This window comes from Roseivirga sp. AWQ4_251 (genome assembly GCF_056158225.1).
The window spans coordinates 1,213,279-1,270,949 of record NZ_JBSWSW010000002.1; the positions used below are offsets into that span (position 1 = coordinate 1,213,279).

General features: G+C 38.8%; 53 protein-coding genes (2 of these 53 only partly in view). 15 read left to right on the plus strand and 38 right to left on the minus strand.

Translation table 11 applies throughout. The features are described from left to right. A protein-coding gene (locus tag ACXACJ_RS19335; RefSeq protein ID WP_475136067.1) for a 1-aminocyclopropane-1-carboxylate deaminase/D-cysteine desulfhydrase crosses the window boundary here: on the plus strand, positions 1-812 show its 3' portion. The gene continues 76 nt to the left of window position 1, outside the view; only the last 812 of its 888 coding nucleotides appear in the window; the start codon falls outside the window, past its left edge; the stop codon is at positions 810-812. On the opposite strand, the gene radA is transcribed toward ACXACJ_RS19335, so the two are convergent. The 4 genes from radA to rbfA all read right to left on the minus strand — a co-directional run bounded on the left by radA (position 809) and on the right by rbfA (position 7,144). Beyond that, on the minus strand, positions 809-2,182 hold the full coding sequence (gene radA / locus ACXACJ_RS19340) for a DNA repair protein RadA (protein WP_475136068.1): 1,374 nt from the start codon (positions 2,180-2,182) through the stop codon (positions 809-811). The genes ACXACJ_RS19335 and radA overlap by 4 nt on opposite strands. A gap of 283 nt (positions 2,183-2,465) precedes the next feature. Continuing rightward, entirely contained in the window at positions 2,466-5,405 is a 2,940-nt protein-coding gene (locus ACXACJ_RS19345) for a DEAD/DEAH box helicase (protein ID WP_475136069.1), read from the minus strand. 122 nt (positions 5,406-5,527) lie between these two features. Further along, positions 5,528-6,754 (minus strand): ABC transporter permease, encoded by a 1,227-nt coding sequence (locus ACXACJ_RS19350; RefSeq protein ID WP_475136070.1) that lies wholly within the window; start codon positions 6,752-6,754, stop codon positions 5,528-5,530. A gap of 3 nt (positions 6,755-6,757) precedes the next feature. Then, complete coding sequence (rbfA, locus tag ACXACJ_RS19355; protein ID WP_475136071.1) at positions 6,758-7,144, minus strand: 30S ribosome-binding factor RbfA; 387 nt, start codon at positions 7,142-7,144, stop codon at positions 6,758-6,760. Between the two features lie 86 nt (positions 7,145-7,230). On the opposite strand from rbfA, the gene ACXACJ_RS19360 reads away from it, so the two are divergent. Further along, positions 7,231-8,283: a hypothetical protein gene (locus tag ACXACJ_RS19360; protein ID WP_475136072.1), complete on the plus strand. Its 1,053-nt coding sequence runs from the start codon at positions 7,231-7,233 to the stop codon at positions 8,281-8,283. Positions 8,284-8,293: 10 nt separating this feature from the next. Here the strand turns inward: ACXACJ_RS19360 and rpiB are convergent, their stop codons facing one another. From rpiB to ACXACJ_RS19380, 4 genes are all read right to left on the minus strand, one after another. Further along, entirely contained in the window at positions 8,294-8,737 is a 444-nt protein-coding gene (gene rpiB / locus ACXACJ_RS19365; protein ID WP_475136073.1) for a ribose 5-phosphate isomerase B, read from the minus strand. Next, on the minus strand, positions 8,730-9,554 hold the full coding sequence (tatC, locus tag ACXACJ_RS19370) for a twin-arginine translocase subunit TatC (RefSeq protein ID WP_475136074.1): 825 nt from the start codon (positions 9,552-9,554) through the stop codon (positions 8,730-8,732). Before tatC ends, rpiB begins: the two co-directional genes overlap by 8 nt. A 3-nt stretch (positions 9,555-9,557) precedes the next feature. Further along, positions 9,558-10,832: a serine hydroxymethyltransferase gene (locus ACXACJ_RS19375; RefSeq protein ID WP_475136075.1), complete on the minus strand. Its 1,275-nt coding sequence runs from the start codon at positions 10,830-10,832 to the stop codon at positions 9,558-9,560. Positions 10,833-10,913: 81 nt separating this feature from the next. Further along, positions 10,914-11,402: a response regulator gene (locus ACXACJ_RS19380; protein WP_475136076.1), complete on the minus strand. Its 489-nt coding sequence runs from the start codon at positions 11,400-11,402 to the stop codon at positions 10,914-10,916. A gap of 240 nt (positions 11,403-11,642) precedes the next feature. Here ACXACJ_RS19380 and ACXACJ_RS19385 point away from each other — a divergent pair, with 240 nt between their 5' ends. Next, complete coding sequence (locus ACXACJ_RS19385) at positions 11,643-12,194, plus strand: RNA polymerase sigma factor (RefSeq protein ID WP_475136077.1); 552 nt, start codon at positions 11,643-11,645, stop codon at positions 12,192-12,194. A 6-nt stretch (positions 12,195-12,200) separates the two neighbouring features. Beyond that, a complete protein-coding gene (locus tag ACXACJ_RS19390; RefSeq protein WP_475136078.1) occupies positions 12,201-13,217 on the plus strand; it encodes a tetratricopeptide repeat protein in 1,017 nt (338 codons plus the stop codon). A 28-nt stretch (positions 13,218-13,245) separates the two neighbouring features. Here the strand turns inward: ACXACJ_RS19390 and ACXACJ_RS19395 are convergent, their stop codons facing one another. Continuing rightward, positions 13,246-16,302: a CHAT domain-containing protein gene (locus ACXACJ_RS19395; RefSeq protein ID WP_475136079.1), complete on the minus strand. Its 3,057-nt coding sequence runs from the start codon at positions 16,300-16,302 to the stop codon at positions 13,246-13,248. Between the two features lie 103 nt (positions 16,303-16,405). Here ACXACJ_RS19395 and ACXACJ_RS19400 point away from each other — a divergent pair, with 103 nt between their 5' ends. Further along, positions 16,406-16,843 carry an SRPBCC family protein gene (locus tag ACXACJ_RS19400; protein WP_475136080.1) on the plus strand — a complete coding sequence of 146 codons (438 nt, stop codon included), beginning with the start codon at positions 16,406-16,408 and terminating at the stop codon, positions 16,841-16,843. Positions 16,844-16,937: 94 nt separating this feature from the next. Continuing rightward, positions 16,938-18,191: a pepsin/retropepsin-like aspartic protease family protein gene (locus tag ACXACJ_RS19405; RefSeq protein WP_475136081.1), complete on the plus strand. Its 1,254-nt coding sequence runs from the start codon at positions 16,938-16,940 to the stop codon at positions 18,189-18,191. Positions 18,192-18,246: 55 nt separating this feature from the next. Here ACXACJ_RS19405 and ACXACJ_RS19410 read toward each other — a convergent pair whose 3' ends face one another. The 3 genes from ACXACJ_RS19410 to ACXACJ_RS19420 all read right to left on the minus strand — a co-directional run bounded on the left by ACXACJ_RS19410 (position 18,247) and on the right by ACXACJ_RS19420 (position 23,806). Beyond that, positions 18,247-20,769, minus strand: coding sequence for a zinc-dependent metalloprotease (locus tag ACXACJ_RS19410; protein ID WP_475136082.1), 2,523 nt, complete (start codon positions 20,767-20,769; stop codon positions 18,247-18,249). A gap of 165 nt (positions 20,770-20,934) precedes the next feature. Then, a complete protein-coding gene (locus ACXACJ_RS19415) occupies positions 20,935-21,522 on the minus strand; it encodes a nitroreductase family protein (protein WP_475136083.1) in 588 nt (195 codons plus the stop codon). A gap of 1 nt (position 21,523) precedes the next feature. Further along, a complete protein-coding gene (locus ACXACJ_RS19420; protein ID WP_475136084.1) occupies positions 21,524-23,806 on the minus strand; it encodes a TonB-dependent receptor domain-containing protein in 2,283 nt (760 codons plus the stop codon). Positions 23,807-24,061: 255 nt separating this feature from the next. On the opposite strand from ACXACJ_RS19420, the gene ACXACJ_RS19425 reads away from it, so the two are divergent. Both ACXACJ_RS19425 and ACXACJ_RS19430 read left to right on the plus strand, forming a co-directional pair. Beyond that, entirely contained in the window at positions 24,062-24,388 is a 327-nt protein-coding gene (locus tag ACXACJ_RS19425; RefSeq protein ID WP_475136085.1) for a Rieske (2Fe-2S) protein, read from the plus strand. Between the two features lie 39 nt (positions 24,389-24,427). Then, positions 24,428-25,666 carry a DUF418 domain-containing protein gene (locus tag ACXACJ_RS19430; RefSeq protein ID WP_475136086.1) on the plus strand — a complete coding sequence of 413 codons (1,239 nt, stop codon included), beginning with the start codon at positions 24,428-24,430 and terminating at the stop codon, positions 25,664-25,666. On the opposite strand, the gene ACXACJ_RS19435 is transcribed toward ACXACJ_RS19430, so the two are convergent. Further along, on the minus strand, positions 25,663-26,637 hold the full coding sequence (locus ACXACJ_RS19435; protein ID WP_475136087.1) for an isoaspartyl peptidase/L-asparaginase family protein: 975 nt from the start codon (positions 26,635-26,637) through the stop codon (positions 25,663-25,665). The genes ACXACJ_RS19430 and ACXACJ_RS19435 overlap by 4 nt on opposite strands. A 100-nt stretch (positions 26,638-26,737) precedes the next feature. Here ACXACJ_RS19435 and ACXACJ_RS19440 point away from each other — a divergent pair, with 100 nt between their 5' ends. The 3 genes from ACXACJ_RS19440 to ACXACJ_RS19450 all read left to right on the plus strand — a co-directional run bounded on the left by ACXACJ_RS19440 (position 26,738) and on the right by ACXACJ_RS19450 (position 29,477). Further along, positions 26,738-28,243, plus strand: a complete 1,506-nt coding sequence (locus ACXACJ_RS19440; RefSeq protein WP_475136088.1) for a beta-N-acetylhexosaminidase — start codon at positions 26,738-26,740, stop codon at positions 28,241-28,243. Positions 28,244-28,489: 246 nt separating this feature from the next. Beyond that, a complete protein-coding gene (locus ACXACJ_RS19445) occupies positions 28,490-29,095 on the plus strand; it encodes a hypothetical protein (protein WP_475136089.1) in 606 nt (201 codons plus the stop codon). A gap of 16 nt (positions 29,096-29,111) precedes the next feature. Next, positions 29,112-29,477 (plus strand): YccF domain-containing protein, encoded by a 366-nt coding sequence (locus ACXACJ_RS19450; RefSeq protein WP_475136090.1) that lies wholly within the window; start codon positions 29,112-29,114, stop codon positions 29,475-29,477. A 132-nt stretch (positions 29,478-29,609) separates the two neighbouring features. Here the strand turns inward: ACXACJ_RS19450 and ACXACJ_RS19455 are convergent, their stop codons facing one another. Both ACXACJ_RS19455 and ACXACJ_RS19460 read right to left on the minus strand, forming a co-directional pair. Continuing rightward, positions 29,610-29,984, minus strand: coding sequence for a hypothetical protein (locus ACXACJ_RS19455; protein ID WP_475136091.1), 375 nt, complete (start codon positions 29,982-29,984; stop codon positions 29,610-29,612). Positions 29,985-30,130: 146 nt separating this feature from the next. After that, positions 30,131-30,343 (minus strand): helix-turn-helix transcriptional regulator, encoded by a 213-nt coding sequence (locus tag ACXACJ_RS19460; protein ID WP_475136092.1) that lies wholly within the window; start codon positions 30,341-30,343, stop codon positions 30,131-30,133. Positions 30,344-30,519: 176 nt separating this feature from the next. Between ACXACJ_RS19460 and ACXACJ_RS19465 the strand changes: the two genes are divergently transcribed. Continuing rightward, on the plus strand, positions 30,520-30,801 hold the full coding sequence (locus ACXACJ_RS19465; RefSeq protein WP_475136093.1) for a hypothetical protein: 282 nt from the start codon (positions 30,520-30,522) through the stop codon (positions 30,799-30,801). Between the two features lie 259 nt (positions 30,802-31,060). Here the strand turns inward: ACXACJ_RS19465 and ACXACJ_RS19470 are convergent, their stop codons facing one another. The 21 genes from ACXACJ_RS19470 to ACXACJ_RS19570 form a co-directional block, all read right to left on the minus strand. Continuing rightward, entirely contained in the window at positions 31,061-31,366 is a 306-nt protein-coding gene (locus tag ACXACJ_RS19470) for a GIY-YIG nuclease family protein (protein ID WP_475136094.1), read from the minus strand. 279 nt (positions 31,367-31,645) lie between these two features. Then, positions 31,646-33,454, minus strand: a complete 1,809-nt coding sequence (locus tag ACXACJ_RS19475; RefSeq protein WP_475136095.1) for an acyl-CoA dehydrogenase family protein — start codon at positions 33,452-33,454, stop codon at positions 31,646-31,648. A gap of 33 nt (positions 33,455-33,487) precedes the next feature. Then, complete coding sequence (locus ACXACJ_RS19480) at positions 33,488-33,841, minus strand: four helix bundle protein (RefSeq protein ID WP_475136096.1); 354 nt, start codon at positions 33,839-33,841, stop codon at positions 33,488-33,490. A gap of 46 nt (positions 33,842-33,887) precedes the next feature. Then, positions 33,888-35,063 (minus strand): thiolase family protein, encoded by a 1,176-nt coding sequence (locus ACXACJ_RS19485; protein ID WP_475136097.1) that lies wholly within the window; start codon positions 35,061-35,063, stop codon positions 33,888-33,890. A gap of 44 nt (positions 35,064-35,107) precedes the next feature. Beyond that, positions 35,108-35,464: a four helix bundle protein gene (locus tag ACXACJ_RS19490; protein ID WP_475136098.1), complete on the minus strand. Its 357-nt coding sequence runs from the start codon at positions 35,462-35,464 to the stop codon at positions 35,108-35,110. A gap of 43 nt (positions 35,465-35,507) precedes the next feature. After that, positions 35,508-37,892 (minus strand): 3-hydroxyacyl-CoA dehydrogenase/enoyl-CoA hydratase family protein, encoded by a 2,385-nt coding sequence (locus tag ACXACJ_RS19495; RefSeq protein ID WP_475136099.1) that lies wholly within the window; start codon positions 37,890-37,892, stop codon positions 35,508-35,510. Between the two features lie 2 nt (positions 37,893-37,894). Then, positions 37,895-38,329, minus strand: a complete 435-nt coding sequence (locus ACXACJ_RS19500) for a MarR family winged helix-turn-helix transcriptional regulator (RefSeq protein WP_475136100.1) — start codon at positions 38,327-38,329, stop codon at positions 37,895-37,897. 167 nt (positions 38,330-38,496) lie between these two features. Continuing rightward, positions 38,497-38,697 (minus strand): hypothetical protein, encoded by a 201-nt coding sequence (locus ACXACJ_RS19505; RefSeq protein WP_475136101.1) that lies wholly within the window; start codon positions 38,695-38,697, stop codon positions 38,497-38,499. A gap of 12 nt (positions 38,698-38,709) precedes the next feature. After that, positions 38,710-40,473, minus strand: a complete 1,764-nt coding sequence (locus ACXACJ_RS19510) for an AMP-dependent synthetase/ligase (RefSeq protein WP_475136102.1) — start codon at positions 40,471-40,473, stop codon at positions 38,710-38,712. Positions 40,474-40,528: 55 nt separating this feature from the next. Continuing rightward, entirely contained in the window at positions 40,529-42,355 is a 1,827-nt protein-coding gene (locus ACXACJ_RS19515; protein WP_475136103.1) for a tetratricopeptide repeat protein, read from the minus strand. 373 nt (positions 42,356-42,728) lie between these two features. Then, complete coding sequence (locus tag ACXACJ_RS19520) at positions 42,729-43,595, minus strand: hypothetical protein (RefSeq protein WP_475136104.1); 867 nt, start codon at positions 43,593-43,595, stop codon at positions 42,729-42,731. A 1-nt stretch (position 43,596) separates the two neighbouring features. Beyond that, positions 43,597-44,361, minus strand: a complete 765-nt coding sequence (locus tag ACXACJ_RS19525; RefSeq protein WP_475136105.1) for an Ig-like domain-containing protein — start codon at positions 44,359-44,361, stop codon at positions 43,597-43,599. Next, a complete protein-coding gene (locus tag ACXACJ_RS19530; RefSeq protein ID WP_475136106.1) occupies positions 44,362-44,520 on the minus strand; it encodes a hypothetical protein in 159 nt (52 codons plus the stop codon). 13 nt (positions 44,521-44,533) lie between these two features. Beyond that, the gene (locus ACXACJ_RS19535) at positions 44,534-45,244 is read right to left on the minus strand and encodes a class I SAM-dependent methyltransferase (RefSeq protein ID WP_475136107.1); all 711 of its coding nucleotides are present in this window, start codon (positions 45,242-45,244) and stop codon (positions 44,534-44,536) included. A gap of 1 nt (position 45,245) precedes the next feature. After that, positions 45,246-47,111, minus strand: a complete 1,866-nt coding sequence (gene mnmG, locus ACXACJ_RS19540; protein WP_475136108.1) for a tRNA uridine-5-carboxymethylaminomethyl(34) synthesis enzyme MnmG — start codon at positions 47,109-47,111, stop codon at positions 45,246-45,248. A 90-nt stretch (positions 47,112-47,201) separates the two neighbouring features. After that, positions 47,202-47,636: an rRNA maturation RNase YbeY gene (gene ybeY, locus ACXACJ_RS19545; RefSeq protein ID WP_475136109.1), complete on the minus strand. Its 435-nt coding sequence runs from the start codon at positions 47,634-47,636 to the stop codon at positions 47,202-47,204. Continuing rightward, on the minus strand, positions 47,636-48,037 hold the full coding sequence (locus tag ACXACJ_RS19550) for an ATP-binding protein (protein ID WP_475136110.1): 402 nt from the start codon (positions 48,035-48,037) through the stop codon (positions 47,636-47,638). The genes ybeY and ACXACJ_RS19550 overlap by 1 nt, the downstream gene beginning before the upstream one ends. 9 nt (positions 48,038-48,046) lie before the next feature. Beyond that, positions 48,047-51,439, minus strand: a complete 3,393-nt coding sequence (locus ACXACJ_RS19555; RefSeq protein ID WP_475136111.1) for a DUF4175 family protein — start codon at positions 51,437-51,439, stop codon at positions 48,047-48,049. Between the two features lie 90 nt (positions 51,440-51,529). Continuing rightward, the gene (locus tag ACXACJ_RS19560) at positions 51,530-52,291 is read right to left on the minus strand and encodes an exodeoxyribonuclease III (RefSeq protein ID WP_475136112.1); all 762 of its coding nucleotides are present in this window, start codon (positions 52,289-52,291) and stop codon (positions 51,530-51,532) included. Next, positions 52,288-52,647, minus strand: a complete 360-nt coding sequence (locus ACXACJ_RS19565; RefSeq protein ID WP_475136113.1) for a hypothetical protein — start codon at positions 52,645-52,647, stop codon at positions 52,288-52,290. The genes ACXACJ_RS19560 and ACXACJ_RS19565 overlap by 4 nt, the downstream gene beginning before the upstream one ends. Next, positions 52,640-52,984 carry a carboxymuconolactone decarboxylase family protein gene (locus ACXACJ_RS19570; protein WP_475136114.1) on the minus strand — a complete coding sequence of 115 codons (345 nt, stop codon included), beginning with the start codon at positions 52,982-52,984 and terminating at the stop codon, positions 52,640-52,642. Before ACXACJ_RS19570 ends, ACXACJ_RS19565 begins: the two co-directional genes overlap by 8 nt. Before the next feature lie 38 nt (positions 52,985-53,022). On the opposite strand from ACXACJ_RS19570, the gene ACXACJ_RS19575 reads away from it, so the two are divergent. Continuing rightward, complete coding sequence (locus ACXACJ_RS19575) at positions 53,023-53,721, plus strand: ComF family protein (protein WP_475136115.1); 699 nt, start codon at positions 53,023-53,025, stop codon at positions 53,719-53,721. A gap of 68 nt (positions 53,722-53,789) precedes the next feature. On the opposite strand, the gene ACXACJ_RS19580 is transcribed toward ACXACJ_RS19575, so the two are convergent. After that, a complete protein-coding gene (locus ACXACJ_RS19580) occupies positions 53,790-55,238 on the minus strand; it encodes an SUMF1/EgtB/PvdO family nonheme iron enzyme (protein ID WP_475136116.1) in 1,449 nt (482 codons plus the stop codon). A gap of 320 nt (positions 55,239-55,558) precedes the next feature. On the opposite strand from ACXACJ_RS19580, the gene ACXACJ_RS19585 reads away from it, so the two are divergent. Together ACXACJ_RS19585 and ACXACJ_RS19590 are read left to right on the plus strand one after the other, a co-directional pair. Continuing rightward, the gene (locus ACXACJ_RS19585) at positions 55,559-56,704 is read left to right on the plus strand and encodes a sensor histidine kinase (protein ID WP_475136117.1); all 1,146 of its coding nucleotides are present in this window, start codon (positions 55,559-55,561) and stop codon (positions 56,702-56,704) included. A gap of 12 nt (positions 56,705-56,716) precedes the next feature. Beyond that, positions 56,717-57,439 carry a LytR/AlgR family response regulator transcription factor gene (locus ACXACJ_RS19590; protein WP_475136118.1) on the plus strand — a complete coding sequence of 241 codons (723 nt, stop codon included), beginning with the start codon at positions 56,717-56,719 and terminating at the stop codon, positions 57,437-57,439. A gap of 58 nt (positions 57,440-57,497) precedes the next feature. On the opposite strand, the gene mfd is transcribed toward ACXACJ_RS19590, so the two are convergent. Beyond that, positions 57,498-57,671 carry the 3' end of a transcription-repair coupling factor gene (gene mfd / locus ACXACJ_RS19595; RefSeq protein ID WP_475136119.1) on the minus strand. 3,174 nt of this gene lie beyond the right edge of the window, so 174 of the gene's 3,348 nt are visible here — the last part of the coding sequence; its start codon lies off the right edge, out of view; its stop codon occupies positions 57,498-57,500.

Genomic DNA, 57,671 nt, shown 5'->3' on the forward strand with positions numbered 1-57,671 from the left:
AACGCGAAGATTTGAATCACTCCATTGTAAGTGGTAATAAACTCAGAAAGCTTAAATACAATTTAGAAGAGGCCAAACTGCAAGAAAAAGAAACCATACTCACGTTTGGGGGAGCATTCAGCAATCACATTTATGCCGTAGCTGGTGCAGGCAAAATCTATGGTTTTAAAACCATTGGCATTATTCGAGGAGAAGAGCATTTGCCGTTAAATCCTACACTGAGTTTTGCAAAAGAGCAGGGGATGGAAATCCATTATATGGATCGTTCTACTTATAGAAGTAAGAATAGTGAAGAGGTAACCGAAACACTTCGTGAACGATTCGGAGATTTTTATTTAGTGCCAGAAGGCGGAACCAATGCCTTGGCCATTAAAGGTTGTGCTGAAATCATTTCCGAAATAGACTCTGATTTCGATATCATTTGCTGCCCAGTAGGCACAGGCGGAACCATCACAGGTTTGATTTCTGGGCTAGAAGGGAAAAATCGAGTTCTTGGATTTTCAAGCCTAAAAGGTGAGTTTTTAAAAGAAGAAGTGGCTGACTTTCTTCATGATTTCAAATTGGGAGATTATCAGAATTGGAGCATAAATACTGATTATCACTTCGGAGGATACGCGAAAACAAAACCCGAACTTTTAAATTTCATCGGTCAATTTGAACAGCAACACGCCATTCCTTTAGAGCCCATTTACACTGGTAAAATGATGTTCGGGTTGTTCGATTTGATTGAAAAAGGATATTTCCAGAAGGGCACAACTTTAATGGCCATCCATACCGGAGGATTACAAGGAAATTTAGGTTTTAACCGCTAGCTCAGCAATTCCCCAAAAACATCCGTAAGCCTAGAAAAGGCCCTAATTTTTATTTTGTATTTATCAGTTTCAAGACCCTTTATATTGTATTTCGAAATAAATATTTCTTGAAAACCTAGTTTTTCAGCTTCAGCAATGCGGTTCTCAATCCTATTGACGGCTCTAATTTCACCACCCAAACCAACTTCGGCAGCAAAAGCCGTTTTATCGGAAATTGGCGCATCGTGAAGTCCACTTACTAGAGAAGCACAAACAGCCAAATCTAATGCTGGTTCTTCTATTTTAATTCCACCGGCTACATTCAAAAATACATCTTGAGCGCTCAGTCTAAAGCCACCTCGCTTTTCTAATACTGCCAAAAGCATGTTCAAGCGTTTTGAATCAAAACCTGTCGAACTTCTCTGAGGTGTACCATAAGAAGCTGTACTCACCAAAGATTGAATTTCTATGAGCAAGGGCCTATTTCCTTCAATGGATGCGCCAATGGCCACACCTGGAGAATCTTCTTCTCGCTGGGAAATCAATATTTCGGAGGGATTAGAAACTTCCCTTAAACCTGTTGCTTGCATTTCATAAATGCCCAGCTCGGAAGTGGAGCCAAAACGGTTTTTCACTGTCCTCAAAATTCGATATGCCAAATGCCTATCGCCTTCAAATTGAAGCACAGTGTCCACCATATGTTCCAAAACTTTTGGCCCAGCTAAACTTCCTTCCTTGGTAATATGACCCACCAAAAAAACGGGTGTATTACTTTCCTTCGCAAATTTTAAAAGCTCGGCAGTACATTCTCTCACCTGAGAAACGCTACCTGCGGCAGATTCAATTCTAGAAGTTTGAAGAGTTTGTATAGAGTCAATTACTAAAATATGAGGCTGAATTTCCCGTATTTGGTTGAAGATATTTTGAGTAGAAGTTTCAGCCAGAATAAAGCAGTTTTCTGAAGTTTGGCCAATCCGCTGAGCGCGCATTTTTATCTGCTGCTGACTTTCTTCACCCGATACGTAGAGAACCTTCAACCTTTTTGAGGAAAGTGCCAACTGCAACATCAAAGTGGACTTACCAATACCAGGTTCGCCTCCGATTAGAACCAAAGAGCCCAAAACAATACCCCCGCCAAGCACTCGATTTAACTCTGAATCGTAAGTAGTAATTCTCTTTTCTGTTTGGGCTTGAATTTCGTTTAGGCGAACTGGCTTAGCCAAAGTGTTTGTTGTTCCAGATTCTCTCCAATTTGCCGTTTGACTATCGGGCTTGGTTACTTGCTCTTCAACATAGGTGTTCCATTCTCCACAAGAAGGGCATTTACCAATCCATTTGGCTGAAGTAGCTCCACAACTCTGGCAAACGTAAACTGATTTGATTTTGGCCATAGGCTGGCAATTTAGTTGGAAAGCGTGCATAAAAAAAGAGCGGGTACCTTCTGCACCCGCTACAACCGAATTATCAACATCCTTTCTATATTACTATGAAGAGAGTATTAGAAAGATATCAATAAGCATAGTTAACCAGTTGCGCGGAAAAAGGATGCGTATATAATTAACTATTTAGTTAATTTGTGTTAAAAACTTATTTAAAAACAAAAAAATATAGATAAACACAATTTTGAAAACGTTTCTCTTCAAAATTCTTTTAGTTTTTTTCTGAAAAACCTGATTAGCTCAAGAGGCTTGCAATATCTTCGGCATCAAGCTTTTTGATAAAACTTTCTTCCGTAGTAATAAGGTCCGAAGCCAATTTAAGTTTGTTCTGTTGAAGGGCTAAGATTTTCTCTTCAACCGTATTTCTGGTGATAAACTTATAGGTAAATACTTTACTTTTTTGGCCAATACGGTGCGCTCGGTCTACCGCCTGCGCTTCAATGGCAGGGTTCCACCAAGGATCGAGCAAGAAAACGTAATCCGCCTGAGTTAAGTTAAGACCCAAACCGCCAGCTTTCAATGAGATTAAGAACAGGCGAATGTCCTCATTATTCTGAAAGCGCTCTACTTGCTCCTGCCTGTCTTTTGTAGTACCATCCAAGTATGCATATTTCAATTTTTGCTTATCGAAATATTCTCTAACAATAGCCAAATGCTTTACAAACTGACTGAATATTAGAATTTTATGCCCTTTGCTCAAAGCGGTTTCAATCATATAAGTAACATCCTCAAGCTTACCTGAATCGCCAGCATATTCCTGATCTACCATGCGTGGGTGATTGGCAATTTGGCGCAACTGGGTCAAACCTTGGAGCAATAAAAGTTGAGATTTTTTAACCCCGCTCTTTTCAATATTATCGAGAATTTTGTTTCTGTAATACGACTTCACCTCTTCATACTTTTCTTCCTGAAGAGTAGACATGGTGCTGTATTTTACATTCTCCACCTTTTCTGGCAAATCCTTAGCTACTTGTGATTTTTGCCTTCTAAGAATGAAAGGTTTGATGATCACGTTGAGCTTTCTGGTTTTCTCAATATCCTGCTTCTTTTCTATCGGAAGCTGAAATTCATTTTTGAAATAGCCTTCGGTTCCTAACAATCCTGGATTCGCAAAACTCATTTGAGACCACAAGTCTAGCGTGCTGTTTTCCAGAGGTGTACCGGTTAAAATCAAGCGATAACGTGATTTCAGCTTTTTAACAGCCTTGGCAATGTTCGAACCCGGGTTTTTAATGGCCTGAGATTCATCCAGAATTACATAATTGAAGTAATACTGTTTCAACAAATCAATATCGAGCCTAGTGATGCCATAGGAAGTGAGCACCAAATCATAATTATCGAAGCTAGAAACATCCTTATTACGGCCCGAACCTGTATAAACCAAAACCTTAAGTTCTGGAGTAAACTTTTTGGCCTCAATTTCCCAATTGTAAATCAGCGAAGTCGGCATAATCAGCAAAGAAGCCGATTTAGCGCCATCGTCCAGCTGAGATTGGAGCATCGCCAAAGTCTGAACGGTTTTACCCAAACCCATGTCATCGGCCAAACAACCACCAAAGTTATATTTGGTAAGAAAACGCATCCAGTTATAGCCCGCCTTTTGATAAGGGCGCAATTCACCTTTAAAAGATGGAGGAATAGGATAGTCTTCAATTTCTTCGAAATGCTCAAGCTGTTTAAGCTTGCGATCCATGGTAACCTGAGCTAATTGACCATTTTGCAAATCTTGGATAAGCGCTAAATGGTACTTTTTAATTCTGTGTTGGTTTGACCCATTCGCTGGATCCATAAAAGCAAACAGTTCGGAATAATTTGCAAACCAAGCATCGGGAATCACCGCAATTTCGCCATTTGGAAGTTTAACCTCTCGCTTCTTGCCATTGATCAATTTTCTGAGCTGATCGAAGCTAATCTCGTACTCACCAAATTTGATGATAGCGTTAATATCGAACCAGTCAATATTTTCATTGACTTTGATATCGATTCTAGCTTCGCCCACAAAATATTTTTTGCCGTCCTTCTGACTCTGCTTTATAGAAATCCCTTTTTCTTCAAAGAAATCGGTCATTTCTGAAAGCCAAGAAAGACCACGGCCACGGCTTACGGTTTGCCTTCCGTTTTTCAGCGATAAACCATTTTCTGAAAGGAGCTTGATGATTTCCAATTCTTGGGAAACATCTCTTTTCACTTTATGGAAAATATAGTCTTCACCATTTCTTTCCAGCTTTACGCTAGAACTGGCGTTCATATCATATGGAAAACTGTATGGTCCATAATTGAAGCCTATTTTGAAAAGCAGTTTTGACGCTTCTCCATTTTCGGCCCCATTTTGAGGCGCGCTATTAAATAAGTCAGGTGTTCCGTTTTGAGCAGTTGGTAATTCCGAAAAAGTAATTTCAGGAATGAGATTGTAGCGCTCGGTATTGATTTCGAAGCCCTTGGCGTAAACATCGAAAGAGGCCACCAATGGGCTCACAAACTTTTCAAAATAAGTGGGCTCTACTTTGCGTGGCACCACCACAAACTTCTTATTAAGAAATGGCTTCAGCTTGTTGCCATCCACTCCTTTTTCGAAACTATATAGTTTGTCGTTCACCACAAGCCAAGCCGGCTGATTACATATCAGAAAAGAGCCATTGTACTGCCACTCTAGCTTTTCGCCACCATGCTTTATTGTAGGAAAGTAGTGTGTGTTGTCGTCATTTCTTCTAAAATGAAAAAGCACCGTTGCCTTCTCTTTCATCCAGTGAATTTGACGCCAAGCAGGTTCCCCATCGCGCCCCATTTCAAAGATCATTTTATCTTCCATAAGCTCTAAAATTCGAGCTCTTCTGGCTTCCAAATAATGTTCAATAGTGGCTTGTAATGCTGTATCGCCTTTTTCTTTATCGTAGAATTTCAGAAAGAAATCAGCTGGCTTTATTTTCTTCTTATAGAATTTTAGAGCAATGGCTTCTTGTTGCATTTGATCCATAAGCTTTATCAGCTCATAGTCGCGATCATCTAAACCAAACTCGAATTCTTTGGCATTTTTATGAGATATATTTTGGTGCTGCAGCGTGAGCCTACCTCTTTCATCGAGCTGAACCACAAAGGATTCGAAGAGATACCCGAGGTACTCGTGCTGAAAAAGAGAGTAAATAAGTTGGAACGGTTTTGCTGTTGATACCTTCATTTCAAAAAAATCCGATTCGCAAATTAATTATTTCTTTGGGATCGGATGGTCGAAAACGAACAAATTTGAACTTGATTTTTGAAGAGCGGTTAGCTCATTAAACAAATGAGAACGGAGAAAGTCTAGTTAAGGTTCTTTGTCATTTCTATTCGCGAAGCAATAATAGCAGGCCTATAAGAAGTTATTATGGTGATTAGTGAAATACTAATGCCTACCAATATAAAATCTGTGGCTTCGAGTTTTACGGGATAAGCACTAACCGTTGAAGTTTGCATGCCCATTCCCACTAAGCCAAATTTTTGTTGAAGCAAGCAGATGCCCAAACCCAAAAGCAAACCCGTAACGGCTCCAATAATGGAAATTAAGCTGCCTTGTTTCAGAAAAATCTGCCTGATAAAACGCGGAGTGGCGCCAAAAGAATAAAGCACAGAAATGTCCTTTTTCTTTTCAATAGCCAACATTGAAAGCGTAAAAAATATGTTGAAAGATGCGATGGCCGTGATGAATGAAAGCGTGATAAACACAAACAGCTTTTCGATTTTAAGGGCGTTTAAAAGGCTTGAATGAAGTTCATCGCTGTCCAAAACCTTATATTCAGAACCCAAAGCAGAGGCCATGGCCTTTTTAACCTTGTTTACACTTTCTCCATCTTCTAAGTAAATTTCCACTCCCGTTCTTTTGTCACCATAATCCATTAAATCTTGGGCAAAACTTAAAGGCACAAATACGTAACTTTCGTTATACACTTGCTCAATGCTGAAAATGCCTGTAGGAACAATGCTTTTTCGGGAAACGGAATTTCTCCCGAGAAGAGCTCCAGGACGCAATTTTTTGGGATATACGATTTGCATACCATAAGCATCGCTGTCCAACAACAAGCCAAGCTCATAGGCAACGCCTGTTCCCAAAATAGCATAACTTATGTTGTCTTCCTTTAGTCGCATGGTACCGCGAACCAGAAAAGTATCCAAGCGATTGACCTCGCTGTAGTTTTCCTGAACACCTTTAATTCGCGCTACAACCTGTTGATCGCGATAAAGAATAAGGGCGTTATCTTCAATAATTTCGGTTACGGTTTTTACACCATCAACCGATTCAATTTTCGCCCTTAAATCCGTAGTCATTTCAAAAGATTTACCTACAGAAGCCTCAATTTTGAGTTGAGGATCGAAAGAATCGTAAACCGATCGGATAAGATCTTGTAAGCCGTTAAAAACCGATAGAACCACAACCAATGCGGCAGTGCCAATGGCCACGCCAATCATGGAAATCCATGAAAGCACCTGAATAAAATTTCGCTTTTTCTTCGAGGTGAAATAACGCTTGGCTATGAAAGTGGATAAATTCAAGGCTTAGTCTTCAGAATCGTCATCTTCTTCTGAGGCGGGAGGAATATTTAATGAGTCGATAAGTCGATCCATTTTTTCAGCTTCTTCCGCAGTGCTATCCACAAAAAAGGCGATTTCAGGAACGATACGCACTTCTTTTCCGATTCTTCTACCAAGGCTACCTCTGATTTTGCTTTTTTCGGTATCCAAAATCTCCATGATTTTGTCTGTTGCAGAAACAGGAAAAATGCTCAGGTAAATTCTAGAAAGACCCAAATCTGGGCTCATATTTACCTCTGCTATGGTTACCAAAGATCCCGAGAACTTTCCAGAAAACTCTTTCTGAAAAATTTCGCTCATCTCTTTTTGAATAAGTTTTGAAAACTTGAGTTGCCTTTTGCTCTGGGTCATGGTGCAAATATCTTATTAATTTATCTATTTTCCTTCCTGCTCTTTTTTTGGCTTATTTTGCCACTTGAATTAACAGCCTTTTCAAATTGTTAAGATTCTTCCGAAAAAACGATCCATTTCTGCTTTTGATTGTAGCACTAGTGCTCATTATAAGCCGAATTGTACTTATGGTTACTGGTTTTGAACCATCAACAAGCTATCAACAGGCCATTGATTTAGGCCAACAGTTTAATTTAACTCCTGGCGATTTTATTCCGAATGAACTTTCGGCTGGCCCTCTTTTTACGTTTTTCTATGGGTTACTAACCTTGATTTTTAACGACACAATTTGGGTGTCTTCCATCATTGCAAGCCTACTTGTTTTTCTCCAGGCCCTTATCATCAATTCCACTTTTCAGAAACATTCGGCTTTTGAAGAAAACAACTTTGTGCCCGCCATACTGTATGTGCTTCTATTAAGCTGTAATAAAGAATTTATCACGCTAAACCCTGCTTTAATAGGAAATACATTTCTTCTATTGGCAGTGGAAAAAGTATTTAACCATTTAAAATTCAGGGGTACAGAAGAAAATATTCTTACTACTGGTTTTCTATTGGGGCTCGCTGCACTATGTTATATTCCCAATTTTGTGTTTCTGGTTTTAACCATTCTTATTTATGCAGTTTATTCAGGAACGCTGGTAAGAAGATACTTTCTGATGAGCTTTGGCTTTATTTTCAGTTTCCTAATTTTCTGGATTTACTATTTGGCCAACCGTAATGGATTAATTTTCTTTTCGAGCTACTTTTCAGAACTCTTCTCCATTCAGAATTTGGGAGAAGAAGCATTCATTTCTCTATTAACCTGTTTTGCATTTCCACTGCTGCTAACACTTATGTCGGTGGTTCAAGGCAGACAAGGGACTGGATATACCAATCACCAAATACTGATGAACAGAACCATGCTTTCGTTTCTGCTATTTTCTATCGGTGTTGTTTGGTTAAATAAAGGAAGTTCGATTAGTGGCACTACCAATTTGGTGATCCCCGTGACTTACTTTTGTACCCAGTTTTTCCTTACCAGAAATAAAAACTGGGTAGCAGAATTGACTTTTACTCTACTTTTTATCAGCAGTTTAGCTATTATGTATATAGCCTAATAAGGAAGTTTTAGCAGCTAATTTTGTCGACTCTTCTTTGGTGGCGACCTCCTTCGAATTCAGTTTCAATAAAGGCCTTAGTCATTTCTTCGGCTAAAGAGTAATCTACAAATCGAGCAGGCAAACAGATTACGTTGGCATTATTGTGTTGCCTTGCCAGTTCTGCAAGCTCAACATTCCAGGTCAAAGCAGCTCTAATATGTTGGTGCTTATTGGCCGTCATGCAAACACCATTTCCACTACCGCAAATGGCTACTCCCAAATCAACCTCACCAGCTTCGATGGCCAAAGCCATAGGATGAATGTAATCTGGATAATCAACAGAATCGCTAGAATTTGGGCCAAAATCCTTCACTTCGTAACCCAAACCTTCAAGAAAAGGAATGATTCGAGCTTTGTATTCAAATCCAGCGTGATCTCCGCCTACTCCTATTTTTTTGATTGGATTACTCATTTGCTTGTTTTTGTTGTCTTTCAATTCTCTTGGTAATAACAATACTAGCTTCATAAAGTGCCACAATCGGGATTGAAACTAGAATTTGGCTCATAACATCTGGCGGTGTAATTACTGCCGAAATAATCAGGATAGCCACGAAAGCATGTCTTCGATAACTCTTCATTAAAGCTGAAGACACTAAACCAGCTTTTGCTAGAAAATATGAAACCACCGGAAGTTGAAACATAAATCCACAAGCCAGAACAAGTGTAACTTCAGTACTCATTAAAGAGCTGATATCGATAATATTCGGCACAAAATCACTTACTCTATAATTTGCTAAGAAATTGATAGACAATGGGGTAACAACATAGTAGCCGAACAAAATTCCTGAAATAAATAGGAAAGAAACTACTATAACCGCTCCTCTTGACGCCTTCTTCTCTTGATCTCTTAAGCCTGGTTTTACAAACCTCCATATTTCCCAAAAGGTATATGGAAAGGCCAAAACCAAACCAATCACCAGAGAAGTCATGATGTGAACCGTAAACTGACCTGTTAGCTGTCTGTTCTGAAAGGTGATAGGAATTTCGTCAATGCAGAGGGACGCGGTACCTAAACTATCCGAAAGCTTACATAACATTTTGTACGTCCAAAAATCGGGTTGTGTAGGCCCGAAAATCACCGTATCGAAAACGAAACCTCTAAATAGAAAGGCAAGAACTGAAAATACCAAAATGGAAATTACTGATCGCACCAAATGCCATCTCAGTTCCTCAAGATGGTCCAAAAAGCCCATCTCGCCATTATTATCCTCTAATTGATCTAGTGCCAAAGTTTAGGCTTGAAAAAGTGGAAAATCACGTAACCAATTGTTCACCTCTGAACGAATTGCCGAAAGTTTGGTATCATTTTCATGGTTTGAAAGTGATGAATCGATTAACTCAACAATTTTTTCCATATCTGTCTCAATCAAGCCACGAGTTGTAATTGCCGCGGTACCCAAACGCATTCCAGAAGTAACGAATGGAGATTTATCGTCAAAAGGCACCATATTTTTATTGATAGTAATATCAGCCTTACCTAAAGTAGCTTCAGCAATTTTACCGGTTAATCCTTTCGATCTAAGGTCGATAAGCATTAAGTGGTTGTCTGTTCCTCCTGAAATAATTTTATAACCCAAATCGGTAAAACCTTTGGCCATTACCTCAGCATTTTTCTTAACCTGAAGAATATAATTCATGTATTCATCAGTTAAAGCTTCGCCAAAAGCAACCGCTTTTGCCGCAATCACGTGTTCTAACGGGCCTCCTTGCGTACCAGGGAAAACTCCAGAATCAAGCAATTGGCTCATCATTCTAAGTTCTCCTTTAGGAGTTTTCAAGCCCCAAGGGTTTTCAAAGTCCTTTCTTAACATGATAAGACCTCCACGTGGGCCTCTTAAAGTCTTATGAGTTGTGGTAGTCACTATATGACAGTGTTCCAAAGGATCGTTCAAAATTCCTCTTGCAATAAGCCCTGAAGGGTGAGAAATATCGGCTAGCAAAATCGCTCCAACTTGATCTGCAATATCTCTCAGGCGAGCATAATCCCAATCTCTACTGTAAGCAGAAGCACCGCAAATAATCATTTTAGGTCTTTCCTGAAGAGCGGTTGCTTCAACCTTGTCCCAGTCAATTAAACCAGTCTCCTGTTCTACTCCGTAGAAAAATGGCTGATAGAGCTTTCCGGAAAAATTAACAGAAGAACCATGAGTTAAGTGACCACCATGGGAAAGATCGAATCCAAGAATTTTGTCACCAGGATTTAAGCAAGCTAACATAACGGCTGCATTTGCTTGGGCACCAGAATGAGGCTGAACATTGGCCCAATCTGCACCAAAAAGCTCCTTAATTCTAGAAATGGCTAAAGATTCAACTTCATCTACAACTTCACAACCTCCATAATACCTTTTGCCAGGAAGGCCTTCAGCATATTTATTGGTTAAAACAGAACCCATAGCTTCCATTACCTGATCAGAAACGTAGTTTTCCGAAGCGATAAGTTCTATGCCTTCTGTTTGTCTGTGATGTTCTTTTTTGATGAGTTCAAATATTGCGGTATCTCTTTGCATGCCGGTGGGTCTTATTTCGGTCAAAATTAATTCAACCTAATTGAATTACCAACCACAGATTTGAACACTATGTGAAAGAGTTTAGCGCTGCACACCTACAGCATCCGTAATCGTATTGATTACTTGGGTGTGAGTAAATGGTTTTCCTATATATCCATTCATTCCAGCAGCTTCAATATCTGCTTGAACATCATTATAAGAATATGTTGTGTAGGCTAATATTGGAATATTTCTTTCTTGATAGGTTTCAGAAGACTGAATCAGCTGAGTTGCCTGAAAACCATTCATATTAGGCATATGGAGATCCATTAAAATCAAGTCGATTTTTTCTCTTTCAAATACTTTGAGTGCATCATCGGCATTTAAGCATTTGTAAGATTTACCTCCAAATTTTGCTAAGGTTTTGTCGGCTACCGTAAGGTTAATGGGGTTGTCGTCTACTACCAAAAAAGTGTATCCCTTCAGTAATTCTTGATCTTTATGATTAACATTAAATGCGTTTTCACTTGGAAAAGTGTCTTCCAATAAGTGAATTTTGTCATCAATTAAATAGTAAGCCGCCCCTTTCAAAATTTCCTCCTTTTAGTAGTTAATGATTTCACATCCAAAAAGTCACCCTCGCAAACCATTTTTTTGTTGTTGTCCAAATAATAAAAGGTTTTACATCAAAAAATATTAATAACCAGCCATGATTGATAAATTAAACCTAAAGTTTATTCAATTAACTTTGATGCATTGATTTAAGGTAGCTAGAAAAAAAATTAAAAAAAACTCAACGAGTTGGGTGACTTTTAAAGACTAAAATCATTAATGAAAGAAGGCATAAGTGAGAAAGGTCTCATTCAAAGATTGAGACAAGGTGATAAAACAGCATTGGAGCAAGTGTATTCACAATACAGGAGCAGTTTTTTAGCCTTTATCACCAACACGCATAATTGCAGCCAAGAAGAAGCAATAGATGTTTATCAGTATGCCATCATATCATTCTACGAAAATGTCGTAGACGGGAGTTTCGAGGAAATGAATTCTGCGGGGATCAAAACATACCTTTATTCAATAGGTAAAAATAAGTTTTTAGGCGACCTAAGAAGGAGAAACAAAATTTCTCTACAAGAATCATTTAATGAAGAAGACTTGATTGAATCGGACAATGAATTTGAGCTTGAAAAAGCAGAACAGTTCGAGAAGGTCAAGGAAATCATTTCAAAACTCGGAAACCCATGTAAGAGAATTTTAGAGCTATTTTATTTCAATAAACTCTCCAACGATGAGATTTCTGAAATAATGGGCTATAGTAACGGAAACACGGTTAAGAATTTAAAGTACAAGTGTATCCAAAGAATAAGGAAACTTATTGAATAAGCTTTTATGAAAGACAACCTCAACTTGATTGATTCTTATTTCAATGGCGAACTAAGTGCCAGTGAACAGGCAGATTTCGATAAAAGATTGAATGAAGACCTAGAGTTTCAATCAGACTTCCAAGAAATTAAATTGATTCGCGAAGTTGTTGTTCGCAACAGCAGAAGCGAAATGCTAGAATTTCTTCAGGATAAAGAAGCCTCAATTCAAAACAAAGAAGTAAATAAAACCCACACTACTATGAAAAAGTACATTTCCATTGCAGCTGGTCTGCTATTGGTTGTGTCAATTACTTATTTAACCATCTTCAATGGGTCAGGCCAAATAGATGGTGAAAAAGTATTTGAAAGCTACTATCACACTTACCCTAACATCGCTCAAGGCGCTGAAAGGGGTGCGGCAGTAGATTTGACCAACCTAAAGTCTCAAGCATATTATGCTTACGACTTGAGCAATTTTGCTCAAGCTGAATCAAGTTTTGAAAAACTTGTTGAAGTAGAAAAATCAGCAGATAACTATTTCTATTTAGGTCTTTCCAACATCGAAACAGGAACCCTAAAGTCTGCAGTTAAGAATCTCAATACGGTTATTAACAATTTTAGAGAATACACTGAGCAAGCTCAATGGTTCTTAGCTCTTACTTTATTGAAAGATAATAAAAATGACGAAGCCATTTCTAATTTAGTCGATTTGGCAGTGAATGGAGATTCTTATAAAGAAGAAAGTTTAAGAATTTTAAGAGAAGTTTTCGACTTTACTTTAGATAGTGGAGTTGTTCTTAAAGTTAGAGTAGAATCTTGTGATCCCGAGGATGACGAATCTCTTAATAATCCAGATGGTGCCTCATTCATAGGAAAAAGGAAATACCAAATGGGTGAATTGTTAGATGAAAATAGTGGATTAGTTTATCTATATTTTAATGACAGACCTATAGATGGTCTTAAACGAGGAGATATCGTTGAATGCGTGATAATAAGAAAAGCTTCAAAAAACAATAAAGGTTTTGCCTTTATACTTGGATAAAATTCCATATACACACATACACACACACTTAAAAGGAAAGTTTAGAAGCTTTCCTTTTTTTATACCTTAGGAATAACGACAAAAGCATAAAGAATACAAAAAATAGAGAAATCATCACTGTGGTCGATAATTGTGAAGTCTCCTCTCTAATTTTAATTGGAGATCCTAATGTTATAAAAGCAGCCCAGAAGTAAGGATGGCTAGTATAGTTATCTGAGGTTTGTAAGTATTCCTTCTTAGTTTGTGCTAGTGCCTCATCAACAGATAAGTTTTTCTCATTGAGGTTGGAATGAAAATTTACCATTAAGTCCGATGTAATTCTATCATTAACGCTCCACAAACTCATAACAACAGAAGGTACTCCAACTAAAATAAACCCCCGCGCAATACTAAAGGCACCTTCTCCCTTATTGATTTTGCCTAAACCACTTTCACACGCACTTAAGACAGCCAATCTAGCTTGTAAGCCAGCTAAATAGAGATCGTTAGTCCTAAGTGTATTATTCTCTGAACCGTTAAAAATTAACTTAGAATTATACTGACCTGATGTGTCCGCTATTCCGTGAATGGCTAGATGTAGAATATCATAATCTCTGGCAAAATTCACGAATGTATTCTTACTACTTTCTGATCCTAAGTAATAATCGCCTTCAACTTTAGATTGTAGAAACTTAATCTCCTTCTCGGTTCCTGGAAGAGAAGACATATTAGAAGAAGATTGACTGTAGCCCATGCCCAAAAGATTTTTCTCTGCAATCCTGTTCATTTTCAAATCTATATTTTTCAGAGAAGTAAAAGCATAATTGACAGAATAATCCTTAGCTAGATATTTCAAATTTTTAAAGGATTTTTCATTTATTGCTGAATCGGTAATTAGCACCTCAAAGGGTAATCTTGATAAAAAGTCATCAGGAATAACTACTAACTCATTAATATTTTCACCCATTTCTGATAATACCGGCTGTAAAAGTATTTTATACAAATTATATGAGCTAATTGTAAACTGATTTAAACGGATATCATAATTTTCATACTGTGGGGGTGAACTAATCTCGTTAATAACAGTCTCAAAATTCTTTATCAAGTTGGAATCCAATTCGATTTTATAGATAGCACTTTTTGATTTAGATGAGCTTAGAATGAAAATCTGTTCTTCTCCAACAAAATATTCTACCCGTGCTTGGTTCGGTCTTAATTTTGCTTTTTCCCAATTCTCTCTCTTAATTAAAAAATCATCATCATACTCATTTACTTTTAAGAAATTTGATATACTATCCTTCAAAGACATCAACTGAATTGAGCTCTCTGATAATCTTTGACTCAGGTTTTCTAGGGTATCAACTTTAACATTAAAATGATCTAGCACGCCATTGAATGTTGAACTTAAATTTTCAATTTCCTGCATTCTTGCATAATATTCAGATTTCAAGTTTTGTGGTACTCTTGGATTTTGAATTTTTTCAAAATCTCCTGCTTGTTCAAGCAATAAAACAGCCTTACTCAAAGCAAAAAACTTACTTGCGCTTTCTAAGCCCAGTTCAATTTTGCCGTTCTTATACAAGTAATAAGAAGCTCTTATTCCAGCTTCGTATAATGGTCTAAAATCCCGAGAAAGGAATAGGTTACCCTCAGCCTGTATTAATTCTTTTCTGTTTTGAATCAAAAGTGAATCAATTGAAAAAGCATACTCTATAGCAGATATATTTAGATCTAGATTATCTTGATCAGCATTCTCATAATAATTAATCAAGGCTACAGTCTTGTCCATAAGAGCAAGAAGAGTTTCTAGAGGTAACTTTTCTTCTTCAAACTGAGGAAAGGACATAATATTCTCTGATGAATAAGATGGGATACCGTTCTTCACAGCAGAATCATAGTATGATAAGGAAAGTTTATAATCACCATTTCTCTCATAAATTGAGCCTGCCATCCTGTAAATCAATTCAGATTCTTTATTTGGATACCCGAGAAGGTTCTTAGTTTCATTTAATGCAGTCTTTAAATTACTCTGAGATAGTTTCATCTCATCAATATTAGCATAGCAAACGGCTAAATTAGTTCTGAAGCTTAACGCAGCTAGCATATCATCAACAGAGTTTATAGTTTGTTGATTCAAAAGCCTCCGATATATATCTATAGCTTCAGAATATCGCCCAAGCCCTATCAACAAAGCTGCCTTAATGTTATATATCGCTTGAAGTTCAATCTCGGAAGAGAGTTGTGACATATTGACTTTTCCTAGTAAATCATTGCATATTTTCAACCCCTTTTCATATTCATCCATCTGATAAAGAACGAGAATCAAGCTGAAATGACCCTTTATAAATGATGCTGTAGAAATGAACTCTTTATATTGCTCTGTGTAACTTGCTGCCTCCACAGCTGATGCTAATGCTTGTTTTAGGTCACCCTTTTGCATATACAAATAAGGAGAATCCTTTAATAGCTCCGCCATTTCTTTGTGCCCCTTACCTGTGGCTTTGGATAAAGAGAGTCTTTCTCTTAAATATTTGGTTAATGTATCTAAACTTAGTTGGCCATAGCTATATGCATAATATTTATAATCAACAATGTCCTTGTAAAGAAGAGAATCGTAACTCTTGGCAGATGCATAGATCAATTGAGCCGAATCGAAAAGTACCGCAGCAGTATAAGCCCTTCTCTGTCTGTGCCAAATTACTCCCTTTCTGAAATAAGATTTGGCCAAAAGCATATGATCTTCTCCCAAATGATTTTTTGCGATATCAATGGCTTTGTCTATTTGTATCAGAGCTAAGGAATCTTGCTTCTGAATTCTATAAGCATTGGATTGTTTTTCTAAAAGGAAAACCATGGTTTCGTAGTCTTCATTTTTGCGAGCTTGTTCTATTGCATTTTCCAGAAAGTCCATTGCCTTATCTTTATCTTTACTCCAAAGATTTTGAAAGGTATCGGCACTTTCTGACTTAAACTCATATGGAGTTTTAACCTTTTTAAAATCTGAATCTTGGGCTTTGAGATGAAAGCTAAAAAGGCTGGTAAATAAGAGAAATATCAAGAAGCCGTGGTATTGAAACGGCCTGGTTTCAGTATATAGAGTGCTCATATCTGCTAGTTGGAGTGAACTATCCGAAAAAATAACAAGAATGCATAGTAGTTCCAAACGCTATGATTTAGCAACAATGTGACATACTTAAAGTTATGGGCATATGAGATTAAAATTCACAACTCAAGTTGAGCAAAGCTTCACTTCAGTTTATCACGGATTTGATGAATCACTCTTCAAAGCATTAAGCCCTCCTTTTCCAAAACTTGAACTGCTAAGGTTCGATGGCTCAGAAAAAGGTGACATCGTATCGCTAAGGCTAAACTTCATTTTATTCAAGCAACTATGGACAAGTGAAATCATAGAAAGCCATTTTGAAAAGGATCGATTTGTGTTTGTTGATGAAGGGAAGGAACTGCCCTTTTTCTTAAAAAAGTGGAATCATACTCATAGTATTATTTCAAATAATAATGAAACTTTAATTATTGATGAGATAAGATTTGAATCTCATAATTTGTTTTTGACCATTTTAGTTTCTCCCTTATTATTCTTACAATTCTTATATCGAAAGCCAGTTTACAGAAGACTATTTCGTCAATAATAATTAACACAAAAACATATTATGTAAGGGTTTACTTTGATTGGGATGTTATCCATTTACGTTCTTTTCCGTATATCTGCATAACTCTGCTCACATGATTGCTCACAAAAGATATATCATACTTATTGCTGCATTGGTATTTCAAATGAAAACGCACGGACAAAACCCACTAGGTTTTGATCTTGAAAACCATGCGAACAAAGTAGAATTGACCTTTAAGAATGAGAGCAATCTTATGCTCATTCCCATTAAGGTCAATGGAGAAGGGCCTTTCAATTTTATACTGGATACGGGTTCGGAATCCGGGATGATCTTCGATAAACTTATTATTGGAGAGCATAACTTAGTCAATGCGCGAACCATTCCAATCTTTTCGCCCTCTGGCCAAAAAGTTACCGACATTTGGGTTGCCAATAACATTAACATTCATTTTTCTGGTGTTAAAGCAAAGGATCAGTCCATGCTGGTGCTTCAAGAAAACTTTGTTGATATAGAAAATGTATTGGGCATATCAGCAGATGGTATTTTAGGCTCTGAAATTTTTAATCGATTTATCGTGGAAATCGATTACACACAAACCAAAGTTACACTTCACAAGCCCAATCGCTTCAAAGTCCCAAAGGGTTATAAAAGAATCCCGATTTCAATCGAAAATTTTAGGCCATTTGTAAATGTCCACATCAAACAAAAAGGTGAAGAGCCAATCGATGTAAAACTATTGGTAGACACCGGGGCAAGCAGTGCTATTTTTCTAGACGCAGACAATAACGATGATGTGGTTCTCCCTGATCGAACAGTTGAGCATGTTGTCGGCAGAGGAATTGCTGGAGTGATCAATGGAAAAGTGGGTAGATTAAAAAAAATCAAACTTGGTAAATATAAGTTCAAAAAAATCTTAACCTCCTACCCAATAGACTGGTACATTGGAAATAATAATTCAAAATTAAAGTCAGGAAGGCAAATACGATACGGTACTATTGGAGCTGATATTTTCTCCCGCTTTCACGTTATTTTCGATTACAATAATGGCTTTATGTACCTAAAGCCTAATACACATTATCATGAGCCTTTTAAATTCAATACCATAGGCATGAATGTTCTAGCCCATGGAGAACAGCTCAACTCTTATTTTATTAATGATATTATCCCAAACTCGCCTGCAGAAAAAGCGGGCTTAGAAATTGGAGATGAAGTTATCGCTCTTAATGGTAGCCCAGCCTTCTTTTTCGATTTATCAGAAGTAAATGAAATTCTGAAAAAAGCACCTGGAAATCGACTAAATCTAATTATTAGAAGGGAAGGGCAAGAACTTATTCAGGTAAAACTGAAGCACTCTAAGATCTTATAAAAAAGAAAAGGTGGTCAATTGACCACCTTCTTTATTTCTGACTTTGCTCGATCTATTATTTAGGATCAAGAATGTCATTTACTCTTTGAAGCGCATCTTCCAAGTGAATTTTAGACATTCTGTCTGAAGTTCTTGGAATAGCAGCCTTAATTCTTGATTGAAGTGTTTTAAGCTCAGCTCTTACCACAGGTCTGATATCTGATTGGCTTGCATCGATTCCAGGACCAAAATATGCTCTAAATTGAGAAGGAACAGGATCCATCTCTTCGGTCATTAGTTCTTCAAGCTTTTCAATGTGCGCTCTCTGAAGATTTCTTCTGTATGTATCTATAGTTTTTCCTCCTGAAAGCTCAGACCAAATACCATTTCTAATATCGGCAAAAAGGTCTAATAATCCGTAAGCCTCAGAACCATTCAATGTTTGGTTTTCGATAACTCTGCCAAGCTTTCTCCATTCTAGAAGAGAATTTAAGGTGTTTACCTGCATCGATCTCATGGTCTCAACAGCACCATAATCTTGAAGTCTGTTCAAAATTTCTTTGTCCATCATCCATTTTGGCGTGTTGAAAAGCTGATCGTTCAAGAACTGGACTGCTTCTTTTTGCTTGGCTTTTGGAGCTGGTGTGTAAACGGCACCTTCTTGATCAACAGTTTTGTAATCTTCTTTTACACCACCAACATAACGGCCTACATGGCCCATGTAACGGTTGAATTGTGCTTGAACTTCGCCATACATTTCTTCCAATTCAGAATAATCAGAACCAGGAACATATGTCCATTTCTTAAGGCTCTTCATAATAGTCTTCAGGTTGTTGATACCATAGTTACTTGCCTTCATAGCATCGTCACCTAAATCTTCGCTTTGAGCGGTATAGTCATTGTTGTTGCCTTGACGACCGTATCTGTACAAAGGATTTCCTTTTTTATCTTCAATCCACTTTCTCAAAGTAGGGAGTTCTTCTTCTGGAGTTTTAGCATCCAAAATTGGTCTATAACCCCAAGCAATAGCGTACTTATCGTAGATACCGATGTTTGGCATTAAAGCAACGCCTTCGTCACCTGGTTGAGCAATGTAGTTGAAACGAGCATAGTCCATAATTGAAGGAGCAGTACCCATTTTCTGAGTAAATGAAGCTGAACGCAAAGAATCTACAGGATAAGCAACACTTGAACCGAAGTTGTGTGGCAAACCTAAGGTGTGGCCCACTTCGTGCGAAGAAACGAAACGAATCAAACGAGACATTACTGCATCGTCAAATTCTGGACGCTGAGCATCTGGGTTAATCGCAGCAGTTTGAACGAAGAACCATCTTCTCAACAAAGACATTACGTTGTGGTACCAGTTGATATCACTTTCCAAAATTTCACCTGAACGAGGATCACTTACGTGAGGTCCGTTCGCGTTTGGAATTGGAGAAGCCAAATAACGAACTACAGAATATCTTACATCTTCTGGGCTCCAATCTGGATCTTCCTCTGGGCTTGGTGCTTCTTTTGCAATAATGGCTTCTTTGAAACCAGCAGCCTCAAAAGCTACTTGCCAATCTTCAATACCATCTTTAATTGCCTGAACCCATTGCTTTGGAGTAGCTCTATCGATGTAGTATACAATTTGCTTTTTAGGAACTACAAGCTCACCTCTTTTGAATTTCTCAATGTCTTCATCTTTAACCTCAAGTCTCCATCTGTCAAGATAAGTAACTGTTTTAGACTGCTGAGCAGTTAAACCGTAATCGGTTGTACCTCTTGCAAACCAACCCACTCTTTCGTCATAAAGCCTTCTTTCCATTGGTACTTCAGGCAAAAGAATCATAGAGTTGCTCATTTCAATAGTAATAGAACCGTCATCACTTGCTGAAGGAGAATTGCCCGCCAAGTAAGTTTTTACGTGTCTCAACTCAATGTTTTCTGGGTAGCTGCTCACTCTGGTTACATAAGAACGGTCGTTATCCAATCTTGTAACTCTGTACTGAGTTCTGTTTCTGTTAGGAAGACCCAAAGGCTTAACATCACTGGTCAACAAAGAAGTAGCATCGATTACTACGCCAGTTGAATCTTTAGAAATAGCTTGAATATCGAAAGCGGCCATAATTGGCTCAAGGTTCGAATTCTTAACTGCCTCGCTAATTGGCAAAGAGTTAGCTGCTGTGATAGTAGTAGAAATGATTCTCAACAAAATTTTGTTGTTCACTCTTTCCCATCTCAACATATCGGTACCGGTTTTTCCACCACCGAAGCCAATTCCTGAAGCAGTTTTGGCAATTCTAGAAACCATAAGCATGTCTCTTCCCAATAAATCGTTAGGGATTTCGAAGAAGTACTTATCGTCAATCTTATGCACAGCGAACAAACCTTCGTCTGTTTCGGCATCTTTAGTAATTACCTCGTCATAAGGTTTTGGCTCACCTTTTTTTGTTTTTGGTTTCGCTGGAGTTGCTGGTTTAGTAGCTTCCGTTTTCTTTTCATCTTTTTTCTTACGCCTTTGCGCAAAAGTGTTGTCCGTTACACCCACCAAAAGAAAAATGAGTGTCGCTAAGGTTAAAACTGACCTTTGCGGAGATTTAAAATTCATTTTCATTCCGTTATAGTAAATAGTTTAATAGAAAGTTAAACTAAGGCCATTTTTTCAGGCCTTAGTCGCTTATTACTTGAAAGGCATGTGATATTTATGAAAGGAAAAACATAAAAATAAACTGTTAGTCTAGCCCTTCGTTCAAAAGAAAATTGGGTTTTAATGCCGAATTTAATCAATTATCCAAGTCACCTTATCTTCAATTGGTTTTCTTAGGCCTTTCGGTAATTTATCGCCTGTAGGTGTACCGATATACAGAAACCCTAGCAGTTGATCGTTCTTCTCTAGTCCAAAAAACTCATTGGCCTCTGGCTTATGTGTAATTCCTCCAGAACCCCAATAGCAGCCAATTCCATAAGCAGTTGCCGTTAAATACATGTTTTGAACGGCCATGGCAACGGCAGAAACTTCTTCGAATTCTGGCACAACTTCGTTTCGTTTCAAACCGATGGCAATAATGTGTGATGCCATTAAGGGTTTGCTTGCCAGTTTTTCAAAAGTTTTTTCGTTGAAATTTCCAGCCTTAGTAGAAAGCTCTTTGTATAAGTTAGCTTGAAAGTCAGCAAGTTTCTTAAGGCCTTCACCTTTGAAAACCACAAACCGCCAAGGTTCTGTAAACTTATGGGTTGGCGCCCAATTCGCATTTTCTAACATCTGGCGAATGATAGTGTCATCCACAACTTCGCCTGAATACATATTGGGAAATATCGATCTTCTATTTTTGATCAGTTCGTTAACTTGTTCAACTGAAAGGTTCATATTACTTATAGTTAAATTTGATTTTAAGTCCGAAGAGAAAATTACGGCCTGGAGCCGGCTGAAAATAGCGATTACCGAAAGCATTTAAATCGTTGCCTAAGCTATAATCCACATCGAATAAATTATTCAAGCCAGCAAAAAGGCTCATGTTCAATTGATCGTTTACATCGAAACCATAATTGTATTTTAAGTTCCATAGGTTGTATGGACGAGAGTAAACCGTATTGGCATCATTAAGAGGAATTACATCGGAATAGTGGTATGTGATATGCATGGCCAAACCACTTTTAAAGTCGAAATGAAAACCTACGTTGGCCACATTTTGTGCTGTTCCGGGAAGCGCATTTCCTGAAAAATCATCTCCATCGTTTATGTAATTTTTATAGATGAAGTCATGGAAAGTGTAAGCAATCGTGGTATTGAATCGCTTAATTCTACCTTCTGGATTATTGATCAAATCTGCGGAAACCTGCGCCTCCACTCCTTCTTGCTGGTTTTGTCCAGCATTTCTGAATAACACAACGCCATCCGAATTGGTGTAAGACGAAATTGATTCCTTAAGGTCTAAACGGAACACGGCCAAATCGAACGACAATCTCGATTGAAGAAGTTTTCCTCTTAAATTCCATTCGTAATTAATGCCTTTTTCTGGTTGAATATCTCGATTGATGCTGCCTTCATTGGTTCTAACTTCGGTAGTGGTTGGGGGAGAAAAACCTTCAGAAACGCTAAAGTGAACCGAAAAATTCTCGTTGAGTTTTCGAGAAACAGATACCCTTGGCGACCAAACGGTTTCAAACTCCTTGTTAAAACGTTGGGGGTTATTGTTCACCTTATCTACTATCCGATCGATGTCGTAATTCAAAGCGTTTCTGCTTACACCAGCCGTTACAAACAGGTTATGCAGGGGTTCGATATTCAATGAAGCGAAGAGTATGGACTGTTTAGAATCGATTTGATCTTCGAAATTGATGGTATCGGCTTCGCCCATTTTGTTGCCGAAATTTTTACCGTTGTAATTCGAGTCTTGAAACTCTGCCCCGAAAACAAAATCGGCTTCATTTTTTAATAAGCTGAAATCCTTCTTCATTTCGAGCCTGCCCCCATAAATATTCTGTTTATCACGTTTATAATCGAGATTGAAAGGGTTTTCGAAATTCATTTTAGAAGCAAAAACCGACAGCTTTCCTTGCCAGCCTTGGCCCCATTCTAGGTCATTACCAAGTTTTACCAGCCAATATTGATTGTCGATAGAAGCGTTTTTGTCGATACTTCCGGGACGCGATTGCTTTCTGTTTTCAGCTCTTTGTTCTGGATTTAGAGCTCCTGGGATTTCATAGAACAAATCGGAATAGAGTAATGAGGCTGAAACGGTTTGTTTGGTGCTTGGAAAAAAGAGAACATCCATCTCAAGATTTTTTCGATCCATAGCGTTGTGCTCGCGGTAACCATCGGCCTTCTGTCTCGAAGCTTTTACCGTAATGCTGCTTTGGCTGTTCATTTGGTTCAATTCCAAATCACTCTTTACCAAGCCATACGAGCCCACCATATTGGAAAGCTGAATGGCATTTTGAAGTTCTCCCGGTTGAGTACTTTTCAACTTAATCACTCCACCTGTTCCTGCTCCATAAATACTACTTGCTGGCCCTTTTATGATTTCAATATTCGAAATGTTGGTCATGTCCAATAAGTTCATAAATGTATTTCCGCCTGGTTCGGTAAATGGAACACCATTCCAATACACTTTTACATTTCTGACCCCAAAAGGTGACCGAACCGAGCTTCCACGAATCGAAATTCGGTAGCTGGCCGCAGCTCTTTCTTCAAAGCGAATTCCGGGCAACGAGTTTACCGATTGAACCAAAGATGTGGGATCATAGGCCTTCAGTTTTGCAGGAGTTAATACGGAAATGGCTCCCGCTTGCTCACTTAAATCCGTATTTCCCAAAAAACCCTCCACTTCTACGGCATTCAATTCCGTAGTTAGCGGTTCAAGCGTAATGGTTTGCCACTGGCCTGGTGAAAGAATAATCTGTGTGCTTTTAAAACTCACATGTGAAATAATGAGGGCAACTTCTTGATCAATATTGAAAACGGCCATTCCACGATCGTTGCTTATTTGACCATCAGCGTTACCACTGATCTTTACGCTCGCTCCTGAAACTGGGCTGGAATTTTGATCGAGAAGAATAACGCCAGATTGAGTTTGCCCAAAAACCGTTGGGCCTGACAGGGCCGAAAAAAACAAAAGGAGTAAACAGAGAAAATTGCGTTGCGTTGACATTGTGGTGTTAACCATGGATTGGAGAAATTAGTGCAGACAGAATTTGTGTCTCTTCATCGACTAAACGGATGAAAGTTCAAATATCAGCCTTTAACGTCTTTTTCATCCTGATTTTAAAAAAAGAAGATGCCTAAATTTTATAGCTGGTTATAAACGGATATAAGTACCTTCATAACTTCCTCTACAAATCCATATCAATTTTGTGGTTGAAGGGTTTATTCAATACGTTCCGATTAATTACTCCAGAACCGATTTATGAAACATTACAAACTCGCTGAAACTAAAAATGACCTTTTGAAAAGACTTGATGAGCATGGCCGAGGCTTGGTGAAAATTGGCGAAAGAAAAATCTGTCTGGTTCAGCACAACGGCAACTTGCATGCTTTCGATCACCTTTGTCCGCACGCCAAACATTCGTTGTTGGAAGGAAAAATCAATTATCAGAATGAAATCATTTGCCCTTTGCATGGCTATAGATATTGTCTGAAAAACGGCACTGAAGGTGAGCAAAGAACAAATGATCTTAGAATTCATCAACTAGAAAGCAGAGATGACGGATTTTTTTTAGGTTTAAATGAATGATTTTCTCTTTAAAAACTAATTGACTATTTTTCAACCTAAGTGGTAGCCAATACAAACATTTTAAGCCCTACAATCTCTACAAAAAGGGTTATTTCCATTGATATTCTTAGGGGAATAGCCTTGCTGGGCATATTGGCCGTAACTATTCAAAGCTATGCCATGCCGGCTTCGGCCATGGTAAACCCAACTTCTTACGAAAAACTAAGCGGAATCGATCTTTACGTTTGGCTCATTAGCCATATTCTTGGCCAAGGCAAATTTGTCGATATATTTTCCATGATGTTTGGAGCCAGCATAATCATGCTATCGCACAAAGCACGAAAAGAACATCTTAGATCGAGCGAACTTCAGTATCGCAGGCTTTTCTGGCTTTTGGTAATTGGGCTTTTGCATGCTTACCTCATTTGGTATCGCGATATTCTTTCTGCATTCGCCATTTGCGGTTTCCTTATGTTTATGCTTCGAAGTAAAAAGAAAGAGAATTTGCTAAGAATTGGACTCTTACTTTTTGCATTGGGTTCAATTTCATATTTAGTTTTTGGCTTTATCATTTCCCGTTGGGAGCCCGAACAGTTTGAAACTTTAAGGTCAGAAATTTGGCATCCTAACAGAGAAAGCATTTCTGAAGAAATAGGTTTTTACACCAGCGTTTGGGAAAGGCAAATGCTAAAACGTTTTCCCGATGCTTTTCAAAGGCAGACCTATACCTTTCTTTTTACCACATTTTGGCGTGTAAGCGGCCTTATGCTCATTGGCATGTTCTTTTATAAGAAGGGGGTTTTTACCTTAAAGCAATCCAGAAAATTCTACGGAAAAATGATTGTTTATGGCTTGGGCATTGGCTTGCCTTTGGTGGTTGTAGGCGTTATTCTAGATTTTAAAGACGGTTGGGATTTTGAGAAAAGCTATTTCTACTATTCTCAATTAAACTATTGGGGAAGTTTACTGATGGCTATCGGTTATATGGGTGTGATTTTGATGCTTTGCAAAATTTCAACCCGAGGTTTTATACCCAAACGAATTGCGCAAGTTGGCCAAATGTCGTTGACCAACTATATACTGCAATCCATTATTTGTTCTTATATTTTCTATGGCCACGGACTAGGCCTTTTTGGCGACCTAGACCGTTCAGCACAAGCGGTTGTCGTTTTCGGCCTATGGATTTTTCTGATTCTGTTTTCCGCCATTTGGCTTAAAATTTTCCGTTTTGGCCCAATGGAATGGATATGGCGTTCTTTAAGCTACGGTCGGTTTTTACCTATCAGAAAACCTTCTTAAACCGCTGCGGTAGCATCGATCAATTCGTCTTGAGCGTTGCTTTTTACCGCGTAGTTAAACCCTTTATGGATGGAATATGCTCCGTATTCGCCAGACTTGCTCAAGGCCAAAAATCCTACCTGCAAATCCATATAGTTATTCTGATATTTTCTGATGATTCGCTCAACCGCTTCTTTACAAGCTTCCATTGGTGGGTAGCCTTGGCGCATCAATTCTACAATCATGTGTGAACCGCAAATTTTAATCACGAACTCACCCAAACCTGTAGCCGTGGCAGCTCCTATTTCATTATCTACATATAATCCCGCACCAATAATTGGCGAGTCTCCTACTCGGCCATGCATTTTCCAAGCAGCACCACTCGTTGTACAGGCTCCCGAAAGATCACCGTCTTCATCTAAAGCCAACATACCGATGGTATCGTGGTTTTCAACATTGATTTTAGGTTTGTATTCCTGATTTTCCAACCACTTTTTCCAAGCGGCTTCCGACTTTGGAGTCAATAAGTTTTCTTCCTTAAAGCCCTTTTCCAAAGCAAATTGCTTTGCGCCTTCTCCTACCAACATTACGTGAGGAGTATCGTCCATCACTTTTCTAGCCACAGAAATAGGATGAACAAAATCTTGTAAGAAAGCCACAGAACCGCAGTTTTCATTATGATCCATGATACAAGCATCCAGCGTTACAAATCCATCGCGATCAGGAAAACCACCAATTCCTACGGTAGCATTATCGGGGTCGGCTTCTGTTACCATTACGCCTTGTTCCACGGCATCAACGGCTTTTCCACCTTTAGAAAGAACATTCCATGCACCGGCATTAGCCGCCATGCCATGGTTCCAAGTAGAAATTACAATAGGTTTTTGAACTACACCGGTTTGTTTGGCACAAGCTATTGTGGCCATACTTCCTGTAGACACTGCTAGGCCTCCTAATAATCCTGATTTGATAAATTTTCTGCGATTACTCATTTGGTCAAAAAGTTTGCGGAATTTAAAGAATTGAGTTGGGCTTTTCCCAACCATAGATCAAAGCATTTTATATTCGGCACATTTGCAATATATTCCCCTCATGAAAAAACACCTTATTCTACTCTGTTTGGCAGCTTTTCTTTACATGTCTTGCCAAAACGACCCTTACAAAGATTTAGCGGTAACCAACGCAGAAATTGTTCCTCAACCTCAAAACATTAAGCTAAGCGACCAAAAAACCACGGTTTTAACCAAAGACCTAAACATTGTAGCCACTACAAGAGAAGAAATTCAGGTTGCGAACTATTTGAAGGAATATTTGACTCAGCTAAACTGGAACGCCACCGTTAGCGATAAGGCTGCAGAAGAGAATAATTTGGTGCTTCATAAAACCAATATTGAATCGCAAAACAAAGAAGCTTACCAGTTGGTGGCCGATGACGCTGGCGTAACGATTAACGCCAACCAAGGAGCTGGTCTTTTTTATGGAGTTCAGTCATTGATTCAATTGTTGCCACTTAAGGCTGAGGCACTAAAAATCAATCAAATGACCATTACCGATGAGCCTCGTTTCGGTTATCGTGGAATGCATCTTGATGTTTGTCGCCATTTCTTTCCAGTAGAATTCATTAAAAAGTACCTAGATATGATGGCGCTTTATAAAATGAATACCTTCCATTGGCACCTTACCGAAGACCAAGGCTGGCGAATTGAAATCAAGAAATATCCAAAGCTTACGGAAATCGGAAGCATTAGAAAAGAAACTATCGTGGAGAAAAACTTTGACCCTTATGTAGGCGATGGAACTCCTTACGGAGGCTTTTATACTCAAGATCAAATTCGTGAAATTGTGGCTTATGCTTCCCAAAGGCATATTACTGTAATTCCTGAAATTGAAATGCCTGGCCATAGTGTGGCTGCGCTTGCAGCTTATCCTGAATTAGGTTGTACGCCTGGCCCATTCGAAGTATACACCAAGTGGGGTGTAACTTCAGACATTTATTGCCCAAGCGAAGAAACTTTCAAATTTTTGGAAGATGTACTTACCGAAGTAATCGGACTTTTCCCTAGTGAATACATTCATATTGGAGGTGATGAAGCACCAAAAGACGCTTGGGAGAAAAGCAAATTTGCTCAGCAGGTGATCAAACGCGAAGGCTTGAAAGATGAATTCGAACTGCAGAGTTACTTTATCAGACGCATCGAAAAATTCTTGATGAGCAAAGGCCGTAAACTAATTGGTTGGGACGAAATTCTTGAAGGAGGTTTGGCTCCTGAAGCTACGGTAATGTCGTGGAGAGGAGAAAAAGGTGGAATTGAAGCCGCAGAACAAGGCCATGATGTGATTATGACTCCGAATGACGTTTGTTATTTCGACCATTATCAAGCCGATCCAAAAACTCAACCTCTGGCTATTGGCGGTTTTACTACTTTGGAAGATGTTTATACCTATGAGCCAGTTCCTGAAGAACTTTCGGCCGACAAGGCCAAACACGTTTTAGGTGCCCAAGCCAATGTTTGGACAGAGTATATGAAAACCACAGATTATGTAGAATACATGGTTTTCCCAAGAATGTTGGCGCTTTCAGAAACCGTATGGACTTAACCCGAAACTAAAGACTGGGCCCGTTTTCAGGAGAAAATGAAAAAGCAATATGAAATTCTGAATGCAAGAAACATCAATGCATACAAGCCAGAATAATTTGAAAGACTAAGAGCAACCAAAAATTTTGAATGGAGTATTTTAAAGGAGCACCCTGGTGCTCCTTTTATTTTTAGCAAGGTTTTCTTTCTAACTTAGTTCGTTCAAAATCCAAAGGTCATAAGTCAAAAAAAGTCTGTCCAATTTTTTGTGTATAGCACATTGCTCGTTTTCGTACTGAGCGCATGTGCGAAGGAACATACCGAAGAAACCTATCGCGATGAAATCCGATATTTTTTACTGGAACATTTAGATGGCGATGTAAACTACTATTCTGTGAGCTTTCAGAAAATAGACAACGGTTTTTTGATGTCCGATATGCAAATGGCAGCTTCTGTTTTGGCAGTTCAAGATACCGTAAAGGCCAAAATGAATATTGCTCTAAAATATGCGATTGCTTATCAGAGTGATATTCTTGATCGATTTTCATCTTCAGAAAATGACGTTCCCGTTGATTTATTGGATGAAGTAATTTCAGAAAATGTTCGGCTCGACAAAGCTTTGGCTCAAAATCTAAAAAGCCGAAATATGGCATTGCCAGAAGAATATCGTCTGCAGCAACAGCTTTTTTCTGACCATATTTTATCTGCTAACGAAAGGTTATCCGATTTCAATCTTTCGGCTTATCATTTAGACTTCAACGGAAACTCCATATTCTACCTCCACACGTACTTGCTCAATCATACTGATGAATTAAGCACCGTTTTCGAGCTAAATGCGCAAACGCTAGAAGTGGTTTCGTTTAAGGATATTTAGCTGAAAAATCAGAAAGATGAGATTATTAGGAAACATTATTTGGATCGTCTTCGGTGGATGGATGATTGCACTGGAATATATTTTGGGTGGCATTGCGCTTTGCATGACCATTGTGGGTATTCCTTGGGGAATTCAATGCTTTAAACTCGCTATTTTAGGCTTTGCTCCTTTTGGCCAAGAGGTAAAACCAGGTTCCGTTACCGGAGGCTGTCTCTTTCTCCCTCTCAATATCATCTGGATTATCTTTGGCGGCTTCTGGATCTTCCTCACTCACCTTTTTTGGGGAATTCTTTTTTCCATTACCATTATCGGTCTCCCATTTGGCCTACAGCACTTTAAACTAGCGGGTTTAGCATTTGCTCCGTTTGGGAGGGGGATTTAGTTCTCTTTTGGATTTAATCGACTTTAATAAAGTAGGTCTTTCAACTCACCTTTTAAGAGTGTTGCAAATTGCAACAAAGGTCAAATTGAAAAATAAAATATCTAGAGTCGCTTATTTACTTACGAAAAGTGATCAATCTTTCTGTTCCAAACGCTCAACGCGTTCTTTTAAGGAATGTAGCTCTTGCTGAAGGCTATTTAAGGCTAGATATAAATCAGTATTTTCTGATTTAATGTTTTTATAAATGGCCATTGCATCCTCTGCAAGAGGTAATTGACTACCAATCAACATTTCTCCTTCACCGGTAACTAGCCAATTTAGGTTAATGTTCTCATATGATTCTTTCAACTTCACGTAAAAGTCATGGCTCGGAGAAGTGCGCCTTCCATTTTCGGAAACTATATTATGAATAGCCGTACGACTAAAATTCAACTTTTTTGCCAGTGAGTTTACTGTTAAATCAAAATGCTTCATCAGTAGCTCCAAACGATCATTTACCGAATTCATCAATATATTGTTCTCATTTATTTGCAAATAAAATCAAATGATTACATTTTTGTTCTATAATTGCTGAATAGAACGCAAAGATTAATTCAAACATAGCAAAAACCATGGAGAAAGATCCTTAGAAAGCGTTCAAGAGGAAAACGCTGTTATAATCTTGTGCTTACCAGCAGCTGTCTTACATCCACATCCAGTACTTCGGCTATTAAAAAAAGTGTTTCCATGGTGGGTTGCATATCATTCGTGCACCATCGCGAAACGGTGGTGATGTTCTTCCCTGTTTGCTCTGAAAGCCAGTTATTGGTTTTTCCCTTTTCGGCCAAAACGGCCTTAATGCGATTGTAAACGCGTTTGTTTGCCATAATAAATCATCGTTGTGCACCAACTAATTGGCAAAATACGCAATTATCATTTGCCTCAAAGGTTATTTACTTTGATGTTTAACACAATAAATTCATCGTTTTACGAACTTAATATTGTGTTTTACGATAATTAATTTACATTTGAAGAAATTTAATAACACTCTTGCGCAAAAAACATGGATAAAAAAGCCCTTGCCCTTCACCTCATCAAGCAAGATTTGAAGTATCATCAGTTTGCTGCCGGTCTTAAAGCCGTAGGTATCGATGTGGAGTTTTACCCTGATTTTGTTAAAGTGATCCGCACCCTGATGGGATACGACTCGCCAGACGCTCCAGATGCCTGGGTACGTGTGTATGTCAAAGGTCTGGATAAGGCAACTAATGTACGTTGGGGTGATGAGGTAGGGCTTTATTTAATTGCCAATTCAATGTATCATTCATTGAATACCATGAAGTAGAGTTATACTAATGCTGTTCTGTTTATCAAGAAAGTCAACCCTCCCGAATGATCAGGATTGGGTTGGCTTTTGCTCCGTTTGGGAGGGGGATTTAAATAGAGCAGTTTGGGTAACCCGTCATTCTGAGTGTTTCGGAGGTACGAAGAAAACCGAAAGAATCTGTCAGATTGGTGCACTGCCTTCAACAAACAGATTCTTTCGGTCAATTATTTCTCTAAGGAGAAATTCTTTCCCTCAGAATGACGGTAAAGTTGAGTGTTTACCAGCTCAAAACTTCTTCTGAAAGATCATCCCAGTTAGGATTCACTGAATTGATTAGCTTTTCTTTATTGATTCTTGTCTTACCCTTTATTGCCTTTTCTCTTTGAATAGCCTCCTCGATTGAGCAAAAGTGTTCTATATAAACAAGAAGTTTCAAGTTATACCTGGCTGTAAAACTCTTTGGGTAAACTCCTGTAAGATGTTCCCTCAACCTGGAACCTAAATCCGAAGTAACCCCTGTGTATAGTGTGGTCTTGTTCTTATTTGTCAGTATGTAAACTGAACCTCCTTTTGCGTGCCTCATTACTCAATATAAGCATATTGCCAGAGTATGGTCTAGCACGTCATTCTGAGCGCCCCGAGTATTCGGGGCCGAAAAAATCTGTCCACTAGGTGCACCGCCATCAACAAACAGATTCTTTCGGTCGTGCCTCCCTCAGAATGACGGGCAACATGAAAAAAGCCAACCCTCCCGTCCCGAGGCATCGGGATTCAGGACTGAGTTGGCTTCTTGTTTCCTTATTGTATGGAGATTCCTCCCGATAGCTATCGGGACGGGAATAGCTTTCTAATATAACCTTCGTTACCCGAAGAAATAAGGATACTTGCCTTTGGCGATCATGGTTTCAGCTACTTGTCTGCGGAGTTCTTTCACGTTCACCAAATCCATTTTGGTGAATCTCTTCAGACCCATAAGCATTACTTTTTGCTCATCACCTTTAGTGAATGAACCGATGGCTTCTTTGGCAGCCGCATTGATTTTTTCTACGGCCTGAGACATGTAAATCTGTGTCATGGCGATGTAATCTTTGCAGGCTTCTTCACCTCTTTGGCTTACCAGTTTTTCCGTTCTCAGCATGGCTGATTCACAAGCGTAGATTTCAATCAGAATATCGGCCAGGTTCATCATTACTTCCTGCTCGTCTTCGATTTTATCCTGTAATGCCATAGCTGCTTTTCCGCCCACCATCAGGAATACCTTCTTCAGGTTCTTGATCACTTCTTTCTCACCGGCAAAAAGCACAGACTTATCGATGGTGGAGAAAGTTGGGACTGAAGTCAGTTCTTTAGAAACAGCCATGGCCGGTCCGTAAATATCTACTTCGCCTTTCATAGCACGTTTGAGGAGCATGCCTACCATCAACATACGGTTGATTTCGTTGGTACCCTCATAGATTCGGGCAATACGGGCATCACGATAGGCTCTTTCCATTGGAGCCTCTGCCGAAAAGCCCATACCTCCATAAACCTGAACACCTTCGTCTACTACATAGTCCAGCACTTCAGAGCTGTGGATTTTGGCAATGGCACACTCAATGGCAAATTGTTCCACGCCTTTCAGCTTGGCCTGGGCATCGTCCATGCCATCCGCAATCAGGTCATTGATTTTGTCTTCAATATTTTGTCCGGCACGATAGTCCAGTGATTCGGTCACATAAGTTCTGGTAGCCATTTCGGCCAATTTACCCTTTATGGCTCCGAAGTTGGAGATGGCCACGCCAAACTGCTTGCGCTCATTGGCATAGTTAGTAGCCTGGGAAATAACGGTTCTACATCCGCCCAAAACTCCAGCACCCAATTTCACACGACCGATGTTCAGAATGTTAACCGCAATCTTGAATCCATTGCCTCTTTCCGAAAGCATATTTTCAGCAGGAACCTCACAGTCGTTAAAGAATACTTGACGAGTAGATGAGCCTTTGATCCCCATCTTCTTCTCTTCCTCATTCATGGAGATTCCACCGAAAGTTTTCTCCACAATGAAGGCGGTGAGGTTTTTGTCGTCTTCAATTTTCGCGAAGACAATAAACAGGTCTGCAAATCCCGCATTGGAAATCCACATTTTCTGACCGGTAATTTTGTAGTGGCTTCCATCAGCTGAAAGTACTGCCTTGGTTTTACCTGAGTTCGCATCAGACCCTGCATCCGGCTCTGTCAGACAATAACAGGCTGCCCATTCGCCAGTAGCCAGTTTCGGCAGGTATTTTTGTTTTTGGTCTTCGGTTCCATAGTACAGAATCGGTAGTGTGCCGATACCCGTATGGGCTCCATAGGTTGTGGAGAAAGATCCTGCTGCACCAATGATATCAGCCATGAGCATGGAGGTGTTGAAACTCATTCCCATTCCACCATATTCCTCAGGCACTGAAATTCCCAAAAGACCCAGCTCACCGGCCTTCTTAAAAATATTCGGAACCAGTTCCGGTTCTTTCATTGAATCGATTCGAGCGGCATTTGGTGCGATCTCTGTATCGATAAAGTCCTGGCACGCTTGTGCCATCATCTTTTGCTCCTCAGAAAACTCTTCCGGAATAAAGACTTCTTGTGCTTCTGTTTCTCTGACGATGAACTCACCGCCTTTGATGCTTTTGGTTTCTGCTACTGATGACATATTGTAATTCGTATTGCGAAGTGCGTATTCCGACTAGCTGATTTTGTTCTTTAGATTGAACATCATCTTCAAAAGATGATCGAGCTGATCGAAGAGTACTTCTAGTTCTTCATTGCTTTCAAACATTTTCAGTCTTTGAGCTAAAATCAGTTGTGTTTCTACTTCACAAACCGAACCATTAGCGATTCCCAAAAACTGATTAAACTCTTTTGGAGAGTTTCCTCCTGCCCCTTCAGCTATGTTCGATGCCACCGAAACAGCGGCTCTTCTAAGCTGTGAAACAAGTCCAAATTTTTCTTCAGAAGGAAATGTATTTGTCAATTGATAAATTGTTTGAGCAATCTCCATCGACAATTGCCATACCTTCAGTTCTTTATAATTGTGCATGTTTATGTGTTCATCGAAATACGCACTTCGCAGTACGCCATACGATCTAATTCAAAAACTCATAAATCCCCGCAACACCCTGGCCTCCACCGACACAAGCGGTTACCATTCCGTACTTCGACTTACGTCTTCTCATTTCATTGAACAGCTGAACAGAAAGCTTGGCTCCAGAGCATCCTAGTGGGTGACCCAGTGCAATTGCACCTCCATTTACGTTCAGTTTACTTCGATCGAAGTCCAGTTCTTTAATAACAGCCAAAGATTGTGCAGCAAAGGCTTCATTCAACTCAATCAGATCTAAATCAGACTGTTTTAAGCCAGCTTGCTTTAAGGCTTTCGGCACCGCTTCTACAGGTCCAATTCCCATAATTCTAGGGTGAACACCCATGGCTGTATAAGTCACCATTCGGGCGATCGGCTCCAATTTCAACTCTTTGACCATTTTCTCAGACATCACCATCACAAATGAAGCTCCGTCAGAAACAGGAGAAGAGTTACCGGCTGTTACCTGTCCACCCATGGCGAAAACAGGTTTCAGACCGGCCAAAACATCCATCGAGGTATCTGCTCTTGGTCCTTCGTCTTTATCTACGGTGTATGACTTCTCGGCCATTTTACCGGAAGCACCTACAAACTTCTCTGTTACTTGAATCGGTACGATCTCATCATCAAACAGGCCAGCTTCCTGAGCTTTGATAGCTTTTTGATGCGACTCCAGTGCGAACTGGTCGGCCTCTTCTCTGGTGATATTGAATTCCTTAGCCACTTGTTCAGCTGTAAGTCCCATATTCAAATAATAGTCCTTGTGCTCGGTAGCGAGTTTGTAGTTCAGAGCCGTTTTGTAGCCCATAATTGGCACCATGCTCATAGACTCAGTTCCACCTGCAATAATACAGTCGGCTGTACCGGCATGAATTCGGGCAGAAGCCAAAGCAATGGCTTCCAGACCAGAGCCGCAGTAGCGGTTCACAATCATTCCCGGAACACCGATTGGCAAAGAAAGCAATGAGATCATTCGACCCATTTGCATGCCTTGTTCAGCTTCCGGAACTGCATTTCCAACGATCAGGTCATCAACCCTTGCTGGATCGAATCCTTCAATTTTGGAAACCAAATGTTTTATTACATCAGCAGCCATGTCGTCTGGACGTACGCTTTTTAAAACACTGCGCTTTCCACGTCCTACTGCTGTTCTATATCCTGCAACTATATAAGCATCCATATATTTAGATTTTAGATGTCAGACATCAGATTTTAGATGTCAGACTAGTTGTTTCTTAGTTTTTTAATTAATGCAACAATCATCCTTTGTATTTCGGACAATTCAGAAGAAAACTGTTCCAGAGTATCTTCAGATATATAACCCAGATCGAATGAAACTATTAATTGACTTTCAAGCTCATGGGCCGAACCTAATGACATATCCAAAAATCTAGCGAAATCGATATCCGAGCCTCTACCAGATCCTTCAGCAATGGTAGACATTATTGATACAGAACATGACTCCATTTGAGAGCGCAAATTGTATTTCTCAGAATTAGGCAATTCAGCGGTTAACAAGTACACCTGCTTTACAAGCACCCTTGTTCTTTGCCACACCTTCAATTCTTTGAAATTATGCATTGCTCTATCTGAAATCTGTTGTCTGAATTCTCAAGTCTAAGATCTAGTTTCGAAGTGGTTTGCCTTTGAAAAGAATCGAATGGATTCTCTCTAAAGTCTTCGGCTCAGCTGTCAACTCGACAAACATTTGCCGTTCCAGATCTAGCAGATACTGCTCTGACACTTCCTGAGGAATGGTGAGGTCTCCACCGCACATGATCCATGCGAGTTTCTTGGCAATCTTGGCATCGTGCTCAGAAATGTAGTTTCCAAGCAGCATTCCATTGATCCCTGCTTCGAAATTGGCTAAGCCTACTCTTCCGTGGACTTTCACATCTTTTCTTTCCACAGGCTGCGTATAACCCGCTTCGTAGAGTTCTAGTACCTTAGCCTTAGCGTCTGTTAAAAGGCGTTTTCTATTAAGCGTAATTTCATCTGAAGGTCGAAGAATATGCATGGCACGCGCTTCTTCAGCAGATGTGGCTACTTTGGCCGTAGCTATATTCATAAAGGCTTCCTGAAGTCTGTTCAACTCGGGGTCTCCTTCTGTAATTGAATCTGCCACCCTCAAGGTAAGCTCTTTGGTTCCTCCTCCACCAGGAATCAGTCCAACACCCACTTCTACCAACCCGATATAGGTTTCGGCATGTGCCTGAATAGCATCGCAATGAAGAGAAAGTTCGCACCCACCGCCAAGTGCCAGTCCTGCAGGAGCAGCAACAACCGGAATAGATGAGAATTTGGCTCGTTTCATCGTGTTCTGGAACTGAGCCACCATAAGGTTGACTTCGTCAAATTCCTGATCTCCCGCGAACATAAACAGCATGGCCAGGTTGGCTCCGGCAGAGAAGTTATCTCCTTCATTTCCAATCACCAGACCCTTATAGTCCTTCTCGGCCATGGAAATTGCCGTTTCAATTCCTTCGATGATTTCCTGTCCAATGGCGTTCATTTTGGTATGGAATTCCAGACAAAGCACTCCATCACCAATGTCGAACAAAGATGAACCGGCATTGCCCCAGACTTTGTGGGTTTCACGAATGTTCTCCAGAATCACCAAATCTTCCGTACCCGGAATGGTTTTGTATGATTTGGAAGGAACATCGTAGTATTTCTTAATGCCGTTTTCAATTTTATAGAAAGAGTCATTTCCGGCATTGAGCATTTCATAAACCCAGTCTGCAGGTTTCAGATCCATGCTCTGCATTTGTTCCACCACTTTTTTGACACCGAGTAAATCCCAGGTATCGAAGGGTCCCATTTTCCAAGCAAATCCTGCACAAACGGCCTGATCTATTCGATAGAGTTCATCTGAAATTTCAGGGATTCGGTAAGTGATGTATTTGAAAGTATCGAAGAAGGTTCTTCTATAGAACTCGCCAGCCTTGTCATCGAAATTGACAAGCTTGACAATTCTCTTTTTCAGATCTTCTTCCTCCTTAACTGCTTCAAGTGCTTTAAAATCGGCCCTTGTTCTGGGACCATATTCCATGGTTTTAAGATCGAGCTCAAGAATTTCACTTCTTCCATTCTCGTCCTTTATCTTCTTGAAGTAGCCTTGACCTGATTTGTCTCCAAACCAACCTTTCTCATGAACTTTGCTCACGATTCCAGGAAGCTTAAATGCATCTCTCGACTTATCATTAGGTAAACCTGCATAAAGGTTATTGGCTACGTTAACGGTAGTGTCTAAACCAACCACATCCATAGTTCTGAAAGTGGCAGATTTTGCACGGCCGATGAGTGGCCCCGTCATTCTATCAACTTCTCCTACCGTCAAACCCATATCTTCAATAGTATGCATGGCCGACATGATGGCGTAAATACCAATTCGGTTGGCTATGAAGGCCGGAGTATCTTTACAAAGAACGGTTTCCTTGCCCAGGTACAAATCACCATAATGCATCAAGAAATCAATGATTTCGGGATCGGATTTTGGGCCAGGAATAATTTCCAGTAACCTCAAATACCTTGGTGGATTAAAGAAGTGAGTACCACAGAAGTTCTTCTGGAAATCTTCGCTTCTTCCTTCACACATCATGTGCATTGGAATACCAGAAGTATTTGAAGTGATGAGGGTTCCCGGCTTGCGGTGTTTCTCTACTTGATCAAACACTATTTTCTTAATGTCCAATCTTTCCACAACTACTTCAATGATCCAGTCAACATCCTTGATTTTAGACATGTCGTCTTCGAAGTTTCCTGTAGAAATAAGCTTAGCAGATTCCTGATCGTAGACTGGGGAGGGTTTTGACCTGAGGGCTGTTTGAAGAGCCGAATTGACCAATTGATTTCTTGCAGCCGGATTTGACTTTTTGTCCTCGGGCAAATCCCGTGGAACAATATCCAGAAGCAATACCTGTACACCGATATTAGCGAAGTGGCACGCAATACGCGAACCCATAACTCCTGAACCTAATACCGCAACTTTTTTAATCGCTCTGTTCATTTTTAGAAGATTGATTTTTTATCTATAAGTGTATTGATGTGTTCCATTACTTCGAAAAATGTATTCAGCTTTTCGATTTCAATCGATTGCTGAATGGCTTCATTAAAACGAAGCACGGTTTCTCTTGAAATTTCACGCTTTTTGCGGCCTAAGTCCGTTAAGAAAATCCTTACGGAACGGCCATCGTTTGGGTCCTTTTCGCGATATATAAAACCCTTTTCTTCCATGCTTTTCAGCATTCGGGTTAAGCTTCGCGATTCCAGACCCATCAGAGGGGCAATTTTTGTAGCGGGTGTTCCTTCTTTGCTATTGATAATGAGCAACACAAATCCAATGGACGTAGTAATATCATGCTTAACAGCTTGCTGATTGTACATTCTGTAAATCGCATGCCAAAGCATTTTCACATTATGGTCTACTGTTTCTTCTCGCTTCATAAGCCTATAAGGATTACCAAGTTAAAGAAAATTTGTTATGCATGCATACTATTTTTTTCAGAAAAAATTTGCGAGGCAAGAAGTATTCATCTCTGAAAGCTTAGAGAGGAATCACAAAATAACTTCCGAAAGGAATAACGAAAAACTGAGCTTGGGGTTCGAAAGCTTTAAAGCTCTGAAATATCAAAATCGTCACCTTTCCCGTAGCGGATTAAATCAAATAAAGAATATGATTCTAAGGTGTGAATATCCTTCAATTTGCAATCACCATCGCCCATGATTTCCAGCACTTCGAATTCGAAGGATTCTGAAAAGTTTACCAGTTTAAAGGTTTTGCCAACTCTTAAATTATTGAAGGATTTTGCCATTGGCCGAAGATATTACACATCATAAATCTTCTCTATTACATCAGCGAATTTTTCTTTAATAATTCTTCTCTTGAGTTTAAGCGTTGGGGTGAGTTCTCCCGAATCTATGCTCCACTGGTCGGGTAGAATTTCGAACTTCTTGATTTGTTCCCAATGGCCAAAGTCATGATTGGCTTTGTTTACTTCTTCTTGAAATTTGGCCAGAACCTGAGCATTATGCAGCAAATCAGAGTCTGAAGGATTTACATTATGCCTTTCGCACCAAGCTTTAAGCGTATCAGGATTTGGGACAATTAAGGCGGCAGGGAATTTTCGGTTTTCGCCAATTACCATCACTTGTTCTATCAACACCGATTCTTTAAGCTTATTTTCTATCACTTGAGGAGCAATGTATTTACCGCCCGATGTTTTGAACATCTCTTTCTTTCGATCTGTGATTTTCAGATAATTCTGAGCCGACAATTCACCAATGTCGCCTGTGTGAAACCAACCATCTTGAATTACTTCATCGTTTTTCTCTTGATCTTTGAAGTAACCCATCATTACATTCGGGCCTTTGACTAAAATCTCCCCATCTTCAGCAATTTTCACTTGAACATCGGTAAGAATAGGGCCTACATAATCCAATTGGGCTTCTTCTGATTCTGGAACACCCACTGCAACACCTGGTGAAGTTTCGGTAAGGCCATAACCCTCCAACACTTTGATATCTGCTGCCCAGAAAATTCGCTTTAATCTAGGTTGAAGTGCTGATGCGCCTACAATGATATGTCTAATGTTTCCTCCAAGCGCTTCTTGCCATTTGCTAAAAATCAACTTTCGGGCAATTTTCAGCTGAAAATTGTAGAAAGCTCCCATGTCTTGATCGGGTTGGTATTTCAATCCAAGATTAACAGCCCAGAAAAACAGCTGCTTTTTGACGCCTGAAAGAGCATAACCTTTGTCTAGAATTTTGTCATAAACCTTTTCAATCAAGCGAGGAACTGTGTTGAAACCGTGAGGTTTAATTTCTTGCAAATTCTCGCTGATGGTATCCAAACTTTCGGCATAGTAAATCGAAATGCCCAATTGGTAATAGAAATAAATGGCAGTTCTTTCAAAAATATGGCACAATGGCAAAAAGCTTAACACACGATCTTTTCCTAATTGATAACGTGCTCTTTCCGATACTGCGATTGCATTAGAAATAATATTGTTATGGCTCAACATTACGCCTTTTGGTCGGCCGGTGGTTCCTGAAGTGTAAATAATGGTAACTAAATCCGCTGACGCTATATCTGACTTTCTCTTTTCAATTTCCAGAATTTCAGTTTCGGTAGCTTCCGTACAAGCAGCTGACCAATGACTGGCTTCGGTTACTTGGTTGAAAGTGAAAATCTCGATGCTATTGCTTAGTTTTTCATTTGCCGATTTTGCCTTTTCGTAAATCTCTTCAGTAGAAACAAAGACCATTCTTGATTCCGAATGCTCGAAAATATAAGCGTAATCATCTTCAGTAATGGTTGGATAAATAGGAACACTGATTGCGCCAATTTGCTGACAAGCCATGTCTACAAAGTTCCATTCCGATCTATTTTCGCTGATGATCGCAATTTTATCACCAGGCAAAATTCCTTTTCGGATTAAACCTGCGGATAAACGTAGGGCGATGTCCAACACCTCTTTAGTGCTGTATTTGCGCCAATGGCCCTGAGATTTATCGGCCATACAAACTTCAAGGTCGTACTTTTCCAGTTGATCTGGCAGCAGATCGAATAATCGAGAGGGTTTATTCATAATTCCAAAGGCTAAACGCTAATCAAGTTAAATAAAAAGAGAAAACGGTAAAGGTTTAACCAAAATCTCCGCGCAGTTCCCTGATTCTTTTTCGCGTTTCAGAAACGAAAATACTTCCCTTAAAATCCTTGATAAACTTGAGGAAGACTTCCATTGCCTTGTCATTATTTTTCAAATCATCTTGATAAATAACGCCTGTTAAAAAGAGGGCGTCATCGCCCAAAATTTCAAAATAATGGCCTTCTGTAATTTTATTTAAAGCGGTAATGGCTTCGTTGAATTCGCCTAATTCGCGATGGGTTTTGGCTAGCAGATAATAAACTTCGTCAACAATGGAATGAGAAGGATATTTTACGGCCATTTGATTTAAAGCTTCTATAGCTTCCCTTTTTTGATTTTGGAAAAGCATCAATTCAATATTGGCGTATTCCTGCATCACCATGTCAGTAGAATCAAAAACGGTATTGTTCTTTATCAGAATGCTGAGATCTATCGCATCGTTCGCAATTTCTCTGGAAGTTGCCAATTTCAGAATATCCAAATGACTTTGCGCCAATTCAAATTCTCCTTTGAAATAAGAGAGTTTCGCGCTTTTTAGTTTGGCTTCGTAGCCCAAAGGCTCATCTTTAAACATGCGCTCCACTTGAGCATAGAGTAAAATGGATTCCCATGGTTGACCATCGAGAAGATAAATATCCGCCAAATTCATTTTGGCTTCAGCCACCACTCTGTTTTTGCCGACAGGCTTTTTCACCAATGAATCTAGAATTTCTATGGCTTGTGAAATTTCATTGAGTTGAAAAGCATGCATCAGGGCAATTCTTCTATCCGCATCCATAATGCTGAAAATGTCTCGCGAATTGGCCTTGTAGTTTTCGTACTTTCCAATAAGATCTCGAACAGCCAAGGTATCTACAGGATAGGTATTTTTAACGACTTCTTCTTCCGCTAGCAGCATATACTTGGTAGCCATACTCTTGTTGGGAGTGTCTTCAAAGTCAGTCAGAACATAATCGAAAGCCTTTTGAGCGGTTTTGTAATCTTCGTTTCTAAAAGCGATGATACCCACGTTCATAATGTTCTGGCCTCCGTTCTGTAATCGCCTATCCAAAGCCCTAGCCTGCCGCAAGGCAGCGGAAAAATTTTTCTGCTGTAGGTGAGTCCAAACCAGAAGGTCGTTATAAATAGGATTTCCGGCCTCCTGTTGAATGTAATCATACAAAGTGATCTCTAGGGTATCTAAATCTTCAGGCTCCAGCAGAACGCGTTGAAATGAGTTTTTAACGTAGTTGATATTTTGAGGCTGTGATTTGGAAAAAATGAGGTACTCTTTAATCATAGATTCCTTCTGATTCATCAGTCGGTAGGCATTGGCCAATTCCAAAGAAAACATGTCTGGCCTTTGCATGGCATCTCTCCCTTGTTGATAAGCATTCAAAGCTTGTTCTCTCAAGTTATTCTCGAAGAAAGTCTGAGCCAATAAGCGAATGCCATTCGTTCTTCCCTTTTCCTTTGCAATTAAGGCCTGCTCTGCAATTACATCTTCAAAAACCTTTTGGGCTTTATCTTCCATTCTCTGCGCTTTGAACAAATTACCCAAGTCTACTTTGTATAAGAAGTTTTCGGGATTGTCTTTGATAATATTGTCCAGGTACTTTTCAGCATCGTTGTAAAGCTGTTGGGTAATCATCAGCTTAAGGTAGTTTTCATGAATGCGCGGAATGTAGTCGTTATTTCGCGCTAGCTTTTTAAACTCCTTCATCGCCTTTTCAAGTTCTCCCTGATTATAATATTCATTGGCCAAGGCAATGGGATCATTCACCTGAGCCTGCAGATTTAAAACGAATAATAAAATCAGTTGAACCAAGAACAGCCTTCTCATACTTATTAACATTATCAACACGGTAATAACTAAAGGTAGTTAATTAATAAAAGATCATTATTATCTATTAGGAATGTGGATATGTGTATAACGTGAGTACCCACATTGAGTATACGGTTTTGTTGGAAACTTGTATAAAGTAAAATGTTTGTCCACAGGTTATTAACTTATAATCTTTTGATTTTTAGGTAGTTAAAAAAATATGTCTAAAAATGTTGATTACTGTGGATAAAAAGTAGCCGTTTTTTGAGTGTGGATTAATGTTTGAAAGTTTTATGAAAACTGAATAGTTAACCCACATTTGGCCTGATGTGGATTGTGAATGGTGTATAAGCGTGGATATCTATGAACCAATCCTCAGAATTATTCACAGTTATCCACCGTTTTCAACAAAGTAATTTATATTGATATCTGATACTTCCCAGTTCTTCTTCACCCCAATTTCTGTGGTTTTGTTAAAGGTATCGTAGAAGAAGATGACAGGTTCTGGGGCTTCTCTTAGTAATATATTACCCACATCGAGTTGGCCATTGTTGTTTTTATCAATGATAAGTCGGACTTGATAAGTACCTGCATCTAGATTTTCGAATGAATATGAGCTTACATCTCTGGTTTCCTGAATCACTTTTCCTTGAGCATTTAAAAGCTGAATGATGTAATGTGGCGCTTGTGTATTGATTCTACCTAAAATGAGTCCGCTATCTTCTGATCTATTTTTGACATATGATTTCTGGAGAGGCGGCAGTGTATCTTGTTCCACACTGATGAATGTGCCCTTCTTAAAGTCAATGTTTAGTTTTTCACCTTCTTTGATATAGTCCGATGTTTTGAAACTCCAGCCCAGTTCAGTTCTGGACTTGTTGATATGAAAGGTGTTTTCAGGAAGCGTAAATGAATTGAGGCTGTCTTTAAAAACTGAAATACTATCGGTATTTAAATAGAGTACAGGCTTATTAAATTCGATTTTGAGATCAATGTTGCTGGTAGCAGCTGATGAAGTTGGTTTTAGTGTAGCAGTGAATTTCTCACCTTCTAAATCTGAAGATCTAAAATACAGTTTTACGGTATCTTGAAGTTGCGAGTTGATGGAATCATTGGCATATAAATTAACCATAACAGTATCCTCATAAATCTGATGAATATTGTAAAACCTCAATTTGTCATTCTGTAGTTTATGGTACATCAATGAGTCTCCTAAAACCTGAACATCATATTCTGTAATGGCTTTGTTAAAAGTCACGTCAAAATACTTGGCAAAATGTTCTTGCTGTTTTTATGCTCAATGGATCGGTGTTTAATCTCTGAAGAAGAAAATCCTTACCAGTCACATCTTCTACCAAATCAACAGTATCGCGATAGAATCCGTAAAGCTCAGATTCTGTATCTGCTTTCTGATTGGTGTTTTTATCAACAGCTCCGTAAATCAGAAATTTATTATTGGGTAGATTTCTGAAAGTATATCTTCCAGCGGAGTCTGTTCTAGCAAAATATGATGCTTTACCAGTGGTAATGTCTAAAGTATCGTCTGCAGCATACAACGATACCAATGCTTTTTCAACTGTTTTACCAGTGTATAGATTTTTGATTTGACCAGAGATAGAAAGTGAATCTATATATTCTCCAGTAGAAAAACTGATGTATAAATTGGGTGGAATATTTCCTTCATTCAAATCTTGAATAGTGCTACCGAAGTTTAGCGTGTAAGTGGTGTTATCTCTCCAAGCACTATCAAAAGTTAAGAGTATCGTATTCTTTTTAATCTTGGTTTTAAATGAACCAGGAATGGATGGTGTGATGATCAAATCGTTGTCAATACTTTTGGTTTTGATTCGTTCATCGAAAACTAGGAGTACTGCATTTCCGTGATATTGGATTTGGCCATCTTCCGGAACTGAAGACAATAAGGTTGGTGGTGTTTCATCTTTTGGGCCACCTTGTGGTGAAGAAATTCTAGCACATGATAATGCTATCAAAGAAAGTAAGAGTAAGGAATATGATGACCGCATTTATACTTTTCTTAACACATAAATTAAACTACTGTATTCTCCTGTTTTTTTAGCCGAAAGGTTGGATTGAAGTCCTTTCCACATTCCTTTTAAAAATTGAAGATTGCTTTCCTTATACTTTTCTGAAAGCATGCTCACATAAAACGAATCAAAAATCATAGGATGCGTGCTCTCAATTTTCAGACCATATTGATTGGCAGAGATAATCTAAACTTGTTTGATTGAAATGATATAGATGACGTGGCACATCATAGCCTGCCCATTCAGTTTTATAATATTGAGCATCGAAAGATTTATGATTAGGCAGAGCTAAAACCAGTATTCCATTTGAGTTTAAATGCTCCGTGAACTTGCTCAACATAGTTTGAAGTTCATGAACATGTTCTAACACATGGAAAAGGGAAATAATGTCGAATTTATGGGTAAATATTTTATTTAAATTACTGTAAATCAGTTCTTTAACTGATTTACCAGCTGATTTTCTGGCATTTGCATCAGGTTCATAACCAATGGAGTTCCATCCTTGTGAGGATGTGTATTGAATGAAGTGTCCAGTGCCACAACCGTAGTCTAAATGGTTAACTCGGTCTTGTTTAATATAGCTTTTGAGTAATCGATACTTCGCCTTTAATGTGTAGGAACGAACGAGTCGGTAAAGTACATCACTTAAGCTGTTCACTTTATTTGAATGAGAAATGTACTCTTCCGACTTATAGTATTTTCCTATTTCATGCTCAGCTGGTCTAGGGTTGGTGAAAACAAGAGTACAGTCATTACATCTTTGCAACTGAAATTTTTCTCTTGAAAGAAAATGATCAGGTACTGATAAATGAGCTGTAACATTTTTACTGTTACACAAAGGGCAACTTGAAAGTACTTCCATTTTATCGTCCCATATAAACCATAAGCACAGAAATATCTGCAGGAGAAACTCCGCTAATTCGCGAGGCTTGTCCTATGGTTTGTGGCTTAATACGTTTAAACTTTTCTCTGGCTTCTGCGGAAAGTGCGGTTATCGCATCAAAGTTGAAATCTTTGGCAATAGTTAGATTTTCCAAGCTGTTAATCTTTTCTGCGAGCTTTTCTTCCTTATCGATGTAATCTTCGTATTTGATCAGAATATCAACCTGTTCCAGTACTTCTGGTTCATACTTCGAAAGATAGTTTGCCATGTCTTCATGAAAAGAAGGAAGATCAAAAATATTGATTTGCGGTCTTTTAATGAGTTTGGCATAATCAGTTCTGTGTGCAATTCCTGCTGTGCCCAATGCTTCTAAAGCAGGATTAGCTTGAGCAGGATCTACCTTTTTCTGCTTGATGTCATTCAAAAGAAATGCGACTGATTTTCTTTTTTCCTGTGTTTGTCGATAGCGTTCTTCTGAAGCCAAATTGATCTTATATCCTTTTTCTGTAAGTCGAAGATCAGCATTATCCTGTCTTAATAGAATTCTATACTCAGCCCTTGAGGTAAACATTCTATAAGGTTCATCCGTGCCTTTGTTGATGAGGTCATCAATGAGCACTCCTATATAAGCTTCTGACCGAGTTAGAATGAAGGGATCACTTTCCGTACATTTCAGATGAGCATTTATACCTGCCATTAAACCTTGGCAAGCAGCTTCTTCATAACCTGTAGTTCCATTGATTTGGCCGGCAAAGAATAGGTTTTCTACCAATTTGGTTTCTAAAGTGGAAGAAAGTTGTGTTGGTGGAAAATAGTCGTATTCGATGGCATAACCAGGACGAAACATTTTAGCATTCTCAAATCCTGGAATTCTGCGCAATGCTTTGTACTGAACATCTTCTGGCAATGATGTGGAGAATCCATTCACGTAGATTTCTACAGTATCCCAACCTTCAGGTTCTACAAATATTTGATGCCTATTTCTCTCTGCAAATCTGTTGATCTTATCTTCAATGGATGGGCAATATCTTGGCCCGAGGCCTTGAATTCTTCCATTGAACATTGGTGATCTATCAAATCCTGTTTCTAGAATTTTGTGAACTTCAGGATTTGTATAAGTAATGAAGCAGCTTTTTTGTTGGTCTAAGGGAGTGGTTGTGTTGGAATAAGAGAACTTACCAGGTACTTCATCCCCTTTCTGTTCTTCCATTTTGGAATAGTCAAGTGAGCGGCCATCGATTCTGGGAGGGGTGCCTGTTTTCATTCGGCCGGCTTCAAAACCTAATTGAACGAGTTGTTCAGTAATTCCAGTGGATGCTCTTTCTCCAGTTCTTCCACCACCAAATTGTTTCTCTCCAATATGAATAAGTCCGTTAAGAAATGTTCCGTTGGTAAGCACAACTGCTTTAGCTCGTATTTCTAAGCCAAGTTGGGTTGTGATACCCATAGCTTTACCATTTTCTACAATAAGACCGTTAGCCATTTCTTGCCAGAAATCTACGTTTGGATTCGCTTCTAAGGCTAATCTCCATTCTTCAGCAAAGCGCATACGGTCATTTTGAGTACGAGGACTCCACATCGCAGGACCTTTAGACTTGTTCAGCATCCTGAATTGTATCATGGATTTGTCTGTGATGATCCCTGACATCCCTCCTAGTGCATCTATCTCTCTTACAATTTGACCTTTGGCCACTCCACCCATTGCAGGATTGCAAGACATTTGGGCAATGGTATTCATGTTCATGGTAACAAGTAATACCTTCGAACCCATAGTTGCTGCTGCATGTGCGGCTTCACAACCTGCATGACCAGCACCAATTACAATTACATCATACTGACTGAACATATATGGTATAGTTTGAATGTTCCACGTGGAACACTGGTGTGGAACGAGAAGTTCAACACTATAAATGTTTCACGTGGAACAGTTGAAATCTTAATTATTTAGCAAAGATAGATAAGTACTCTCTTTTTCTCTCATCTGAGATTGTTCTTCATCGGTCTTGTCGTTATAGCCGATTAGATGGAGAAGACCATGAACTAGAACACGATGTAGTTCATTTTGAAAGGTGGTATTCTGTTCTTTTGCGTTTTCTTCTACCCTATCAATAGAAACGAAAATATCGGATTCAATAGCTTCTTCAAGTGAATCTCTATTATCGAAGGTGATGATATCGGTATAGTAATCATGATCTAAGTATTCGCAATTTACTTGAAGCAAATACTCATCAGAACAGAAAATATAGTTGATACTGTCAATGTCTTGGTTTTCATTGTCTGCAACGGATAACAACCAATTAACAGTGTTTTCTTCAGAAGGAAGACTGAAATCTATTTCTTCTGAAAAGAAGTAAATGGGTTGATCTTCCATTAGGTTAAATAGAAAGTTAATTCTACTTGCTGTCCTTCTTCTTTGAAAGAAACTTCATCGGCTAGGTGCCTCATTAGGAAAATACCTCTACCTCCTGTTTTGGTAAGATTTTCTGGAGCTGTTGGATCTGGAAGATCGTTTACATCGAAGCCGGGGCCTTGATCCTTAATGGAGAAAGTAACAGAGTTTTCTTCCAAGCGCATGGATAGTTCTACATGCTTATCCTTGCTGAGTTGGTTACCATGGATAATGGCGTTGTTAACAGATTCCACTACGGCAATCATAATGTTTCCATAAACATCATCGTCTAGCTGGTACTTCTCTTTTGCATTGTCGATAAAGCTTTCGACAATTCTAATGTTCTCTACAAGAGAAGGTATTTCAATGCTGATAGTATTCATTGAGATAAATTAATTCTGCTGCTTAATGCGTTTGAAGTATTTGTTGGTCTCTTTTTTATAATACGGATTCAATTTGGCAGGGATGGTTTTGAGTAACTCAATCTCTTTTTCCTTTGCCTTAAGGTATTCGTTCAACGATTCAGGAATGGAAATGTCGTAGTCATAGGCTGTTTCTCCTTTGCGTTCATCATCTTCTCCTCTTTCATTAATTGCATTTTCTGCTTCTAACAATCGTGTTAGTATTTCCTTTTGCCTTTCTACGGTTTCATCGGTTAAGTTTTTATTGATCAGGTCTTCTTCGTTCTTTTCCATCTGATCAATCAACTTATCGATTTTCTCTCCTAAATTATCTCCCTCTATACCAGTTTCAAAATTTTCTAATGCATTTCTTAAACGCTGTTGTTCAGCCGCAAGTTTGGCCAATTCCTCAGATAATTGACGACCTGATTTCCCGCTTTTTTTAAGGTCTGAAATCTGTTGACTAAGCTGTTTTTGAAGATCACTCAGTCCGCCAGGTTGAGGCATATTCTTCTGGTTTTTCGACTTTCCAGACATATCAGAGGACATTTGATTCTGCATTTGCTGAACAACATCATCCAATAATAAAGCTAGATTGTTAATGGAAGTCATGGTGAATTGTTGCTTGCCCGCTGCCTGACTGATTTTTTTCTCCTTTAAGGCATCCAATGCTCCATCCATCTGGCGATTCATTTCACTCACTTCTCTCATTACGAAAGATGATATCTGGAAAACGCGTTGAGAAAGCGAAATCAAACTGTCTTGAATGATTTTAGAATCATCTTTTAACTTCAACTGTTCTTGCGAAAGCTCAATAACACGTGGGTCGCTCTCTCTAATTTCTTTGAACTCATCCATTAATGATTCTTGATTAAATGAGAGTGTTACGAGATTATCAACCAATTCTTTCAGAAACTCTAGGTTTTCTTGAACTTGTCCCATCTCCATACTGCTCTGCATAGATTGAAGACTTTGCTTCATTTCTTTCATTTTTTCAGCTGCTCTTTGCTGAGATTTTGTGGCTTTGGAACGCTTTTGATTTTGTTGATTTTCTTGTGACTGTTGCTGTTCAGATTCTTTATTTTCTTCTTGACTGTTTTCTTCTGATTGTTCAGAAGTGCTGTTTTCCGACTGTTCTTGAGACTCTTTCTGGAGTTCCTCTTGGGCTTTCTGTTGTTCCTCTTTAATCTCTTCAAATTGCTCTTTTAAATCATTCGGCAAAGCATCTGGATTTTTACGCTCTTGATTCAATTCATTGAGCTCATCCATTTTCTTCTGAAGGTTCTCTATATCTTGTTTTTCCTTCGATTGTTCATTGCTCAATGAGCCAGCGCTGTTTTCTTGGTTTTGAGTGTCTTGTAAGAGTTGCTCTTGATCCTCTATTTCTTTCTCTAAGTCCTTGATGTTTTCTTCAAGTTTCATGTCGAATTGAAGCTTTTTGAATAGCTCTAGTGTTCTTTCAATCTCTTTTTCCAGATCGCCACCTTTATTCTTCATTTCTTCTATTTGCTCTCTGAATTCAGAAATATCAGATTTCTCTTCTAGCAGCTGCTTTAATTCGTCATAAAGCTTTTTGGTTTCGTCATCCAAAATATCGTTCATCAGTTCTTGAAGCTGATTCATCTTCTCCTGAATTTCATCACTTTGAGGCGAGAATTGCTCCTTTTTCATATTGTTGAGCTGATTCTCCTTTTTAAGTTCTTTGAGCTTCTCTGCTAGCTTTTCTTTCTGTTGGATAATGTCTTGCATCAGTTTTTCATCCTGCCAATCCATTTCCTTTTTGGTTTTCAGGCGTTCATCAACTTCTTCCAGTTTTTGATTAAGTTCTTGTGCATCTTTTAAGGTATTATCGATGTCTTGCTGAACTTTTTGAGCCGTTCTTTCAATATCTTCTTCTATTTCTTCTGCCGAAGGAATTTTAAAAGAATAGGTACTTGTTTTTACTGATTTTACACCATTAACTCCATCATTGTCAGATACTTGAATAAAGTATTGAAATTCTGCCCCAGCCTTGATTTTGCTCGAATCTAGAGCAAAAACTTTATAATAGCTTTGGTTCGATAGCTCCTTGTTGAACTCTAAATTGGTTTGAGAAAAATCACTTTCGTTGTTGTATTTATAATGAATAGAGAGGTTGGAAAATCCATAATCGTCAGTAATGTTTCCGCCTAATACCAAAGATTTGAAGAGCACCGTATCTTGATATTGATCGAGTGTGATTTCTGGATATCTGTCCTTTATAGTTTCTATGCTAAAGTTGAGCGAATCGCGATTTGTGCTGAATTCATTTTTAAGTTGAATCGAGTATCTCGTAGAATTCTTGAAGGACTTCTCAAATTCAAACTTTTGAGAAGCTAATTTCAGAGCATCGGCCTTAAGGCCTAAATCCTGAAAGTTGAATTGAACGGCATCTGCATTTTCAGTATTGAATTGCCATTTAACCTTTGTTCCTTCGGGTATGCTGGTGTTTCCCGAGTTTTGTACACTTTCATTTTCTCTCTTTAAATAAGCCGGATACTCCAGTTCTAAGTTAAAAAGTGAGAGGATCGGACGAGTAACTACTTCGATTTCGTATTCTGGTGAGGTTACGCTTTCCGCTTCTATTTTAAATTGAGTGTTGTTCTGTAAGCGGTTAAAGGTGTATTCAAAATCACTTTGGCTGGTTTTGTTCGCTTTAACCTTTCTTCCGTTCGACCATAAATAAACATTCTGAGGAACAGCATTACCTTCGGTGTGAATCTTTAAGGTGAAGTTTTCTCCTTTAAAGCCTCTTAGGTCATCATTTTTAAGCTCAAAACTGAATGGAGCTTCAGGAATAAATTCAGTGTTGTAATTGATAATTCGAGTAGAGCTTTCGGTTATAAAGCTTGGTACAAAAATGAGCACAACAACAATTATGGCGATTGGGCCAAGTGCGTAGCGGAGATATTTTTTATTGCCGCTGTAGTCTACTGCATTTACAAAAGATATGCGGTTTACATCTTTGCTTTTTTGTTCAATACTAGCCAGTAACAGTTCGCTCTGATTGTTACTTAACTTTTCTAATTGAATGATATTCAGAAGTTTATCAGATATTTCAGGGAAGAAATTTCCAATTTGATATGCAGCTTCTTCGTTTGATAAATTCTTATTTGCGTTTTTTAGAAGGAGTAGATTTTTGCCGATAAACCAGAGAAAGCCAGCCGTAATGGAGAATAGAAAACCGTAAAAAATCAGAGCTCGAGTTCCGCCATTAAGGCGAAGTGAAAACTCAAAAGCATTGACAAGAATAAAGAGTGAAAAAAGGAAAGCACTGAATATCAGACTTCCCTTTATGAGTTGGTTTGTATAATATTTCTTTTTATAAGCCTGAAGCTGATCCTTTAGTGCCTGGTTAGATCCCATATTGTCACTTTATACATGTTAACATTAATACGTGAACGGGACGTATTTGATTGTAAAACAATTGACTAAAGGAGAAATATACGATTTAAATCATCGAATTTCTAGCAGAATAGGACAGTGGTCGGAATGTACCGCATCAGGAAGAATAGAAGCATGGTGTAATCGATCTTTCATGGCTTCAGTTACCATTTGGTAGTCTATTCTCCAACCTTTATTATTAGCTCTTGAATTCGCTCTGTAACTCCACCATGAATATTGATGCGGTTGATCGTTGAACACTCTAAATGCGTCAACAAAGCCTGAATCTACATATTTTGTAAGCCAATCTCTTTCTGCTGGTAAAAACCCAGATGAGTTTTTATTCGATACTGGATTATGAATATCGATTTCCTTATGAGCAATGTTATAATCTCCGCTTATGATCAAATTCGGATTCGTTTTACGCAGCTCTGAAACATATTCTAAAAAGAAATCTAACCAAACGTATTTGAAATCTTGACGAATGTCTCCGCTGGTTCCGCTAGGCATGTAAACACTCATTACCGAGAAATCTTCAAAATCAGCTCTGATTACGCGCCCTTCTATATCGTATAATGAATTTCCACAGCCGTGTTCCACGTGGAGCGGTTTGGTTTTAGTGAAAATCGCTACACCACTATAACCTTTCTTTTCAGCGGGTTCCCAGTAAATATGATATCCCAGATTTTCGAAAGGTGTTAAATCTACCTGTTCAGGAAGTGCTTTGAGTTCTTGTAAACAAAGAATATCTGGGTTTTCAGATTCGAGCCATTCCAAAAATCCCTTTTTCAAAGCCGCCCGAATGCCGTTAACGTTATAGCTGATGATTTTCATAATTCTATTTCCATTTCCTTTTCAAAGTATTCAATCACGTGCATTTTTAACAGCTTTTCCTGATCCATCAAGTCGAAATGAGGTAATGCCTGAGCGGTTTTCCAATGTGGCCAACCGTCCGCATCTACTCCCTCTAATTCATAAAAACCGGAAAGACTTAAAACCTTGCAAATGGCAATGTGCATTAAGTCTTGTTTTTCTTCTTTGCTGAAATTTTGGCGGCCGTTGCCAAGCTCTTGAACACCAATTAAAAAAAGAACTCCATTCAGGTCTTTCGGCCGTTTACCAACCATCTTTTCAAGCTTATTTAAAAGCTTAACCCAGTTAACCTGAAGCTCTAAGTCTTTTTTATACATTTTTATTTAGCTCTTCCCAGTATTCAACAGCTCTTCTCAAATGTGGAATTACTATGGTTCCACCTACAATATTGGCGATCGCAAAAACCTCAAAAAGCTCTTCTGTAGTAACTCCTTGTTCATGGCATTTACCTAAATGATATTTGATACAATCATCGCAACGCAAAACCATAGAGCTCGAAAGGCCTATCATTTCTTTTACTTTGGTGCTAACTGCTCCTTCCGCGTAAGTGTTTGTGTCTAAGTTGAAAAGTCTTTTTAGTACTAAATTATTCTCATTTAGTATTTTATCGTTCATTTTAGCACGATAATCATTAAATTCCTCTACAATACTCATTACCTTTTAATTTCGTCAAATATACCCTTCAATATCGAATGCAGAGCAGAATAGGTTCAATCTTCGATGATTTTGTGTCGCTTTTCTTCCCAAATGCTTGTGTAAGTTGTCAAGAAGTACTTCCTAAAGGAATCCACTATTTGTGTCTTTCTTGTCAGTATAACTTGCCTAAAACAAAGAATCACACAATTGAAGTACTGCACATAGAGCAGAAATTGGCAGGCTCTATTCACTATGATTTTATATTAGCCTATCTCCACTTTCAAAAGAAAGGCATCGTTCAACATTTGCTTCACGAGTTGAAATACAATCATAAAGAAGAAATTGGCATTATGCTGGGCAGATGGTACGGCCATGATCTCCTACTGTCTGGCTATAAGGATAGTTTTGATCTTATTGTGCCTGTTCCGCTTCATCCAAGTAAAGAAAGGAAAAGAGGCTATAATCAAAGTGATGCCTTTGCTAAGGGCTTGTCGGAAGTGCTAAAAATTCCAGTTCTTCCAAAGGCGTTGAAAAGAATAAAAGCTAGCGAAACACAAACCAGAAAGGGCAGAGTTGAAAGGTTGAAGAATGTATCACAGATCTTTGAATTGAGTTCTGAAGATTCCATTACTGATCAAAGAGTACTATTGGTGGATGATGTATTGACTACAGGAGCCACCTTACTCGGCTGCGGGGAGAAAATATGGTCAGCTAAACCAAAATCTTTAAGTTTTGCGGTAATTGCCGCGACTTAATAGAAACTAAAGCTCATAAAAAAAGCCGCTCCACGTGGAACGGCTCAATATTTTTAAGCTCTGATTACTTATTTGCCTCCGAACAAACCGCCTTTTTGTTGGCCGTTTTCAAATCCGATAGAGATCATTGCACATCTAAAACCAATGGTATTGGTAGCCTTATCTTGATCTAAGAATCTTCTGGTACCTGGAGACATCCAATAAGCAACGTCTTTCCAAGAACCACCTTTGTAAACTTTGGCTCTGTCGTTGATCAAAGATCTTAAATCGCTTCTGTCACCATCCCAACCATAAAGTTGCTCAGGATCACCAGTTCCATCTTTTCTAACAGGGTTCAAATCGTCAAAATCTTGGAATGATAATGGTCTGTAGGTATCATTAACCCACTCACTTACGTTACCAGCCATGTTATATAAACCGAAATCGTTAGGCTCAAACCCTCCAACTTCTCTTGGTGTTACATCACCATCGTTATTTACAGTACCTGCAATACCAGCGTAGTCACCTCTACCTCTTTTAAAGTTGGCCAAGAAATCACCTCTGTATTTTCCATATGGATTTCTTACACCACGGCCATCCCATGGATAGATTCTTCCGTATTCTTCATTCTCATCTAAATATTGAGTTCCAACGGTAGCTTTTGCAGCATATTCCCACTCAGCCTCGTTTGGTAATCTGAATTCAGGTAGATACAAACCTCTTTCAATGAACATTTTTTTGTTGCCATTGATGTAAGCAATCTGATCTTGCTGAAGGTCGTCAAGTTCTTGCAAAGAAATCTGAGAACCAGAACCCGCATCGCCAGAACCAACGGCTTGAAGTGTTCCGTCTGTATTGAAGAATTCCAATTTGTACTCATCAGGAAGTTCATCAAACTCAATACTGTTGATGATTCCGTAGTTTACCGCATCGGTTCTCCATTTTGCATAGTCTACTACTTGTCTCCAAGTTACGCCCACAACTGGGTAGTTGTTATAGCCTGGGTTGCTGTAGTAGTTTTCGCTATAAACATCGTTGAAAGAGAAATCGCTTGACCAAACGCTGTCATTAGGAATAAGAGCTTTCAACTCTTGGCCATTGTGAGAAGTAGTAGCCGGAACGAATGCATTATTGGCATCGTCAGTAATTTCTAAATCTCTGCCAATGTTTTCCACCATCGGATTGAACTGGAAATACACATATTCTTTCCAATCCTTGTTGGTGATTTCGGTTTCATCCATGTAGAATGAATTTACCGTTACGGTGCGCTCAATGTTATCTCTGGCACCAAATAAATCTTGCTCGAAAGAACCTAGCACAGTTCTACCACCTTGAACGAATACCATTCCCGGAGGATTTGGTAGATTTTTAGTGTCGTAAGGGGCGAAACTCAATGTATCTTTTGAGTCACCGTAGGCCATCCCCGTGGTGGCACTTACTCCCGCACCTTTGTTTTTAAATAGAAAGCAGGAAGACAAAACTGAGGTAGACAGCAAAATAAATACTGATACCTTCAAAAACCCAGCTATGTTTTTCATGTCAGCGTTATTAAATCAATTCGTTTTAGGTGAATTAAGGAGGCTAATATACACTTATCCCTCTTGTTTAACAAAATTGCAACTTGCACATTGTTAAGCGAAAACGATTCTCTATTCGACATATTTTACAATATTCCATCAAAATGATTCATACTTCATATAATTGCTAGGTCGAATGATTACATTTTTAATCTTAACTTAATCTAAAACTCAAGCATTTGCGCAAACATGGGCTCAAAAAATAGATTGTTAATCCGTTTTATAAACCACTCAATCAATATCCACAGTTTTCAATCCTAAATTGTTTTTGTTTTAAAAATATGAAGAAGAATCAGCTCTATTGGTTGCTGCAGTTTGGTGGTTGGGGAGGCCTTCATTTTACCAGTTTTCTGGCTATTGGGTTTGTATTTCCTTTTTGGATTTCGCTTTTATCTACTTTGGCCAGCGTTCTCTTTGCGGTTTTGATCAGCCATTTATACAGGCTTTATGTAAAGAAGAAAAGATGGAAAGACTTGAAAATTGTCAATCTGATTCCTAAAGTATTCTTTTCCAGTATTTTACAAGGTTTCTTTCTTACTCTTTTTGCTTTTTTGGCGGCCATTGGTTCTTTTATATTAATCGCCCAGCTTCAACCTGATTTGGTAGATAAATTCACGGGCATTTCTACCCTAGAAGGAATTGATGAGGCCACCATGGAAAAATTGCGTCAGGCTAACCGCCAAATGTTTAGTCCTAGTGCAATTATCTTATTGATTATCAGTTTTGTAGGAAGTTACGCAGTGTATTTTCTTTGCTGGTCTTCTATCTACTTTGCTTACCAGTATTTGCAGAAAAACAGAGAGGTTGAAATCGAAAAATGGAAACTTCAGGCTTCTGTTAAAGATGCTGAACTAAGTGCTTTAAAATCTCAAATCAATCCGCATTTCATTTTTAATAGCTTAAACAATATTAGGTCTTTGGTTATTGAAGATTCTGAAAAGGCTCGAGATTCAATTACCCACCTTTCCGATTTGCTTCGTTATTCTATTCAGTTCGATGAATACGAAAAGGTAACTTTAGAAAAGGAAATTGAAGTAGTGCAAGATTACCTCAATTTAGAGTCAATTCAACTTGAACAGCGATTGCGTTACAGTTTTAATATTGATCCCGCAACTCACGAATTACAATTGCCGCCAATGATTGTTCAAACTTTGGTTGAAAATGCCATAAAACACAGCATTAATAATCTGCCCAATGGCGGAGAAATTATTGTTGAATCAAAAAGAAGCTCTGAGGCTTTGAGTGTTTTTGTAAAAAATACGGGCCAGTTAAAAATTGTAAATGGCTCAAAAAGAAGAGGTATTGGTATAACTAATGCCCGTGAACGCCTGAGGCTTTTGTATGGAGATAATGCTTCATTGAGCGTTGAAAATTTAAACGAAACCATGGTATGTGCCACGGTTCGAATTCCTTTGTATCCACATTAAAACAACACCTATATGAAAACCCTTGTAGTTGACGATTCGCGGTTAGCCAGAAATGAATTGAAAAGGCTTTTGAAAGAATTTGATAATGTTCAGGTTGTTGGTGAAGCGGCAACAGTTGATGAAGCCATTGAAAAGGTTTCGGAATTAAAACCTGATTTGATATTTCTCGACATTCAAATGCCTGGCAAAACGGGTTTCGATTTATTGGAAGAACTGGAATCAGTGCCAGAAGTGATTTTTTCTACTGCTTACGATGAATATGCCCTTAAGGCTTTTGAATACAATGCACTTGATTATTTGGTAAAGCCTGTTCAGAAAGACCGTTTAGCGGGAGCCATTTCTAAAGTGATTGAAAAGGTAGAGAAGAAGGAAAAGGATCAGGAAAATGGCGAAGGAAAACTAACCATACACGATCAGGTTTTTGTGAAAGATGGCGAGAAGTGCTGGTTTGTTCAGTTGGCCGATATTCGCCTTTTCGAAGTTAGCGGAAACTATACCACAGTGTATTTTGATACTTCTAAACCTATGATTACCAGAACCTTGAACTATCTGGAATCTCGTTTGGACGATAAAACATTTTTCAGAGCCAATCGCCAACAGATCATCAACCTAAAATGGATTGAGCGCATTGAGCCTTGGTTCAGTGGTAGTTTAAGAATCTATATGAAAGGCGGAGAGGAAATCGATGTTTCAAGACGCCAAACCTTGAAGTTCAAAGATTTGATGAGCTTCTAAAAAACTTATAGTCACCCCGAAGCCGAAACTCGGGGTGATTTACTTTCTAGAACAACAATTATTTTACCTGCTGAAGAATTTCGATGGCTTTGGTTACGGTTTCCACATCATCGATTCGCAAAATAAGCCGTGTTTTATATTCTTTCATTTGGCAAATTCTTGGATTTACCTGAACAAAGGCTAAGACTTTACCGAAAGCAGGCGACTGAAAATACTTCTCGTTATCCGATGG

What these genes read in the sequence shown, in the direction of transcription:
- radA (WP_475136068.1), bottom strand. Translation starts at nt 2,182, where the DNA reads ATGGCCAAAATCAAATCAGTTTACGTTTGCCAGAGTTGTGGAGCTACT.
- ACXACJ_RS19345 (WP_475136069.1), bottom strand. Translation starts at nt 5,405, where the DNA reads ATGAAGGTATCAACAGCAAAACCGTTCCAACTTATTTACTCTCTTTTT.
- rbfA (WP_475136071.1), bottom strand. Translation starts at nt 7,144, where the DNA reads ATGACCCAGAGCAAAAGGCAACTCAAGTTTTCAAAACTTATTCAAAAA.
- rpiB (WP_475136073.1), bottom strand. Translation starts at nt 8,737, where the DNA reads ATGAGTAATCCAATCAAAAAAATAGGAGTAGGCGGAGATCACGCTGGA.
- ACXACJ_RS19375 (WP_475136075.1), bottom strand. Translation starts at nt 10,832, where the DNA reads ATGCAAAGAGATACCGCAATATTTGAACTCATCAAAAAAGAACATCAC.
- ACXACJ_RS19385 (WP_475136077.1), top strand. Translation starts at nt 11,643, where the DNA reads ATGAAAGAAGGCATAAGTGAGAAAGGTCTCATTCAAAGATTGAGACAA.
- ACXACJ_RS19390 (WP_475136078.1), top strand. Translation starts at nt 12,201, where the DNA reads ATGAAAGACAACCTCAACTTGATTGATTCTTATTTCAATGGCGAACTA.
- ACXACJ_RS19395 (WP_475136079.1), bottom strand. Translation starts at nt 16,302, where the DNA reads ATGAGCACTCTATATACTGAAACCAGGCCGTTTCAATACCACGGCTTC.
- ACXACJ_RS19400 (WP_475136080.1), top strand. Translation starts at nt 16,406, where the DNA reads ATGAGATTAAAATTCACAACTCAAGTTGAGCAAAGCTTCACTTCAGTT.
- ACXACJ_RS19405 (WP_475136081.1), top strand. Translation starts at nt 16,938, where the DNA reads ATGATTGCTCACAAAAGATATATCATACTTATTGCTGCATTGGTATTT.
- ACXACJ_RS19410 (WP_475136082.1), bottom strand. Translation starts at nt 20,769, where the DNA reads ATGAAAATGAATTTTAAATCTCCGCAAAGGTCAGTTTTAACCTTAGCG.
- ACXACJ_RS19415 (WP_475136083.1), bottom strand. Translation starts at nt 21,522, where the DNA reads ATGAACCTTTCAGTTGAACAAGTTAACGAACTGATCAAAAATAGAAGA.
- ACXACJ_RS19420 (WP_475136084.1), bottom strand. Translation starts at nt 23,806, where the DNA reads ATGTCAACGCAACGCAATTTTCTCTGTTTACTCCTTTTGTTTTTTTCG.
- ACXACJ_RS19425 (WP_475136085.1), top strand. Translation starts at nt 24,062, where the DNA reads ATGAAACATTACAAACTCGCTGAAACTAAAAATGACCTTTTGAAAAGA.
- ACXACJ_RS19435 (WP_475136087.1), bottom strand. Translation starts at nt 26,637, where the DNA reads ATGAGTAATCGCAGAAAATTTATCAAATCAGGATTATTAGGAGGCCTA.
- ACXACJ_RS19440 (WP_475136088.1), top strand. Translation starts at nt 26,738, where the DNA reads ATGAAAAAACACCTTATTCTACTCTGTTTGGCAGCTTTTCTTTACATG.
- ACXACJ_RS19450 (WP_475136090.1), top strand. Translation starts at nt 29,112, where the DNA reads ATGAGATTATTAGGAAACATTATTTGGATCGTCTTCGGTGGATGGATG.
- ACXACJ_RS19455 (WP_475136091.1), bottom strand. Translation starts at nt 29,984, where the DNA reads ATGAATTCGGTAAATGATCGTTTGGAGCTACTGATGAAGCATTTTGAT.
- ACXACJ_RS19460 (WP_475136092.1), bottom strand. Translation starts at nt 30,343, where the DNA reads ATGGCAAACAAACGCGTTTACAATCGCATTAAGGCCGTTTTGGCCGAA.
- ACXACJ_RS19465 (WP_475136093.1), top strand. Translation starts at nt 30,520, where the DNA reads ATGGATAAAAAAGCCCTTGCCCTTCACCTCATCAAGCAAGATTTGAAG.
- ACXACJ_RS19470 (WP_475136094.1), bottom strand. Translation starts at nt 31,366, where the DNA reads ATGAGGCACGCAAAAGGAGGTTCAGTTTACATACTGACAAATAAGAAC.
- ACXACJ_RS19475 (WP_475136095.1), bottom strand. Translation starts at nt 33,454, where the DNA reads ATGTCATCAGTAGCAGAAACCAAAAGCATCAAAGGCGGTGAGTTCATC.
- ACXACJ_RS19480 (WP_475136096.1), bottom strand. Translation starts at nt 33,841, where the DNA reads ATGCACAATTATAAAGAACTGAAGGTATGGCAATTGTCGATGGAGATT.
- ACXACJ_RS19485 (WP_475136097.1), bottom strand. Translation starts at nt 35,063, where the DNA reads ATGGATGCTTATATAGTTGCAGGATATAGAACAGCAGTAGGACGTGGA.
- ACXACJ_RS19490 (WP_475136098.1), bottom strand. Translation starts at nt 35,464, where the DNA reads ATGCATAATTTCAAAGAATTGAAGGTGTGGCAAAGAACAAGGGTGCTT.
- ACXACJ_RS19495 (WP_475136099.1), bottom strand. Translation starts at nt 37,892, where the DNA reads ATGAACAGAGCGATTAAAAAAGTTGCGGTATTAGGTTCAGGAGTTATG.
- ACXACJ_RS19500 (WP_475136100.1), bottom strand. Translation starts at nt 38,329, where the DNA reads ATGAAGCGAGAAGAAACAGTAGACCATAATGTGAAAATGCTTTGGCAT.
- ACXACJ_RS19505 (WP_475136101.1), bottom strand. Translation starts at nt 38,697, where the DNA reads ATGGCAAAATCCTTCAATAATTTAAGAGTTGGCAAAACCTTTAAACTG.
- ACXACJ_RS19510 (WP_475136102.1), bottom strand. Translation starts at nt 40,473, where the DNA reads ATGAATAAACCCTCTCGATTATTCGATCTGCTGCCAGATCAACTGGAA.
- ACXACJ_RS19515 (WP_475136103.1), bottom strand. Translation starts at nt 42,355, where the DNA reads ATGAGAAGGCTGTTCTTGGTTCAACTGATTTTATTATTCGTTTTAAAT.
- ACXACJ_RS19525 (WP_475136105.1), bottom strand. Translation starts at nt 44,361, where the DNA reads ATGCGGTCATCATATTCCTTACTCTTACTTTCTTTGATAGCATTATCA.
- ACXACJ_RS19530 (WP_475136106.1), bottom strand. Translation starts at nt 44,520, where the DNA reads ATGATTTTTGATTCGTTTTATGTGAGCATGCTTTCAGAAAAGTATAAG.
- ACXACJ_RS19535 (WP_475136107.1), bottom strand. Translation starts at nt 45,244, where the DNA reads ATGGAAGTACTTTCAAGTTGCCCTTTGTGTAACAGTAAAAATGTTACA.
- mnmG (WP_475136108.1), bottom strand. Translation starts at nt 47,111, where the DNA reads ATGTTCAGTCAGTATGATGTAATTGTAATTGGTGCTGGTCATGCAGGT.
- ybeY (WP_475136109.1), bottom strand. Translation starts at nt 47,636, where the DNA reads ATGGAAGATCAACCCATTTACTTCTTTTCAGAAGAAATAGATTTCAGT.
- ACXACJ_RS19550 (WP_475136110.1), bottom strand. Translation starts at nt 48,037, where the DNA reads ATGAATACTATCAGCATTGAAATACCTTCTCTTGTAGAGAACATTAGA.
- ACXACJ_RS19555 (WP_475136111.1), bottom strand. Translation starts at nt 51,439, where the DNA reads ATGGGATCTAACCAGGCACTAAAGGATCAGCTTCAGGCTTATAAAAAG.
- ACXACJ_RS19560 (WP_475136112.1), bottom strand. Translation starts at nt 52,291, where the DNA reads ATGAAAATCATCAGCTATAACGTTAACGGCATTCGGGCGGCTTTGAAA.
- ACXACJ_RS19565 (WP_475136113.1), bottom strand. Translation starts at nt 52,647, where the DNA reads ATGTATAAAAAAGACTTAGAGCTTCAGGTTAACTGGGTTAAGCTTTTA.
- ACXACJ_RS19570 (WP_475136114.1), bottom strand. Translation starts at nt 52,984, where the DNA reads ATGAGTATTGTAGAGGAATTTAATGATTATCGTGCTAAAATGAACGAT.
- ACXACJ_RS19575 (WP_475136115.1), top strand. Translation starts at nt 53,023, where the DNA reads ATGCAGAGCAGAATAGGTTCAATCTTCGATGATTTTGTGTCGCTTTTC.
- ACXACJ_RS19580 (WP_475136116.1), bottom strand. Translation starts at nt 55,238, where the DNA reads ATGAAAAACATAGCTGGGTTTTTGAAGGTATCAGTATTTATTTTGCTG.
- ACXACJ_RS19585 (WP_475136117.1), top strand. Translation starts at nt 55,559, where the DNA reads ATGAAGAAGAATCAGCTCTATTGGTTGCTGCAGTTTGGTGGTTGGGGA.
- ACXACJ_RS19590 (WP_475136118.1), top strand. Translation starts at nt 56,717, where the DNA reads ATGAAAACCCTTGTAGTTGACGATTCGCGGTTAGCCAGAAATGAATTG.